Origin of the sequence: Bacillus sp. LNXM65, from assembly GCF_002998575.1 — a bacterium.
GTDB lineage: Bacteria > Bacillota > Bacilli > Bacillales > Bacillaceae > Bacillus.
Genome location: NZ_PVRB01000006.1, coordinates 229,335 through 287,005 on the forward strand (window position 1 = coordinate 229,335; position 57,671 = coordinate 287,005).

At 42.3% G+C, this 57,671-nt stretch carries 48 protein-coding genes, 3 pseudogenes, 2 riboswitches and 1 other annotated feature (2 of these 54 cut by a window edge); of the genes and pseudogenes, 10 read left to right on the top strand and 41 right to left on the bottom strand.

The window, feature by feature from the left end; all coding sequences use genetic code 11:
* From C6Y03_RS13570 to pcrB, 9 genes and pseudogenes are all read right to left on the bottom strand, one after another.
* Positions 1 to 833, bottom strand: partial view of a serine hydrolase domain-containing protein gene (locus C6Y03_RS13570; RefSeq protein WP_223260760.1) — the 5' portion only. 682 nt of this gene lie to the left of the window's left edge; only the first 833 of its 1,515 coding nucleotides appear in the window; its start codon is at positions 831 to 833; its stop codon lies off the left edge, out of view.
* Positions 834 to 856: 23 nt separating this feature from the next.
* Positions 857 to 2,788, bottom strand: a complete 1,932-nt coding sequence (locus C6Y03_RS19635; protein ID WP_411266089.1) for a condensation domain-containing protein — start codon at positions 2,786 to 2,788, stop codon at positions 857 to 859.
* A pseudogene (locus tag C6Y03_RS19640) lies at positions 2,765 to 4,042 on the bottom strand (non-ribosomal peptide synthetase); the annotation flags it as partial. The pseudogene C6Y03_RS19640 and the gene C6Y03_RS19635, both read right to left, overlap by 24 nt.
* Positions 4,037 to 5,326, bottom strand: a pseudogene (locus C6Y03_RS19645) (condensation domain-containing protein); the annotation flags it as partial. The pseudogenes C6Y03_RS19645 and C6Y03_RS19640, both read right to left, overlap by 6 nt.
* A gap of 91 nt (positions 5,327 to 5,417) precedes the next feature.
* Complete coding sequence (locus C6Y03_RS13580; RefSeq protein WP_061420850.1) at positions 5,418 to 6,617, bottom strand: MFS transporter; 1,200 nt, start codon at positions 6,615 to 6,617, stop codon at positions 5,418 to 5,420.
* A 133-nt stretch (positions 6,618 to 6,750) separates the two neighbouring features.
* Positions 6,751 to 7,938, bottom strand: coding sequence for a CamS family sex pheromone protein (locus C6Y03_RS13585; RefSeq protein ID WP_060595700.1), 1,188 nt, complete (start codon positions 7,936 to 7,938; stop codon positions 6,751 to 6,753).
* Positions 7,939 to 7,953: 15 nt separating this feature from the next.
* Positions 7,954 to 9,960: an NAD-dependent DNA ligase LigA gene (gene ligA / locus C6Y03_RS13590; protein WP_034664717.1), complete on the bottom strand. Its 2,007-nt coding sequence runs from the start codon at positions 9,958 to 9,960 to the stop codon at positions 7,954 to 7,956.
* A 44-nt stretch (positions 9,961 to 10,004) separates the two neighbouring features.
* On the bottom strand, positions 10,005 to 12,227 hold the full coding sequence (gene pcrA, locus C6Y03_RS13595) for a DNA helicase PcrA (RefSeq protein WP_060595698.1): 2,223 nt from the start codon (positions 12,225 to 12,227) through the stop codon (positions 10,005 to 10,007).
* Between the two features lie 57 nt (positions 12,228 to 12,284).
* On the bottom strand, positions 12,285 to 12,977 hold the full coding sequence (pcrB, locus tag C6Y03_RS13600) for a heptaprenylglyceryl phosphate synthase (protein WP_060595697.1): 693 nt from the start codon (positions 12,975 to 12,977) through the stop codon (positions 12,285 to 12,287).
* A 272-nt stretch (positions 12,978 to 13,249) separates the two neighbouring features.
* Between pcrB and C6Y03_RS13605 the strand changes: the two genes are divergently transcribed.
* Positions 13,250 to 13,672 carry a DUF2283 domain-containing protein gene (locus C6Y03_RS13605; RefSeq protein WP_223260761.1) on the top strand — a complete coding sequence of 141 codons (423 nt, stop codon included), beginning with the start codon at positions 13,250 to 13,252 and terminating at the stop codon, positions 13,670 to 13,672.
* Here C6Y03_RS13605 and C6Y03_RS13610 read toward each other — a convergent pair.
* Complete coding sequence (locus tag C6Y03_RS13610) at positions 13,653 to 13,883, bottom strand: hypothetical protein (RefSeq protein ID WP_003214314.1); 231 nt, start codon at positions 13,881 to 13,883, stop codon at positions 13,653 to 13,655. The two genes, C6Y03_RS13605 and C6Y03_RS13610, sit on opposite strands and share 20 nt — an antisense overlap.
* 139 nt (positions 13,884 to 14,022) lie before the next feature.
* On the opposite strand from C6Y03_RS13610, the gene C6Y03_RS13615 reads away from it, so the two are divergent.
* Complete coding sequence (locus C6Y03_RS13615; protein ID WP_106039482.1) at positions 14,023 to 15,603, top strand: FMN-binding glutamate synthase family protein; 1,581 nt, start codon at positions 14,023 to 14,025, stop codon at positions 15,601 to 15,603.
* Positions 15,604 to 15,839: 236 nt separating this feature from the next.
* On the opposite strand, the gene C6Y03_RS13620 is transcribed toward C6Y03_RS13615, so the two are convergent.
* A complete protein-coding gene (locus C6Y03_RS13620) occupies positions 15,840 to 16,154 on the bottom strand; it encodes a YerC/YecD family TrpR-related protein (protein WP_003214053.1) in 315 nt (104 codons plus the stop codon).
* Positions 16,155 to 16,705: 551 nt separating this feature from the next.
* On the bottom strand, positions 16,706 to 18,448 hold the full coding sequence (locus C6Y03_RS13625) for an adenine deaminase C-terminal domain-containing protein (RefSeq protein WP_066031216.1): 1,743 nt from the start codon (positions 18,446 to 18,448) through the stop codon (positions 16,706 to 16,708).
* 124 nt (positions 18,449 to 18,572) lie between these two features.
* On the opposite strand from C6Y03_RS13625, the gene C6Y03_RS13630 reads away from it, so the two are divergent.
* Positions 18,573 to 18,794, top strand: coding sequence for a YgaP family membrane protein (locus tag C6Y03_RS13630; protein ID WP_060595694.1), 222 nt, complete (start codon positions 18,573 to 18,575; stop codon positions 18,792 to 18,794).
* Positions 18,795 to 18,825: 31 nt separating this feature from the next.
* On the opposite strand, the gene C6Y03_RS13635 is transcribed toward C6Y03_RS13630, so the two are convergent.
* Genes C6Y03_RS13635 through C6Y03_RS13650 form a run of 4 tightly spaced genes read right to left on the bottom strand, consistent with a single transcriptional unit; the run spans position 18,826 to position 22,810 of the window.
* Positions 18,826 to 20,091 carry a peptidase gene (locus C6Y03_RS13635; protein ID WP_106037215.1) on the bottom strand — a complete coding sequence of 422 codons (1,266 nt, stop codon included), beginning with the start codon at positions 20,089 to 20,091 and terminating at the stop codon, positions 18,826 to 18,828.
* A 14-nt stretch (positions 20,092 to 20,105) separates the two neighbouring features.
* Positions 20,106 to 20,771 (bottom strand): 3-oxoacid CoA-transferase subunit B, encoded by a 666-nt coding sequence (locus C6Y03_RS13640; RefSeq protein ID WP_106039483.1) that lies wholly within the window; start codon positions 20,769 to 20,771, stop codon positions 20,106 to 20,108.
* Complete coding sequence (locus tag C6Y03_RS13645) at positions 20,747 to 21,433, bottom strand: CoA transferase subunit A (RefSeq protein WP_081311440.1); 687 nt, start codon at positions 21,431 to 21,433, stop codon at positions 20,747 to 20,749. The genes C6Y03_RS13640 and C6Y03_RS13645 overlap by 25 nt, the downstream gene beginning before the upstream one ends.
* A 12-nt stretch (positions 21,434 to 21,445) precedes the next feature.
* Positions 21,446 to 22,810 (bottom strand): aspartate aminotransferase family protein, encoded by a 1,365-nt coding sequence (locus C6Y03_RS13650; RefSeq protein WP_060595690.1) that lies wholly within the window; start codon positions 22,808 to 22,810, stop codon positions 21,446 to 21,448.
* Positions 22,811 to 23,001: 191 nt separating this feature from the next.
* On the opposite strand from C6Y03_RS13650, the gene C6Y03_RS13655 reads away from it, so the two are divergent.
* Complete coding sequence (locus C6Y03_RS13655; protein WP_106039484.1) at positions 23,002 to 24,660, top strand: PucR family transcriptional regulator; 1,659 nt, start codon at positions 23,002 to 23,004, stop codon at positions 24,658 to 24,660.
* Here the strand turns inward: C6Y03_RS13655 and ablB are convergent.
* The 19 genes from ablB to C6Y03_RS13755 form a co-directional block, all read right to left on the bottom strand.
* Positions 24,655 to 25,500 (bottom strand): putative beta-lysine N-acetyltransferase, encoded by an 846-nt coding sequence (gene ablB, locus C6Y03_RS13660; RefSeq protein ID WP_106039485.1) that lies wholly within the window; start codon positions 25,498 to 25,500, stop codon positions 24,655 to 24,657. The genes C6Y03_RS13655 and ablB overlap by 6 nt on opposite strands.
* Before the next feature lie 14 nt (positions 25,501 to 25,514).
* Positions 25,515 to 25,709, bottom strand: coding sequence for a hypothetical protein (locus C6Y03_RS13665; RefSeq protein WP_060595687.1), 195 nt, complete (start codon positions 25,707 to 25,709; stop codon positions 25,515 to 25,517).
* A 113-nt stretch (positions 25,710 to 25,822) separates the two neighbouring features.
* Positions 25,823 to 27,097, bottom strand: coding sequence for a phosphoribosylamine--glycine ligase (purD, locus tag C6Y03_RS13670; RefSeq protein WP_106039486.1), 1,275 nt, complete (start codon positions 27,095 to 27,097; stop codon positions 25,823 to 25,825).
* Positions 27,098 to 27,109: 12 nt separating this feature from the next.
* The gene (purH, locus tag C6Y03_RS13675; RefSeq protein WP_106039487.1) at positions 27,110 to 28,648 is read right to left on the bottom strand and encodes a bifunctional phosphoribosylaminoimidazolecarboxamide formyltransferase/IMP cyclohydrolase; all 1,539 of its coding nucleotides are present in this window, start codon (positions 28,646 to 28,648) and stop codon (positions 27,110 to 27,112) included.
* 15 nt (positions 28,649 to 28,663) lie between these two features.
* Positions 28,664 to 29,233 carry a phosphoribosylglycinamide formyltransferase gene (gene purN, locus C6Y03_RS13680; protein ID WP_060595684.1) on the bottom strand — a complete coding sequence of 190 codons (570 nt, stop codon included), beginning with the start codon at positions 29,231 to 29,233 and terminating at the stop codon, positions 28,664 to 28,666.
* Complete coding sequence (purM, locus tag C6Y03_RS13685; protein ID WP_106039488.1) at positions 29,230 to 30,270, bottom strand: phosphoribosylformylglycinamidine cyclo-ligase; 1,041 nt, start codon at positions 30,268 to 30,270, stop codon at positions 29,230 to 29,232. The genes purN and purM overlap by 4 nt, the downstream gene beginning before the upstream one ends.
* A 95-nt stretch (positions 30,271 to 30,365) precedes the next feature.
* Entirely contained in the window at positions 30,366 to 31,796 is a 1,431-nt protein-coding gene (gene purF / locus C6Y03_RS13690) for an amidophosphoribosyltransferase (protein WP_034664775.1), read from the bottom strand.
* On the bottom strand, positions 31,772 to 34,003 hold the full coding sequence (gene purL, locus C6Y03_RS13695; RefSeq protein WP_060595682.1) for a phosphoribosylformylglycinamidine synthase subunit PurL: 2,232 nt from the start codon (positions 34,001 to 34,003) through the stop codon (positions 31,772 to 31,774). Before purL ends, purF begins: the two co-directional genes overlap by 25 nt.
* Positions 33,987 to 34,670 (bottom strand): phosphoribosylformylglycinamidine synthase subunit PurQ, encoded by a 684-nt coding sequence (purQ, locus tag C6Y03_RS13700; protein WP_066031226.1) that lies wholly within the window; start codon positions 34,668 to 34,670, stop codon positions 33,987 to 33,989. The genes purL and purQ overlap by 17 nt, the downstream gene beginning before the upstream one ends.
* Positions 34,667 to 34,921: a phosphoribosylformylglycinamidine synthase subunit PurS gene (gene purS, locus C6Y03_RS13705; RefSeq protein ID WP_003214349.1), complete on the bottom strand. Its 255-nt coding sequence runs from the start codon at positions 34,919 to 34,921 to the stop codon at positions 34,667 to 34,669. Before purS ends, purQ begins: the two co-directional genes overlap by 4 nt.
* A complete protein-coding gene (gene purC, locus C6Y03_RS13710; RefSeq protein ID WP_106039489.1) occupies positions 34,914 to 35,636 on the bottom strand; it encodes a phosphoribosylaminoimidazolesuccinocarboxamide synthase in 723 nt (240 codons plus the stop codon). Before purC ends, purS begins: the two co-directional genes overlap by 8 nt.
* A gap of 72 nt (positions 35,637 to 35,708) precedes the next feature.
* Positions 35,709 to 37,004: an adenylosuccinate lyase gene (gene purB / locus C6Y03_RS13715; protein ID WP_034664786.1), complete on the bottom strand. Its 1,296-nt coding sequence runs from the start codon at positions 37,002 to 37,004 to the stop codon at positions 35,709 to 35,711.
* Positions 37,001 to 38,143, bottom strand: a complete 1,143-nt coding sequence (purK, locus tag C6Y03_RS13720; protein WP_106039490.1) for a 5-(carboxyamino)imidazole ribonucleotide synthase — start codon at positions 38,141 to 38,143, stop codon at positions 37,001 to 37,003. Before purK ends, purB begins: the two co-directional genes overlap by 4 nt.
* Positions 38,136 to 38,624: a 5-(carboxyamino)imidazole ribonucleotide mutase gene (gene purE, locus C6Y03_RS13725; protein ID WP_050945777.1), complete on the bottom strand. Its 489-nt coding sequence runs from the start codon at positions 38,622 to 38,624 to the stop codon at positions 38,136 to 38,138. Before purE ends, purK begins: the two co-directional genes overlap by 8 nt.
* A gap of 169 nt (positions 38,625 to 38,793) precedes the next feature.
* A riboswitch (purine riboswitch) is annotated at positions 38,794 to 38,895 on the bottom strand.
* Positions 38,896 to 38,974: 79 nt separating this feature from the next.
* Positions 38,975 to 39,175: an NETI motif-containing protein gene (locus C6Y03_RS13730; RefSeq protein ID WP_012009137.1), complete on the bottom strand. Its 201-nt coding sequence runs from the start codon at positions 39,173 to 39,175 to the stop codon at positions 38,975 to 38,977.
* Positions 39,172 to 39,726: a DUF2179 domain-containing protein gene (locus tag C6Y03_RS13735; protein ID WP_024424505.1), complete on the bottom strand. Its 555-nt coding sequence runs from the start codon at positions 39,724 to 39,726 to the stop codon at positions 39,172 to 39,174. The genes C6Y03_RS13730 and C6Y03_RS13735 overlap by 4 nt, the downstream gene beginning before the upstream one ends.
* Before the next feature lie 202 nt (positions 39,727 to 39,928).
* Positions 39,929 to 40,729 carry a hypothetical protein gene (locus C6Y03_RS13740; RefSeq protein ID WP_106039491.1) on the bottom strand — a complete coding sequence of 267 codons (801 nt, stop codon included), beginning with the start codon at positions 40,727 to 40,729 and terminating at the stop codon, positions 39,929 to 39,931.
* Positions 40,730 to 41,108: 379 nt separating this feature from the next.
* The gene (locus tag C6Y03_RS13750) at positions 41,109 to 42,434 is read right to left on the bottom strand and encodes an NCS2 family permease (RefSeq protein WP_034664933.1); all 1,326 of its coding nucleotides are present in this window, start codon (positions 42,432 to 42,434) and stop codon (positions 41,109 to 41,111) included.
* 145 nt (positions 42,435 to 42,579) lie between these two features.
* A riboswitch (purine riboswitch) is annotated at positions 42,580 to 42,681 on the bottom strand.
* A gap of 115 nt (positions 42,682 to 42,796) precedes the next feature.
* Positions 42,797 to 43,693: a LysR family transcriptional regulator gene (locus C6Y03_RS13755; RefSeq protein WP_106031408.1), complete on the bottom strand. Its 897-nt coding sequence runs from the start codon at positions 43,691 to 43,693 to the stop codon at positions 42,797 to 42,799.
* A gap of 101 nt (positions 43,694 to 43,794) precedes the next feature.
* On the opposite strand from C6Y03_RS13755, the gene C6Y03_RS13760 reads away from it, so the two are divergent.
* Positions 43,795 to 44,982 (top strand): MFS transporter, encoded by a 1,188-nt coding sequence (locus C6Y03_RS13760; protein WP_106039492.1) that lies wholly within the window; start codon positions 43,795 to 43,797, stop codon positions 44,980 to 44,982.
* A 118-nt stretch (positions 44,983 to 45,100) separates the two neighbouring features.
* Here the strand turns inward: C6Y03_RS13760 and C6Y03_RS13765 are convergent, their stop codons facing one another.
* On the bottom strand, positions 45,101 to 45,670 hold the full coding sequence (locus tag C6Y03_RS13765; protein WP_034664802.1) for a hypothetical protein: 570 nt from the start codon (positions 45,668 to 45,670) through the stop codon (positions 45,101 to 45,103).
* 138 nt (positions 45,671 to 45,808) lie between these two features.
* Between C6Y03_RS13765 and C6Y03_RS13770 the strand changes: the two genes are divergently transcribed.
* Complete coding sequence (locus C6Y03_RS13770) at positions 45,809 to 46,381, top strand: GNAT family N-acetyltransferase (protein WP_106039493.1); 573 nt, start codon at positions 45,809 to 45,811, stop codon at positions 46,379 to 46,381.
* Positions 46,382 to 46,877: 496 nt separating this feature from the next.
* Here the strand turns inward: C6Y03_RS13770 and C6Y03_RS13775 are convergent, their stop codons facing one another.
* On the bottom strand, positions 46,878 to 48,116 hold the full coding sequence (locus C6Y03_RS13775) for a hypothetical protein (protein ID WP_034664809.1): 1,239 nt from the start codon (positions 48,114 to 48,116) through the stop codon (positions 46,878 to 46,880).
* Positions 48,117 to 48,225: 109 nt separating this feature from the next.
* Positions 48,226 to 48,303, bottom strand: a pseudogene (locus tag C6Y03_RS19650) (hypothetical protein); the annotation flags it as partial.
* 104 nt (positions 48,304 to 48,407) lie between these two features.
* Here C6Y03_RS19650 and C6Y03_RS13780 point away from each other — a divergent pair.
* From C6Y03_RS13780 to C6Y03_RS13795, 4 genes are all read left to right on the top strand, one after another.
* Positions 48,408 to 49,295, top strand: coding sequence for a helix-turn-helix domain-containing protein (locus C6Y03_RS13780; protein ID WP_106039494.1), 888 nt, complete (start codon positions 48,408 to 48,410; stop codon positions 49,293 to 49,295).
* Positions 49,296 to 49,514: 219 nt separating this feature from the next.
* Positions 49,515 to 49,779: a binding site (T-box leader), on the top strand.
* Positions 49,780 to 49,835: 56 nt separating this feature from the next.
* On the top strand, positions 49,836 to 51,497 hold the full coding sequence (locus C6Y03_RS13785; RefSeq protein ID WP_060595669.1) for a 2-isopropylmalate synthase: 1,662 nt from the start codon (positions 49,836 to 49,838) through the stop codon (positions 51,495 to 51,497).
* On the top strand, positions 51,498 to 52,553 hold the full coding sequence (locus C6Y03_RS13790; RefSeq protein ID WP_066031243.1) for a helix-turn-helix domain-containing protein: 1,056 nt from the start codon (positions 51,498 to 51,500) through the stop codon (positions 52,551 to 52,553).
* A gap of 163 nt (positions 52,554 to 52,716) precedes the next feature.
* The gene (locus C6Y03_RS13795) at positions 52,717 to 53,193 is read left to right on the top strand and encodes a YbaK/EbsC family protein (protein ID WP_106039495.1); all 477 of its coding nucleotides are present in this window, start codon (positions 52,717 to 52,719) and stop codon (positions 53,191 to 53,193) included.
* 88 nt (positions 53,194 to 53,281) lie between these two features.
* Here C6Y03_RS13795 and guaA read toward each other — a convergent pair whose 3' ends face one another.
* The 3 genes from guaA to C6Y03_RS13810 all read right to left on the bottom strand — a co-directional run.
* Complete coding sequence (gene guaA, locus C6Y03_RS13800; RefSeq protein WP_060595666.1) at positions 53,282 to 54,823, bottom strand: glutamine-hydrolyzing GMP synthase; 1,542 nt, start codon at positions 54,821 to 54,823, stop codon at positions 53,282 to 53,284.
* Between the two features lie 186 nt (positions 54,824 to 55,009).
* On the bottom strand, positions 55,010 to 57,211 hold the full coding sequence (locus tag C6Y03_RS13805) for a DUF4129 domain-containing transglutaminase family protein (protein WP_106039496.1): 2,202 nt from the start codon (positions 57,209 to 57,211) through the stop codon (positions 55,010 to 55,012).
* A 9-nt stretch (positions 57,212 to 57,220) separates the two neighbouring features.
* Positions 57,221 to 57,671, bottom strand: partial view of a DUF58 domain-containing protein gene (locus C6Y03_RS13810; protein WP_106039497.1) — the end only. 740 nt of this gene lie beyond the right edge of the window; 451 of the gene's 1,191 nt are visible here — the last part of the coding sequence; its start codon lies beyond the right edge, outside the window; it ends in the stop codon at positions 57,221 to 57,223.

Genomic DNA, 57,671 nt, shown 5'->3' on the forward strand with positions numbered 1-57,671 from the left:
GGATTTTTTACAAAACGAGACCAAGTTGAATCGGTCAATTGATATTGCAGCCAAGTCCCCACATCCTGACTATTCATCACAATATAGCCTGCAGGGGTGTTGCCTCGATATTCTGGTGCTTCATAAGCATGCGGAGCAAGGAATTGCAGTTTAAATCCTTCTGAGACAACACCGGACTTCATGCGTTTTAGCCCAGCCTCCGTTTGGTCAAGATGATGCCTTTTAAACAGTTCTTTCATATAAGCCTCATACGACGTTCCTGTTACATTTTCAATGATGAGACCAAGGACATCATAGTTGATGGTCGCATATTCAAAGGAACTGCCTGGCTTACGATTAAGCTCGATTGATTTCAGCTGATCAACTGTTTTTTTCAATGCATCCTTTGTCGTATCAGGCTGGATAAGCGCAATGGATTGAAAGGGAATGCCGCTTGTGTGATGCATTAATTGCTCCACCGTTAAACGCTGAGGCTTTCCATTGTATGTCGGAAAAAAACCTGGAATATAGCTGCTCACTGGATCTTTTATATGAAGTTTTCCTTGCTTCTCTAACTCCAAAATAGCAAGGGCGGTAAACGCCTTTGATGTAGAACCAATTTCAAAGAAAGTACTGGCTGTCACTTGCTCCTTTTTCTTTCGATCCGCATAACCAAAGCCTTTTTGGTACACCACTTCGTCCTTTTTCACAACCACAACGGACATGCCTGGAATGCGCCCAAGCTTCATCTGTTCCTCTATCACTTGATCAATGGCTTTAGGTGTAATCACTGCTTTTGCATGTGTCCCCCCGGCAAAGCTGCTTATCCATAAGACCGCTAATAAACATGACATGTAGATAACATGCTGATTTTTCCTCATGTAAATAATGAATCCATTTCTTCAAGAGACATATCCACTGTTTCAAAATCAGACGGTGTAAATTCGATTCCTTCTTTCTCTAAGCAATGCTGTACCAAACGCTCAATTTGCCGCTCTACCTCTTGTAATAGCTGCGTCATGTCTGTTTCACACAGCTGTTTTGCGCTAAAAGAAAGATGGAATATCAGCTGACCACCCTTGATGGTAGCGACCATATCGATGACGGTTGTTAACGGATTATCCAATGACGAATCAATCCCCGATGTAAAGTAAGACATCTCATAATCAGATGATTGTTTCAGCACCTGATCAATTTCACCTAGATAGTTAAAGCGTAATTGCGGCGCTGAATGATTAGGAAGCTGCCTATTGATGAGTGAGAGCAGCCCATAGTCTGCACCTTTATTTGGCACTTCACGTATCGTTTCTTTGACAGCCCGTATGTGATCTGAGAGAGATTCAGACACATGAACATTCACAGGGTACATGGTGGTGAACCAGCCGAACGTTCTAGATACATCAATATCTTCCTCCACAGCATCCCTGCCATGACCTTCTAATTCCAAAGAAATCCTCTTTTGATTCGTTTGCTGATAACAGGCTTGCGTTAAGGCTGAAATTAACAGTTCGTGAGGCTGCGTTTGATACGCTTTATTCGCTTGATTGATCAATTGATCCGTGAGCTCCACTGATAATGCCTTGGTTAATTTGACTTCGTCTCTGACATATCCCTCATTTGAAGAAACTGGATACAGAGGCTGAATATCCTGCACCGCTTTTTGCCAATAGCTGAGCGACTCTTTTACCTCCTCTGATACTGCATACTCGTTCACCCGCTCTGTAAATGTTTGATAGGAATGGGTTTTAGGCGGAAGCACTTCAGCTGTGACCTTCTCTGCATGCAATAATTGAATCAAGTCCTCCACAAGAATTTGCCATGACATACCATCAGCTAAAAGATGATGGGCGGCAAAAATGAGATGTGATTGAAAAGCAGTTTGACAAAGCGCTGCCTGAATCAATGGTCCTTGATAAAGATGAGTTCTTTGCTTGACCTGACACCCTACTTCTTGTAGCGCTTCTTCCACATTCTCTTCTGACAATGCCGTAAAATCGTGGATCATCAGCGGAATACCCTGAATGTCTTCATCATAATGAAGCGTGTTTGTTGCCTCATGTACTTTTAACCTTAGTCCGTCGTGATGAATGACGAGCTCTTTGAAAGCATCCTGCACGATTCTTTCATCCATCTTTTTATTTGAATGAACAATGATGGATTGATGCCAAAAATGTTCATCTTTTAACCGCTGGGACCAGAACCATTCGATGATTGGGATCGATTTCACATCGCCCGCAGCCTGCTCTTGTGAAATATGTAAGACTGGTTCCTGCTGAACGACTTGTGCCATTTCTCGAAAAATGGGATACGTAAAAAGATCTTTGGTTTTTAAATAGAGTCCTTTGTCTTTTAACTTCGCAATAAATTGAATCGCCTTAATGGAGTCACCGCCAAGCTGATAAAAATGATCAGCCGGTTCGATCGTTTCATGCCCTAAGATGTCTTTTGCTGTATCTACTATGATCTCTTCAATGTCCGCTGTTTCCTTGGACCATTCAACGGCTGTTTCCACTTGAGACAGCAATGGATCAGGCAGTGCTGTCCGATTGATTTTTCCGTTTTGAGTAAGCGGGAGCTCATCTAGTACAACAAAATAGGCAGGTACCATATAAGCTGGAAGCTGATCTGATAATTTCTTTCTAAGTAAAAAGGACGTCATCTTTTTTTCTTTTAATTCAATATATGCAGCCAGCTGTTTTTCTCCAGATGCATCGGTTAGATCAATGACAGCTGCTTTATCAACTTCTTCAAGTGCCATAAGTGCAAGTTCAATTTCTCCCAGCTCAATCCGGTAGCCTCGCAGCTTGATTTGATGATCAATCCTGCCAATGTAATCAATCTTTCCATCATTTGCTCGTTTGGCTATATCACCTGTTCGATACATGCGGCGATCGTTTACAAATGGATTGGGCAGAAAGCGCGATTCATGCAAATCAGGTCTTTGCCAATATCCTCTTCCAACACCCGCGCCTGAAATATAGATTTCTCCTACTGTCCCTGGCAGCACGGCTTGCTGATTCTCATCTAAAAGGTAAATCTCTGTATTTGGCATTGGCACACCAATTGACACCGATGTCCCCCCATCATCTTGATGGAATTGATGAATCATACAGCCGACGGTTGCTTCAGTTGGTCCATATTCATTAAAGATGGATATCCTTCCATCACTTGCCTCTGTGATTCTTTTGGCCAAAGCGGTCGATAATTGTTCTCCTCCCACAATCATCCGTTTCACAACTGATTGAGACAGTGCAGCATCTGTTAATAGTGCCATATGAGCTGGTGTCAGCTTGATGACCTTTGCTTTTTGATCAAACAAAATATGTTCTAATAAAAAGCCTGGCTGATCCTCTTGACGATAGATCACCACTGTACTGCCAATGACCAATGGCGTATAAATGGATGTCACGGTTAAATCAAACGCAATAGATGAATACAAGGCAAAATGATCATCCGATGAATCAGTATAGTGTGTTTTGGCAGACATGATATAGTTCACTAAGCTTCGGTGCTCAATCATGACTCCCTTTGGCTGGCCTGTAGAGCCAGACGTATAAATCATATATGCGACGTCTTCAGCATCCCCACTGAATGGATGTACCGCATCATACTGATCCAACTGATCCCACACGTTGTAGATATTGTACGTACCGCCATTAAAATGGTATGCAGATGCGTCATCTGTGAAAAACAGCTTTGCCTGGCTGTCATCCAAAATAAACTGAATGCGTTCCTGCGGATACTCAGGATCAATCGGCACATATGCACCTCCAGCCTTTAAAATCCCCAGCAGCAGCACGATAAGTTCTGGTGAATGATTCATACATACTGCAACAAAGTCATGCCTCTGTAAGCCATGTGTTTGTAGGAAATGAGCCATTTGATTGGTTTTTCTCTCAAGTTCACCGTATGTCATGATATGAGATCCGTCCTGAAGCGCGATTCGATCAGGAGAAGACTTTGACATGTCTGTGATCAATTCATGGATTTTTTGTTTCTGTGGAAATAGTACGCCCGTGTCGTTCCATTGATATAGCTCTCGATGTTCCTCGTCTTCTGTCATGAGAAGTACGTCTTTTAACAGCTGCTTTGGCTGAGCGAGTATGGTTTCGACAAAGAGAAGCATTCTTTCGTGTAGAAAGCCGATGTCTTCATTGCTGTAATCTGAGATCTTGTAGTCATATTGAAGTTCGATTTGCCCTTTTTCATCCCATTCTTTCACAGCAACTTGTAAGCCATATGGCTGGAAGCCATTGTAAAGCTCTATGTATTCAACTTTGTATCCTTCCATCTCCTGCACCATATTTGTGCTGTAGGAGTTGATATAGATTTGAAAAAGCTGATCATATCCTGCTTTTGCAAGCTCTAAATCTTTGACAAGTGCATCATAAGGATAACGCTGATGCAGAAAGTAAGCCTTATAGCTTTTTTGAACGTCTGTCAGACTTTCTAACAAAGATAGATGAGGATCGATCTTCATTCGATATGGCATTGTACTGACGGTCATACCGGACGTGGCTTTTTCCTTTTGTCCGGAACGATTGAGAACTGGCGTCCCAATAATAAAATCTTTTTGCTGGTATCTTTTATGCAAGTAAACGAAGAGTCCTAAAGTAAATAAAGAGTTGATTGAACAATGATGGGTATCTATAAATTCATAGATTCGTTCTGAGAGTTGTCGATCAAGGTAATGGCTGTGCCGATGGCCTTTGATTTGGTCAGTTCCCTGTACCAAATAACTATCAGACACATCAGATAATGTTTCTTTCCAAAATTGCTGATCTTTTTTAAATCTTGGGGAGTTCATATATTTTGATTCTTTATCAATAAATACAGAATGATTGTCTGCTTCTTGTTCGATAGAGGAGCTTTGGGTAAGAGCAGTGTAAAGCTGGCTAATTTTATCGATGATTACTTTCATCGACCATCCATCTGCTACTGTATGATGGCATTTGATGAAATAACCGGATTGTTGTTCACCGACTTTTAATACAGCAAATTCGGCGAGAGGGGTTTCTGTTAATTGAAATGGTGTTTTGAAGGCTTTTTCGGCCCATTCTAGCATGTCTTCATGTGTGGAAAACTCATAGGCAGGAATTGGATTATCGGCGTTTGGATCAACGTATTGAAGCGTCTCACCATCTTTCTCTACTAGCTTGAGACGAAGAGATTCTGTCATCATGATACAAGATGCAATGGCCTGCTTCAGTTTATCAAGCTGCAACGGCCCATTGACGAAAATGATACCGCCAATATGATTGATCGGTGTTTCTGGATAAAATGTTTCCATGTTCATCACGCGCCGCTGCGGATGTGTTAATGGCCAATATACTAAACTACTAGTCAATTACGCCACCTCTACTTTTCATATAGTTAACATTTCTACGAACATATTAAATCATATAACGGTATTTTTGTAAATAATTGAGATAAAATGTCTAAATTTGTTCATTTTTTAATCTAGACGCTAGGAAAGCCGACACAGTAAACAGAGCAACGTTTATAAAAAAGACGACTCTTGCCCCAAAGAGATCGGTCATGGTGCTCATAACAAGGATGGACATTCCGTATATAAAAGTTGATAGTGTATGTTGAGCTGACAGTATTTTGGGCAATTCAATTTCACTCAGTGTATCTTGTACATAGGTACGAATAGAAATGCTGCGAAGCTGAAAAGCTGGCCCTAATAAAAAGACAAACAACAAACTCATCCATGCTGAATGATTCAATCCTAAGCAAAGGGTTAGCACAGCTACGATCACCGAACTGTAAAAAATGTGATCAAACAAACGCTGTTCCACATGCTTTGCGAACCGCAGCACGAGCAGGCCGCCTAGAATGGTTCCGCCAAAATAGCTTGCGTTAATAAAGCCCCACCATGTTTCAGGCTGGTGTAAGACTTCTGTGACATACACAAGGATAATGGCTCCAGTCCAGATACTTCTACCGCTCATGGATAGCATTTCTAAAACCGTTAATGTTCGAATAGTTGGCTTTTCATACATGAGCTTCCACCCTGAAAAGACCCTTGTAGCAAATGATTCAGACTGTTGCTCATGTTTAGCTGCAGCCCCAGTATCAATCATAAAGAGCATAGATATGAGCGACAAACTGTATAAAACAAGTGTCGTCAATAGGAGAAACTGCGGTCCAAGAATACCAATAAACAGCCCTCCTAAAAGCCAGCCTAGTAAAAGAACAATTTGATCAGAAGTTAAGATATAACTATTGGCTTTTAGTAAAAAGTTCTTTTCTACTAAACGCGGGATCATCGAATTTCGAACAGGAATGGTTCCTCCATCTATCAAAGACAGGAAAAATACAATGATAAAAAAGAAAGGAATAGTAAAAGTTGATAGTTGTAGAATATAAATGAAAATCAAGCAACCGAAGAAAGCAATTTGACACATTTGCAAATAGATAATGAGTCTTTTCAGCTTAAATTGATACATAAAGAAAGGAATGAGTACCGCTCCAAGGGCTTGTCCAACAAACTGTGAAACAGCCACCATTGAAGCAATCAGTGTAGAATTTGTTAATTGATATGTCAGGATGGTCAGAACGAGGACATATAGCGAATCCCCAAAATTAGCTAGGGATTGTCCCCCTAATAAAAAGTAAAATGATTTGTTTTTCATAGTGATCTCCATTTTCTCTTCATTATCACCCATAATAATACATTATTTTCTACACTTCTACTTTTTATAACAATATTTTCATAACTTGATACATTTTACCTAATTTAAAAAACCGCCAAAAGGCGGTTTTTATTTAGTCATATATATGAACGGTTGGTTCTTTGTCTTCAGCATTTTTCGTGATCAGGGCTTCTTGTTGATCAGAAGATGTGATGTTAATTTCGATATTGGTACTCTTATAGTAATCCATGACTTCACCTGTTAAATATTGCGTGAAGGCTACAACTTCCGTTTTTCCGTAGAACTGCATTGGAATTTCGACTTTCATTTTTTGCAGGTTGCCGTTTTTGTAAAAGCCTTTTCCTACGACACCAGTGTAATTCGGGAAGTAGTCTTCGACTTTTGTTTTGAAGCGGTCAAATCGCTCGGAATCATCTTTGTAGTTGCCTTTCGCATTATCTGAAGGGAAGAAGACATTCTCCTCTTTGATCGTATCCCAATTACCGATATCAGCTGAGCCTGCTTTCACATCCGTTTTGGCGATAAAGTTTCCTGGAACGATAGATGATTTTGGTGCTTGCTTATAAAGTGCAATCATGACAGGCACTTTTTGCAGTCCATCCATTTGACGAATTCGTTTGATCACTTGTTCAGCGATTTTTTCACCTTCTGCCAAAAGTTTCTTTGAACTTTTCGATGAATCGATCGTCACCTCTTGCTGCGGATCACCGATATTTTCACGGTAATAATAAACAGAGTTCAGTGCAAGACCAATGACAACTCCGCCAAGCTGTAAGCTGTTTTTATCTTTTCGAATTAAGTAATTATGTTCTAGCATCGAAGCTAAGTAAATTGGACTATTTTCATTTTTAGACTTTGTTGAACCTGAGTTTGGAAGAGCTGGGTTTAAGCCGAGATTCTTAAAGTCTTTATCTTCTTTTTCTGCCTTTTTCAGATCACTGCCTGTTTTTTTGCGCGACAGCCAGCTGAGAACGGTGTCCTCATCTAAATGCTGTCCTTCTTGGAAAAGATAGTCGTTTGTATTAAATGACTCTGTTGCAAGGCGCATAAGTCCTGTTTCAAATTCATCGATGTCCAGGCGTGTGTTGAGACGCTCTGCTGTTAATCCTCGCGCAGCCCCTTGTTTAAACGGCAGCACCATTTTGTAATAGGAGTCAGAGATATTGTACATCGGGATGATGGCTGTTTCCTTCGTTTCATCCGTTTTTTGTGTGACCTCTTCTTCTTCCTTTCCCCCAAAAGGTGCACACGCTGACAATACCAGTGTGAGCATTGTCAGCAGCAATAACAACTTTTTCAATAGAAAACACTCCTCTTATTTCTTTAGCTCCTCGAGCATTTTAGCTTCGTCCCAAATTTCAATATTGAGTTCTTCTGCCTTTGTCAGCTTACTTCCCGCTGCTTCTCCGGCAATGACTAAATCTGTTTTTTTACTCACACTACCTGCCAGTTTGCCGCCTAATGCTTCGATCGCTGCTTTTGCATCGTTTCGGGCCATTTCTTCTAATTTCCCTGTCAGCACAATGGTTTTGCCTGCAAAATAGGAATCACTTTCTTCTGCCTTCACCGGCTTTGGCCCTGTGTAGGTCATATTGACCCCAAGCTCTTTTAGTTCATTTAGCAGGTTGAGAATTTCTTCTTTCTCAAAGTACGTGACGACGGCATCAGCCATTTTTTCACCGATTTCGTCGACTTCGAGTAATTGTTCTTTCGTCGCTTGCTTTAATTGATCGATGTCGCCGAAATGCATCGCCAAGGTCTTTGCCGCTTTAGAGCCAATAAATCGAATACCGAGTCCAAATAGTAAACGCTCTAGAGAGTTTTCTTTCGATTGCTCAATCGAACGCAGTAAATTGTCGACAGATTTTTCGCCCATTCGCTCAAGCTGAATGAGCTCTTCTTTCGTTAATCGGTAGAGATCGGACACACGAGAGACAAGCTGTTCTTGGAAAAGCTGTGTAATGACCCGCTCGCCAAGCCCATCAATGTTCATTGCATTACGGGAAACAAAGTGAATGAGTCCCTCACGTATTTGAGCAGGGCATTCTGGATTGATGCAACGCAAAGCCACTTCGCCTTCAATTCTCACCAGCTCACTATGACACTCTGGGCATTCAGTCGGCATGTGAAACGGCTTTTCTTCTCCTGTACGCTGATCGATCAGTACGCCTGCGACTTCCGGAATAATATCGCCCGCTTTTTTCACAATCACTTGATCAAAAAGGCGAATATCCTTTTCTTTGATCAAATCTTCATTATGAAGAGAAGCACGCTGCACTGTCGTCCCTGCTACTTTGACAGGTTCAAGAATCGCCGTTGGTGTGATGACGCCTGTACGTCCTACACTTAGTTCAATATCAAGCAGCTTTGTCACGACCTCTTCAGCCGGAAACTTGTACGCAACAGCCCAGCGGGGACTTTTTGCTGTAAAGCCGAGCTCTTCCTGCTGAGCTAACGAATCGACTTTGATCACAATTCCATCGATTTCATATGAAAAATCGGCACGCTTCGTTTTCAATGTTTCAATGAGGTCGATCACTTCTTCAATCGTGTGGCACATCCGTCTTTCTTTGTTCGTTTTAAAGCCAAGTTCGTCGAGAAGATCAAGTCCCTCGCTTTGCGATTCAACACCGATTTCATCAAGCTCCGCTATACTGTAGACGAAGATATCAAGGTTTCGTTTCGCCGCAATTTTCGTATCAAGCTGACGAAGCGAGCCTGCAGCCGCATTACGCGGGTTCGCAAACGGCTCTTCTTCGTTTTGTAATCTTTTTTCATTTAATGCTTCAAAAGAAGGTTTTGGCATAAATGCCTCGCCTCTCACTTCAATCGACAGAGGACGTTTGATTTTGAGCGGGATGGAACGAATGGTTTTGAGGTTTTCAGTAATATCCTCACCCGTTGTCCCATCTCCACGCGTGGCACCTCGGACAAACACACCGTTTTCATAACGGAGAGAAACAGCGAGTCCGTCAATTTTCAGCTCGACATTGTATGCGACATCGTCACCAACTGCTTGACGAACCCGTCGGTCAAAATCAAGAAGGTCCTGTTCATTAAACGCATTCCCGAGGCTGAGCATCGGTGTGCCGTGACGCACTTTTTGGAAGGCGTCTAACACAGCGCCTCCTACTCTTTGTGAAGGGGAGTCCGCTGCTTTTAAATCAGGGTGCTCTTCCTCTAAAGAGATCAGCTCACGCATCCGCGCATCATATTCAGCGTCAGGAACACTTGGACGATCAAGTGTATGATATTCGTAGTTGTATTGGTTCAAAATCTGGTGCAGTTCCTCGATCCGGCGTTTCGCTGCTTCTTTATCCATCTGCTTCTTCCTTTCAATTCATCCGTTTTATAAGTGCTATCGGTTTATTGCTTCTCAATTGGCGCAAATGCTGCGAGAAGACGCTTAATGCCTGTAGGGCTTGGGAAGGCAATATCAAGCTCTGTGCTGTCTCCACTGCCTTTTACACTCACAACCGTTCCAACGCCCCATTTTTTATGAGCCGCTTTATCACCCACAGCCCAGCCAATACTTCCGCCGCCTGTGTTTTGAATGGTTTGAGTTTGCGGACGTGAGACAGGTCCCCGTCTTTGCGGTCTTTCTCTTGTTTGGCCAAACGGTGTTTTCGTTTCTTTCTTCTCATTTAGGTTGTCCAATAAATCAGCTGGTATTTCTCGAATGAATCTTGATTCAAGGTTCATGTTTGTCCGGCCGAAGAGTGTTCTCATCTTGGCACTTGATAAATAGAGCTCTTCTTCCGCCCGTGTGATGCCTACATAGGCAAGGCGGCGCTCTTCTTCCATCTCTGCATCTTCCATTAATGAACGGCTGTGCGGGAAAACACCTTCCTCCATGCCCATTAAGAAAACAACAGGGAATTCTAGACCTTTTGCAGCATGAAGAGTCATTAAGATGACGGCATCCTGATCTTCTTCCTCATTCTCATCCAGCTTATCAATGTCTGCGACGAGGGCGAGATCTGTCAGGAAAGTCACGAGAGACTTGTCTTCATTTTGTTCTTCAAAGTTCTTAGTCACGGAGAGAAACTCGTCAATATTTTCTAGACGGCTTTGTGCTTCAATCGTTTTTTCAACCTTCAGTGCTTCACGATAGCCTGTTTTCTCTAGGATTTCTTCTGTTAATTCTGTGACAGATAAATAATCCTGCATGTTCGTCATTTGATCAATGAGCTGTTTGAACTCATCAAGCGCATTGGCTGCCCTTGCACTGAGTCCAATGAAATCTACCTGACCAAGCGCTTCAAACATAGACAGGTCATTCATCTCCGCATATGCTGCGATTTTATCAACAGATGTCGCACCGATTCCACGCTTTGGTACGTTGACAATACGTGCAAAGCTAATGTCGTCATCTGGGTTAGCTACTAGGCGTAAGTAAGCCAAAATGTCCTTGATCTCTTTCCTGTCATAGAACTTCGTGCCGCCGACAATGTTGTATTGAATGTTTGACTTCAATAATGTTTCCTCTATGACACGAGACTGGGCATTGGTTCGATAAAGAATCGCAAAATCGGATAATTTACGCTTACCGCTCTGATGAAGCTGATGAATCTTTCCAGCAACAAATTGACCTTCACCGAATTCATTATCTGCACGGTAATAGGCAATCTTCGCTCCTTCATCATTTTCTGTCCAAAGATTTTTCGGCTTACGGTTTGAATTGTTTTGGATCACCGTGTTTGCGGCATTTAGAATACGTTTAGTCGATCTGTAATTTTGCTCAAGCAGAATCACTTCACTGGACGGATAATCTTTTTCAAAGGAGAGAATGTTTGTAATATCCGCTCCGCGCCAGCGGTAAATGGACTGATCCGAGTCACCGACAACACATATATTTTGAAAACGCTGAGCGAGCAGTTTCACAAGCATGTACTGCGCTCTGTTCGTATCCTGATACTCATCGACATGAATGTATTGGAATTTCCGCTGATAGTGTTCTAATACTTCAGGGATGCGCTCAAACAGACGAATCGTCATCATAATTAAATCATCAAAATCGAGTGATTGGTTTTTGAGTAACCGTTTTTGATAATCTGTATAGACGTCGCTGACCACTTGATCATAGAAATCACCAGCTGTTTTGGCGTATTCCTCTGCGTCTATGAGTTCGTTTTTTGCACTGCTGATTGAACCTAAAATGCTGCGTGGATCAAACTTTTTAGGATCGATATTTCGTTCTTTCAGAATATTTTTTATGACTGAAAGCTGATCAGATGTGTCTAATATAGAGAAGTTGCGATTTACACCAATACGGTCAATATCGCGTCGTAAAATGCGCACACACATGCTGTGGAACGTAGAGATCCAAATGTCATCGGCACCAGGCCCTAAAATGGCTTGTACACGCTCACGCATTTCACGTGCTGCTTTATTTGTAAACGTAATCGCTAAAATGTTCCACGGAGCCACATGCTTTTCGGCCATTAAGTAGGCAATTCGATGTGTGAGCACCCGTGTCTTCCCGCTTCCTGCTCCTGCCATCAAGAGGAGGGGACCGTCTGTTGCTTTGACCGCTTCTTTCTGCGCGTCATTCAGCCCTTCTAATAGATGATTCGATATTTCATTCATTCCATTCACCGCCAATTCGAACTTATGTTCTATTTTAACCCGTTTCGTCTTGTTTGACTATGATGACTTTTTGACTGCGCCCACTGTCTTTAATGCTTCTTTGAAATTGTCATAAATGACGTTTCCTACAACAACCACGTCTGCATGCTGTGCAAAGTCTGTTGCCTGCTTCGCGTTTTCAATGCCCCCGCCATAAAAAAGGACCGTTTCATGAAGCACTGCTTTTGTTTCTTTCACAAGCTCTATATCTCCAAGCGTTCCGCTGTATTCTAGATAAAAAATGGGCAGCTTCATCAAATGCTCTGCCACTCTTGCATATGCCCTTACGTCATCGATGTCCAGCGCTGTATTTGCCTCTGTGAGCTTGGCCGCTTTACACTCTTCATTTAAAATAACATAGCCTTCAGGCACAATCTCTTCCATTGACATCAAATCACCGAATTCCTTCATCGCGTCCTTATGAAGCCCAACAATCCAATCAGGATGAGAGCTGTTTAAGACGGTCGGGATGAAATACAGATCGAAGCCCGGCACAATCATCTCATGTGTTGAGATTTCGAGCACACATGGCACAAGAAATCGGCGGACCTTTGACATCAATTGGAGCACATTGTCCTCTGTCACATTGTCACTGCCGCCAATCAATATGGCATCCGTACCAGATTCACAAATCGCCTCCAGCTGTTCATCGGATATTTCTTTATTTGGATCGAGTTTAAAGACATGCTTCCACTCGGTAACATCATACATGAAAAACGTTCCTCCATTCGTTTCATTCCATTTAAATATTATAACAAAATCAGTGACCGCAAAAAATGGGTAACCTCCTTCAGCTAAAAGTTTCATTCTTTTGAAAATGGACGATTTTAACTCTAAATGAGGCTAATGGAGACTATGTGAAAAGATCCACTTCAAGAGGACTAAGGGAGATAAATATATTAATACTGAACTGAAATGCGAGCTGCTTCGTCTCATCACATGATATTATACAATAAAGGAACATTTTACTATCTAATAAGCAGGTGAATGATTTGAAAAGAACCATCACATATGATCAAACGATCGACATCGGATACATTGATCTCATCCCGCCTAGAATCGGAACAATCAAAGAAACCATTGAATTTGACGTAAATGAATGTGTGAATGCAGATATTGATAAAGAGGGCCGAGTGGCTGGTCTGGAGTTATTTGCAGAAGAAGCAGAGGTTCTGAAGCATGCACCCGTTTATGAGGACGTGCTTTCGTTACGTTTTACGGATCAGGAAGTTCTCTCAACCTATCATTTATCGGGCATTGAATTTCAATTCTCGACGCCTGATCACAAAGGGCTGATCGGTTTTACGATTGTCGATCCTCTTCGATATAACGTCAAAAGAAAGACAAGAAAAAACCGTTTTGAATGGTCAAAACGGTTTTTTCAAACTATTGTCTCACTTCATTGAAATAATGGACGGATGTCATGGCCCCTTCATCGACCATCTTGTTGTCTTGAATATCTAATGGATCAGGGTGTCCGGCTTTTTCAGGAATCTTTTCATCTGAGCGGAACATGCTTGCCCATTTTTTGAGATGCTGTTTATTTTTTACCGCTAATAACACAGCACCACCAACCCCTAATCCTGCAAGTACATACGCATTTGGACGCTTATTCATGTATGTTCCCTCCCCTTATGATCTTATTTGTAAGTTACCCCGCCTTTTTATTTCTAAACGTCACAATCTGTTGAAGTGGTTTCTCTTTCAATGAAAAGTGGAATAACAACAGCAATGATAGAGAAAAGAGGGGATCTTCGTGACAACAACTTTCATTGTCATTGGCGCACTATTAGTGATTTGTTTCATCTTACCAATCATTTTATTCATCTGGATTTGGATGCGAGATGAAAAACAGGAAGAGCATTCTGTCCTGCGAAATTATCCGGTCATTGGAAAGCTGCGGTTTATTTTTGAAAAAATAGGACCTGAGCTTCGTCAATATCTTTTTCTGAATGATCGGGAGGAGCTTCCTTTCTCAAGAAGAGAATATGAGCAAGCTGTCATGTCTGGGAAGTACAAAAGCCGGACGATGGGCTTTGGATCAAAACGTGATTTTGACAAGCCTGGTTACTACATTCGCAACGTCCTATTTCCAAAGCAGCGAGATGAATTACGCATCGATCAATCTGAAAAAATCCATACAAAAGTGTATCAGATTGATCAAGACAATTTACTGCGAAGAAGTGAACATACCAAAGAGGTCGAAGCAAAACCTTACTATCTCCATCAAGACGATGTACAAGTGATTGGCGAACACACATGTCAAAAGCCTTTCCGTGTAAAAGGCCTGATTGGTCAGTCTGCCATGAGCTACGGCTCTTTAGGCGACAGGGCCATTACAGCACTATCCTCTGGATTAAAAATGGCCGGCGGTACGTGGATGAACACAGGTGAAGGCGGGCTTTCTCCATATCACCTCAAAGGCGGAGCCGATATCATTTGCCAGATTGGGCCCGGTCTATTTGGCGTGAGAACAGAGGATGGTGCTTTCTCCTTTGAAGAATTTAAGAAAAAAAGCGAGCACGAGGAAGTCAAAGCCTTTGAGCTGAAGCTGGCACAAGGAGCAAAAACACGCGGCGGCCATATTGACGGGAAAAAGGTCACCGAAGAAATTGCGAATATCCGTAAATTGCCGCCCCATCAATCCATTGACAGCCCAAACCGATTTGAGATGTTCCACTCCATTCCTGATATGTTTGATTTCATTGAACAGCTGCGAAGTATAGGCGGAAAGCCTGTTGGCATCAAGCTTGTTGTCGGACATAAAGAAAACATTGAAGAGCTTGCAGCGTATATGAAAAAAAGCGGAAAGCATCCTGATTTCATTACAGTGGATGGCGGAGAAGGCGGCACTGGCGCATCCTTTCATGAATTGGCAGATTCCGCAGGGCTGCCCATTTTCACGGCGCTCCCAATGGTTCATCAAATATTGAAAGAATACGGTGTCAGAGATCAGGTAAAACTCTTTGCTTCCGGCAAACTTCTCTCACCTGATAAAATTGCGATTGCCCTTTCCATGGGTGCTGACTTTGTAAATATCGCACGGGGACTCATGTTTTCAGTCGGATGCATTCGCGCACAAGTGTGCCACACGAATAAATGCCCAGTCGGGGTCGCCACAACGGATCCAAAGCTGCAAAAGGGTTTATCAATTGAAGAAAAGAAATACCGAGTCTGCAATTATATCCTTTCTCTAAGAGAAGGTTTGTTTAACTTATCCGCAGCCGCTGGAATTGAATCTCCCATTCATTTTAATGAAAAACATATTATCTACAGACAAGAAAATGGCCAGACAAGTGAAGTGCCGATGTTTTCAGGGACACAGCCATCTGTCTAGTTTGAGAAAAGGTGCGTTTTCGCACCTTTTTTTCGTTGACATTTTGGCTCAATCGCGTATAAAGAACTTAGACAAATGATAGGAGATGGAGGATGCGTGAGGTTATAGGCGAGCTAAAATAAAAAACAGGACCGCTTGATTCAGCCAGTCCTTGCTTGTCTTTTCAGCGCTCTCCATAAAAAAACTGTAAACAACTCCATTCTTGTTGAAAAGGATTGTTTACAGTGAAGGCTGTTTTATTTTGTTTCGTCATTTGCCTGCTGTTCTGCTACGCGGTCAAGTGCCATCGTATAGGCATCATTTCCGTAGTTCAAGCAGCGTTTGACACGTGAGATGGTTGCAGTGCTCGCACCTGTTTCCGTCTCAATTTTATGATACGTGTTCCCCTCGCGAAGCATACGCGCTACTTCAAGACGCTGTGATAAAGATTGGATTTCATTGATGGTACACAAATCATCAAAGAATCGATAGCATTCTTCCAGGTCTTTAAGGGATAAGATGGAGTTGAATAACTGATCTAAGCTTTTGCCCCTTAATTTATCAATTTGCATCTTTATACATCTTCTCCTTTACTATTGGCACACCGCTTCGCACGACATTCTATGAAGAAAAGCGGTATCTTTCCTGACTAATTTTTTTCAACCTCAGCAATGAGCTTTGAACGAATCATGACAGGTTTGGTTCTACGCTGGAAATGCCGTCAGTTCTTTCGTAAGCCGAAGCTTCTTTATCGTATACAAATTCGACAAGTTCTGTCATTTTCCTTGTACGACAATCTGACAAACTTGTTTGATTCCGATATCAAGATCACTTCTGCTTGATTAGGTATGCCCTAAAATACAGGTTGTGCGGAAAGCTCGGCGAGACCACAAACATGCGCCCCGCCTCGCTCAATTATTCAAAATATGTTGGTCGGCCAGCGTAACCGACAGATTCATTTTTCAATTAGGGCATTTCACTCGTCATGTCAAAGCCCTCTGCTTCAACAACTCCACATAAGCATATTCACTTACATGGCAGAGAAGAGATCCATTGCTCACTTCTGCCCTATAACAGCTGTCAGAAATGTGGCAAAGATGATACAGCTCCACTCTGTTATATTTTAACGCATTATAGACGGAAAGAGTACAGTTTTTTTCATGACATCAAATATTCCTCTTGGTGTCACTCGAATATACGGCAAATGTGTACTTTGGAAAAAGACAAGTGTATCAATTGGGCAATCAAATGGATAGCCTCGCTCAATGAGCAGCTCGCGTAATGTTTGTATCTGCTGAAGAACAGTCTCAAACGGTTCAGCCGATGCACAGCCTGATAATTGCAGCGGGATTTCGTGCAAAATTTTCCCGTTCTCTGTGAGGACGATCCCCCCGCCGATTTCTTTCATTCTCTTATGTGCCAGCATCATGTCCTCTTTATTTTTCCCAATCACTAAAATGTCACCCGTGAGCGAAAATGAGCTGACAAAGCCTTGCACTTTGTTTGCGAAACCTTTGAGCATCGTATTCACACGCCACTCGCCTTTTCGGTCAATCAAGCTAAAGAAACTTTGATCATGGTCACAGGACAGCTGGTTCACCGAGTTATCAATCTCCACTGTATAAGGCTCCATGATGACAGCATTTCTCATTTTGACACCTAGCGGCATGGAAAATTGCAAATCACTCATCGTCAGATCATAGCATAAATCTAATGGAACAAGCCCGCCATTTTTCCATTTAGTTTCTTGAAATTGATGCTGGTTCTCGCCATCCAATTTGAGAATAACCCCTTTAGATATCACCGTTTCAGGATTTGGGTTCATCGGATCATCTAAAATATTCAAAGAAGCCAGCCGGCCGGGACCGACAACACCTAATAGGTCATCAATTTGATAGTATTTTGCAATGTTAAATGTCGCCATATTATACGCATCAATGATAGGCACGCCTTCTTCAAGGGCAATTGAAATCAAACGATTAATCATACCTTCCTCATAAAAATGAGGCGCAGCTCCGTCTGTTGTATAGAAAAAGTGATCATAGTGTCTAAAATCACGCTCGTGCAGTTCTCTTAAAATGTTCACTAAATCTGGGCGGATGGAAGAATGACGAAGTGAGACATGGTAGCCAAGGGACAAGCGTTTTAGCACATCGTCCGCATTCATCGCTTCATGATCGCTGTCCGCGCCAAACAGCTTCATTTTTGTTAGCGTTTTCTCGGAAGCTCCGGGGAAATGCCCTTCAATTCGTTTTCTCTGCTTCTTCGTTTCTTGCATGCAATATAAAATGAGATCATCACCGTCCATCAATCTTGGCCAGCTTGTTAATTCGCCGCCTTGAAGGACATCAGGATGATCAATCCATTCCTTGCGATAGTTGATAGGAAGCATCTCATCTTCATATCTGACTTCAGTCTGAAGATCGTATCTAGACCACCAGAAATACTGAAATGGCTGCTGTTTTAATTCACACAGAGTGGAAAGCGCTTTCTTTTCATTGCTCTGCAAAAGAAGAAATAAGTTATCGCTGACCATCGTTGTTGTGCCAAATTGAGACACATATTCTGCAAGTGATTGGGGATTATAAATATGGAACGGATGTGCGTGAGGCTCTATATACCCAGGCACAATGTATTTCCCTTCACAATCAATCACACGTTTAGCTGATTTATTTTGAGGAAGCTCTGCTCCGACATAAACAATTCGATCATCATGTATCCAAATATTTGCCTTCACCCATTGTTTCAAAAATGGGTTTAGCACGAGTCCATTCATTAAAAGGAGTGTTGGAACTATTTTTGAGTCGACTACATCGATTTGTGTGCGGATGTCATTGTTTCTCCAATTAAAAGTACGTTCGGACATTCACATACTCTCCTTCATTTGTATTAGCACTATCGTAACATAACGAACCACGTTACGCATTAATGAAACGTTACAATTTCTTGAAATCACACTTAAAATATTTAAAAAAGGAGATTCACCTTCAATGAAACCTAATCTCGGCTTAATGGAAGCGCTCATTCGAATTGCCTGCGGAATGACAATATGTACTGTGGCTGGTTCTTTATATGCTAGAAAACCATGGAGTAAAATGCTGCTTTTCAGCATCATGTGCGGCGGGATGAAACTGGCATCTGGCATTCTTCGTTTTTGTCCAGTGACATATATGTGTGAGCAGCAGGACACACATAAAGAGAAGGCTGAGTGAACAGCCTTCTTTTTTTGTGATCGTTTTCATATCACTCCGCTGCTTCACACCATTCCACCATCGTACCTGCGATAATTTCTGCTGCTTCAATCACATGCTCAATGTCGATGGATTCATTCGGAAAATGGGCAAGCTCTGTTGTTCCAGGTCCAAACACGATGATCGGAATACCTGCCGCCTGTGACAGTAATCCGCCGTCTGTTCCCCAAGGAGCGGCTTCGATCTTTGGCGGCTCCTTCTTGACTGCTTCATATTGTTCCTTCAATAGACATAAAAGTGGATGATCCGTATCGATTGAGCCTGGAAGCCATCTTGCCCCAAACCATTCGACCTCGACAGGATGATCTTTGAACCATTCATCCTTTTCCCCAAGTCCCGTCATCCAATTTTCTAATTCCTTCTCTGCCTGCTCAACCGTCTCACCTGGCATCACTCCAAGTCTGCCCTCCATTGTGACCAGATCTGCTACAGAGGACGGCCAATCACCGCCTTGAATTTTCCCCATGTTGATGGGGATCGGAATTGGGATATGCTGAAATAACGGCTCGGTGATGCGCTGATTTCGTTCTTCTTCAAGTGCCGCTATATGCGTAAGAACGATCATACTCTTTTCAATAGCGGAAACACCGTGATATCTTGTTCCGCCATGAGCTGCCCTTCCTTTAATATACAGTCTGAACCACTTAGATCCCTGCTGAATCGGAAAGATTTTCATATGACTTGGTTCTGGAATGATGGCCGCATCTGCTGTATACCCTCTCAGTATGGCTGCAAGGGTGCCTGCACCGCCGCTTTCTTCTTCGACGACACTATGAAACACAACATCTCCTTTCAGCGGAATCTGAAGCGCATGCAGTGCCTCTAGTGCGAAGAGTAAAGAAACATTTCCGCCTTTCATATCTGTTGCCCCGCGTCCATAAAGTCTCCCGTTTATGATATGCCCGCTGTAGGGCGGATATGTCCATTGTTTCGTATCTCCTGCTGGAACAACATCCACGTGCCCATTTAATAAAATGGATTTGCCGCCGCCTTTCCCCTTCAATCGTCCGGCGACATTGGGACTTCCTTTAAAGGAACGCCTCGGGGAATAGAAATACGGATGTTCCAGCAGGTCTTCTCCGCCAATGTCCCATACATCTACATCAAAATCAATTGCGGAAAGCTTATTTGCTACAATTTGCTGCACATCTTGTTCATTCCCTTGGGTGCTTTCACATTGCACCATTTGCTGAAGAAGCGCAATCGCTTCATCTTGGTGCTCTCTCATCCAGCTTCTGATCCGTGTAATTGGCTGCAAGTCAGTCATCCTTTCTACACAACAGATTTGACATCAGACGCTAAAATTAATGGGGCCTCTGTCGCCCTTATGACATCTTCCGGCTGAAACGGCGGCATGACTTCACGTAAAATGAGCAGCTGTGATTTGACCTCAATGACTGCCATATCCGTAATAATCAGATCCACACAAGACTTAGCGGTTAAGGGCAGTGTACAGGCAGATTTCACCTTTGACTCACCGTGTTTATCAAGGTGGCTCATCACCACCACAACCTTTTTCGCCTTTTGCGCAAGCTCAATCGCTCCGCCCATCCCCGGTACTCGTTTGCCCGGCACAATCCAATTCGCAAGATCACCCTGACTGCTTACTTCAAGTGCACCTAAAATGGTCATATCAAGCATGCCTTTTCGAATGATGCCAAAAGCTGTCGTGCTGTCCATGTATGAACCGCCTTTTGTTAATGTAATGGGAAAACCGCCTGCATTGCACAAATTCGGATCTTCTTCTCCTTGTGCTGGTGAGGCTCCTGCCCCCATAATGCCGTTTTCTGCATGAAGCCATACGTTGTAATGCGCTGGAATGTAATCAGCCGCAAGTGTCGGGATGCCGATCCCTAGATTGACGATCATACCATCTTCAATTTCCTGCGCCGCGCGTTTGGCTATGCGGTGTCTTAAATCGATGTCTCCCATGCCCATGTCCAGTTCACTCCTTTTGATTGCACGATCTGGTTCACAAATACCCCTGGTGTCACGATTTCTTCTGGATGAAGACTGCCCACAGGCACGATCTCTTCCACTTCCGCAATGGTCCAGTCTCCTGCCATCGCCACAATCGGGTTTGTATTCCGTGCACTTTTATCAAAAATCAGATTTCCTGCTTCGTCTGCTTTGAGGGCATTCACAATGGCAATATCCGCTGTTAGCGCAGGCTCAAGGATATATGTGTTCCCGTTTAGCGGAACGAGCTGCTTCTCATCGAGATTGAGGCTATCCATGCCGACATCTGTCACAATGCCTGCCAAGCCCATCCCGCCTGCTCGAATTTTTTCTGCTAGAATGCCTTGCGGGTAAAAATGAACGTCTAGTGTACCTGCCTGCATTTTCTGTCCGGCTATTGGATTTGAGCCAATATGAGAAGCAATGATCTTCTTGACTCTTCCTTCTGTGATCAGCCGGCCAACACCTATTTGCGGGAAGCCTGCATCGTTTCCGATCAATGTCAGATCTTTGATATTCGCTTCTAGGATGGCGTCGATCAATGATGGCGGGGACCCTACGCCGCCAAACCCGCCAAACATGATGGTCATGCCGTCCCTAAAATGCGTGATCACTTCATCAACATTCGCTGTTTTGTTCATCATCTTTCCTCCCTACATCGCAGATGGGAAAAACCCTCGGTTGATGACTTCTTGTTCGACCTGCGTGATTGTCTGCTCAAATAATTGAATGAGTTCATCCATCTCCTGCTGCGTGATGGAAAGCGGCGGTGCAATCATGACCGCTGCACCTCCCACTCCATCCTCTCCAGCGCTTGCTGGGTAAACAAGCAAGCCATTTTGCTTGGCCGTCTCAACGACTAAATGCGTCATTTGAGCATGGGCAGGAAATGGTGTTTTCGATAAGCGGTCTGCGACAAACTCAATGCCAATGAGCAGTCCCTTTCCTCTCACATCTCCTATGATGAAATGGTTTGTTTGCAAATCCTTTAAAGCATTCATTAAATATCGGCCAGACAGATCCGCTCGTTCAGGAAGCTGATGTTTTTTCATATATCGTATGACAGCTAGTGAGACGGCTGCTGAAAGCGGATTGCCGCTATAGGTGTGACCTGCCATCACAGAACCTGAACCGCTCAGAATCGGTGCGATAACATGATCTGCTGAGACGGCTGCCGCAATCGGTGAATAGCCGGCACTCATGCCTTTGCCGAGAACCATAATATCTGGTACGACGCCCCAATGTTCCATCGCAAACATTTTCCCAGTTCGTCCAAAGCCTGTCATGACTTCGTCTGCAATCATTAAAATACCGTTTTCCTCACAGACACGCTTCATCGCTTCAAAATATCCGTCTGGCGGTACAAGCGCCGCTCCCGATGCTCCAACAATCGGCTCTGCAATAAAAGCGGCAATCCTCTCTTTTCCTATACGCTGAATGACGGTTTTAAATTCCTGGACATACCATTCGACTTGCTTGACCTCTTCCTTTGGCAGCCATGAACGATAGCTATATGGCGGAGACAGCACCGGATGCTTTTCGAGCAATGGTTCAAAGCGCTCTCTCCTTGCAATATGTCCTGACATCGACAGCGCACCGAGTGTGATGCCGTGATAACTCATCCATCTTGAGATAATGTGATTTTTCTCAGCCTTCCCCTGCTCCTGCCAATGCTGAATAGCAATTTTCATAGCCGTTTCCGTTGCCTCTGATCCGCTTCCGACAAAAAAAGACCAGTTCAGGTTACCTGGGCAAAGCGTACTCAATTCATAGGCAAGTTCTTCTGCTGGTTCATTTGTGAATTGCGATCTGTACGTAAAGCTCACTTTTTCCGCTTGCTCTGTCATGGCATCAATGATCTCACGTATGCCATGTCCAATACTTGCCGTGACAGCCCCCGAAGAGCCGTCTAAATATTTTTTCCCGTCCCGATCATATAAATAAATCCCCTCTCCTTTCACAGCCACAGGATAATGCTGATTCAACATCGGTTTGATTAAGTAATCCCGGGTCTCCACTTTGCCATTCCTCCCTCTCTTGTCAGCAGCTGCATCTTTCTTTTTTCATGAATCGCAAGAAAATTTTGTATACTTGTTATAAGATTAGCTTAATCAAGAGGGCAGTCATCCTCCATTCGCCACATGCCCGAATTTCACACGCATTTTTTATACATCGTGTATAAGAGTGTTCAAAAGGAGGTCATGAGTCTATGGCGATTCTCGTCAAAGATGCACTTTCGCTCGATATCATGAAGGGAACAAAGCTGCTCGCTGGAGAAAATGGACTGGACCGACTCATTCAATGGGTGACCATCGTCGAAATCATCGAAGACACGTCAAGACTTTCCGAAGGGGAATTGCTCGTCACAACCGGATTCGGACTCGCGGACAATCAAGAAAGACGCGACCGGCTTGAGGAATTGATTCAATCTCAAAGGCTATCAGCCATCGCTATTTATAAAGGTGTATACTTAAGCGACATTCCAGCATCACTCATTCAAGCAGCGAAAAATAGCGGCATTCCGCTCATCGAAATTCCGCCGCACATCAATTTCTCAGACATTACAAAAGCCGTCCTAGAACAAATCGTGAGCAGTCAGCTCCATCAGCTTAAATATTCATCGGCGATTCATCAAAGACTGACCCAATTAAATGTAAGGAATAAAAATGTGACGCAAATTACAGAGGAACTGGCACATCTCACTGCAGCGAATATTGTCGTTCTCGATGTCTTTTTACATCAAACAGCGGCTCATCTCATCAAAGATGAAGTGACGTACTCTCCTGCTTTTGGCTTTCTGACAGATCATGAACCAATTGAAACCATGCCCCTTCTCAAGCAGGCAGAGGAAAAAGGGCGGCTCGTCTATGACACGTGCGGAGCGTTTGTCCTCGCCGCATGTCCGGTGATTGCGATGGGGGATATTTTCGGGTTTATTGTGTCTTTAAAGAAAAAGGATACGTGGCATCATCTCGACGCGATTGCCATTGAGCATGCCGGGGCAGTGTATGCGATTGAATGGCTGAAGCAAAAGGCTATTCAAGATACAGAAAACCAAATGCAGGGACATTTGTTAGATGATATTTTGCAGCAGCAATATACAGAAGAAAGCTACGTGGTCGAACAAGCAACAAAGCTGCAATATGATATGAGCGAGGAGCAGGTGGTGATCTACTTTCAATTTCAGCATCAGCACACACAGCTCGATCATCAAATGATGCAGCGCCTCTCTCAATTACTCACATCGATATTTGAACGCAGACATATTCCCTTTTTACTAAAGACGAGACTCGATTCCATTTTTGTCCTGACACCCGCAGGAAAAAAAGCGTTTCAAGAAGCGGAGTGGTATCGCGCAGCAGAGGAGTGCCGGAGCACTTGGTCGTATTTTTTTCCTGTCCATCCGATTGTCATTGGCATCGGGAGAGCCTATGACCAGATCAGTCTCTTTGCAAAAAGCGCGAAGGAAGCGCAGTATGCAGCAAGACTTCTTCCGCTTTTAAAAACAGACGAAAGCATCATTCATTATCAAAAGCTTGGCTTATATGGCATGCTTCTTGAAATGAATGAAGCGGGTATGAATTTGCATGACTTTTACGTGGAGCTGTTAAGTCCTTTGCTTTATACGAAAAAACAAGGGGCTGACCTGATCCATACACTCGAAGTGTATTTGGCACACAATGAAAATATTCAAAAATCTGCGGGAGAATTGTTTATTCACAGACATACATTAAGCTACCGGCTGAAACAAATTGAAACGAGAACAGGCTGCAGCCTCAAATCCACTGATGATCGGATGAAGCTGCAGCTCAGTATCATGGCGTACCGCCTATCTGGTCTGCTTGATCAGATGAGAACCATTTCATGATTCATTCGGCGTTTTGACCCATAGATTCATATCTTCAATTTTGTCAAAAATATAGCAGTTGTTTTGGAAGCGCCCGGTATACGTATACCCGAGCTGATAAAACACTTGATTCATCCCATAGGACAGTGCACGTGCAAGAGAATAAAAGACATAGATATGCATCGACTGGAGTTCTTTTTCAAGTGCTAGAATCAAATGATGCATGAATCCTAGTTTTCTGTATGATGGAAGGGTCGCACAATCTGTTAATTCCGCATGGCCATATAACGCATTGATTTCAGCGGATGCTGCACTCACAATGTGTCCGTCATGTTCAACAACATAAAAGACAGTCCCTTCCGCCATTACCTTTTGGATATAATCTGGCTCGTTCATTGGCGTAGGATACGTTTCAAAGACCGTATCATAGAGCTTTGCCAGCTTGTGAATATCCTTCGGATCGGCTTTCCTCATCACATACTCATCCTGCCACGTGCCTTGGTCTTTTTTCATCTCCTTCGCTTGAATGGATGCGACGATCTTATCTTCCTCCAGCCAATACGAACTGTTCATTCGATCCTCAGTGAGAAAAAGCGACATGCCGTACGCATCACTTCCGAGGAAATAATGAGAAAACACCCCTTCAAGCCGAAAGCCTTTTTCTAAAAAAAGAGGTACATGCTCACGTCTTACTTTCACAATGACCTTAGAAACCTTACAGTCCGCCGCTTCCTGAAGTACCGACTGAATCACATCCCGCACCCTGCCGCTATAGTCATCCAAACGGATTCGCTCATTAAATGAATCAATACAGATCAAGGCAGAAAAACGCTCGTTTGCAAGTTTCTTCAATTGCACCATATACTCATCCTCTCTTAGCTAATGAAAAACTTCCAAATTAAAAATGAAGAAATAGCAATGCCAGAAACAATTGAAATGATCATATAACTAATGGCTAAGCCTTTTTTCAATTTATTCTGCTTAATGGCAGTCAACATGATGTTATTTATAGTTATGAGATATAAAATAAGCATGACGATTGCAAAGATGATAAATGCTTTGATTTCCATGTTTCCTCCCTATATCTATTCGTGATCCCATACTACTTCTTCATATTCTATCGGCATCCCTTCTCATGAACAAAAAACACCTTTCCATCTCATCAGATAGAAAGGTGTTTTAATTAAACGGATTTCCCCGCAGCCTTCAGTGCACGAGCGCCAATGTCACGGCGATAAAATAGACCTGGCTGAATGATTTCTTCAACCGCTTCATACACTCTTGATCTTGCCGCTTCAAATGTGTCGTCAAATGCCGTCACATTTGCTACACGGCCGCCATTTGTGACGAATTGATCGTTTTCTTTTTTTGTTCCTGCGTGGAAGGTCACGACATCAGACACAGTTGTTTGCAAAGCCCCGATTGGTGTGCCTTTTGCGTAGTCCTCCGGGTATCCTTCTGAAGCAAGAACTACACTGACAGCCGCAGTGTCTTTCCACTGTAAGTCCACATCTTTTCCATCTAGAATATCGAGGAATACTTGGACTAGATCTGATTCAAGACGAGGGAGAACAACCTGCGTTTCAGGATCGCCAAAGCGTGCATTGAATTCAATGACCTTTGAGCCTTCTGGTGTCAGCATTAAGCCTGCATATAAAATGCCTGTAAACGGACGCTCTTCCTGCACCATTGCGCGAGCCGCCGGTTTGACGACATCTTCAACCGCTTTTTGGACGACTTCATCTGAAATTTGCGGAACTGGCGAATAAGCCCCCATCCCGCCGGTATTCGGTCCTTTGTCATCTTCAAATGCCCGTTTGTGATCCTGCGCGATCACCATTGGGTACACCTTTTCTCCATTGACAAAGGCCATCAGTGAAAATTCCTCGCCTGTTAAAAATTCCTCGATGACGACAGATGCACTTGCATCGCCAAACTTTTCATCTTCCAAAAAGTCGTGCAGACAGTTGATCGCCTCTTCAAGTGTCATAGCGACTGTCACGCCTTTTCCTGCTGCAAGACCGTCTGCTTTAATGACAATTGGCGCACCCTTTTCTTCCACATAAGCCTTCGCTTCTTCAAACGATGTGAAGGTAGCGTAAGCGGCGGTCGGGATATCATAGTTTTTCATTAAGTCTTTTGCAAATTCCTTTGAGCCCTCAATAACCGCAGCTTTTGCATTTGGTCCAAATACCTTTAGATCTGCCTCTTCAAATGCATCCACTACACCTGCAATTAAAGGAACCTCTGGGCCGACAATCGTTAAGCCTATTTCATTATCTTTTGCAAAACGAATTAATGCCTCATGATTACCTTCATCGATTGGTACAAGCTTCGCAGCATCTGTCATTCCATCATTGCCGGGTGCGACAAATACTTGGCTGACAAGTTCACTTTGCTTCACTTTCCATGCGATGGTATGCTCTCTTCCGCCTCTGCCGATAATTAATACGTTCACACTGTCATCCCCTTAATGTTTGAAATGTCTAACGCCAGTGAAGACCATGGCGATGCCGTATTCATCTGCCTTTTGAATCGATTCTTCATCACGAATGGAACCGCCTGGTTGAATGATCGCTGTGACGCCTGCCTTCGCAGCAGCTTCCACTGTATCGCCCATTGGGAAGAATGCATCAGAGCCTAGTGCGCTTCCTTTCGCTTTTTCACCTGCTTGTTCAATCGCAATGTTCGCTGAGCCCACACGGTTCATCTGACCAGCGCCGATACCTGCTGTCATTTGATCCTTCGCGAGGACAATGGCATTTGATTTCACATGCTTGACGACTTTCCATGCAAGCTTTAAATCTTTCCATTCGTCTTCTGTTGGTTCTCTTTTCGTTGGAATAGAGATGGTTGCTTCCTCTAAGCCGTACGTGTCAATATCCTGCACGAGCAGTCCGCCATGGACACTTGTCAGCTGCTTTTCTTTTTTCTCAAGATTCGCTTCTACATCTAGTGTTAATAGACGAAGATTCTTTTTCGTTGTTAACACGTCAAGTGCTTCTTGGCTAAAAGATGGGGCGATGACGATTTCTAAGAAAATCGTATGCAGCACGTCAGCCGTTTGTTTGTCTACTTCACGGTTCAGCGCCACAATGCCGCCAAAAATAGAGGTTTCATCTGCTTTAAATGCACGGTCAAAGGCTTCAGCAATTGTTTCTCCTGTACCAACGCCGCACGGATTCATATGTTTTACAGCCACAGCCGCTGGCTCCGTAAATTCACGTACGATTTGAAGAGCTGCATCTGCATCTTTGATATTGTTATAAGAAAGTTCTTTTCCGTGTAATTGCGTTGCAGTAGCCAAAGAGCCTTTGCTTGGAAGAGCATTTTCATAGAAAGTCGCTGCTTGGTGCGGGTTTTCTCCATAACGAAGGGATTGTTTTTTCTCAAACGTGACGGTGAACTGCTCTGGCTCCGTTTCGCCAACATAGTTCGTTAAATAATCCGCAATGAGGGCATCGTAAGCAGCTGTATGACGGAATACTTTCGCCGCAAGCTCACGTTTTTTCTCTAGCGGCACGCCGCCTTCTTTGATCTGCTGAACGACTGTACCATAATCACGAGGATCGACAATCACTGTGACGTCTTGGTGGTTTTTCGATGCCGCACGAAGCATTCCCGGTCCGCCAATATCAATGTTTTCAATCGCTTCTTCATACGTCACATCGTCTTTTGAGATCGTCTCTTTGAATGGATAGAGATTCACGACAACAAGATCAATCGGCTGAATGCCATGCTTTTCAATCTGTGCCATATGCTCATCGTTTTCTCTCACTGCCAATAATCCACCATGAATGTTCGGGTGAAGCGTTTTAAGTCGTCCGTTCATGATTTCAGGGAATCCAGTGACTTCAGAAATCCCAATGACATCAATGCCATTCTCTTGAAGAAGCTTATGAGTACCTCCAGTTGAAATCACTTCAACACCAAGTTCTGTTAATTCTTTCACAAAAGGTACTAGATTCGTTTTATCGGAAACACTGATTAATGCGCGTTTGATCGTCATGCCTTCGTCACCTCATTAAGATAATTCTAAAAGTGATTTGATCACTTTTGGATATAGTGTGTGTTCTAGTTCATGCATTCTTTTTTCAATCGATGCAAGCTCTTCGCCTTGTTCAATATAAATCGCGGCTTGGTCAATAATCGGACCTGTATCCATCCCTTCATCGACAAAATGGACGGTGATGCCTGCCACTTTGACGCCTGCTTGATAGGCTTGTCCGATGGCATCAAGACCTGGGAAGGCTGGCAGCAAAGATGGGTGAATATTCACGATTTTCCCTCTATACGCTTCAAGTAATGTCGGACCGATCAGTCTCATATACCCAGCAAGGAAAACCCATTCTACTTCATGAAGCCTAAGCTGTTCGATGATCGTTTGTTCAAAAGCGGCTTTATTCGGAAAAGCCTTCGGGGTAAAAGCAAAGGAGGCAATGCCCTCTTTCTCAGCACGCTCCAGCACCTTCGCACCCGGTTTATCACAAATCACAATGGCGGCCTCTGCCTGCCACTGTTCTTCTTTTAACGTATCTATAATGGCTTGAAAGTTTGTCCCGCTTCCAGAGGCGAAGATCGCAAACTTCTTCATGAGAGGCTTCCACCGCCGAATGTGACACCTTCTCCTTTTTGAACACGACCGATGAGAAATGCTTTCTCTCCATCTTGTTCAAGTTCACTAATCACATCCACAAGATCGTCCTCTTTTACAGCTAAGACAAAGCCAATGCCCATATTAAACACGTTGAACATCTCTTCTGCCTTCAACTGACCCTTTTCTTGAATAAAGGAGAAAATTGGTGGCACTGGCCATGAGCCGTTATCAATCTCAACGCCAAGACCTTCAGGCAGCATACGTGGTAAATTTTCAATAAAACCGCCGCCTGTCACATGTGCCATGCCGTCAACTTTGCCGGCTTTCACTTGTTTAAGAACGGGCTTCACATAAATTTTTGTCGGTTCAAGAAGCTCTTCTCCGAGCGGTCTTGTAAAAGGTTCATACGTTTGATGCAGGTCAAGACCAGCGTCTTCCAGCAAAACTTTACGAACGAGAGAGTAGCCATTGCTATGAATTCCGCTTGAGCTCAGTCCAATGAGCAAATGTCCCTCTTTGATGCTGTTTCCTGTCACGATTTCGTCCTTTTCAACGACACCTACCGAAAAACCAGCAATATCATATTCTTCTTCTGTGTAAAGACCTGGCATTTCGGCTGTCTCACCGCCGACAAGTGCTGAACCAGACTGCTCACAGCCGTCAGCCACCCCTTTGACAATGGATTCAATTTTTAGCGGATCTGCTTTTCCAACGGCTAAGTAATCTAAGAAAAAGAGCGGTTCTGCCCCTTGTGCAAGCACATCGTTGACACACATGGCCACGGCATCGACGCCGATCGTATCGTGTTTATCCATTAAAAAGGCAAGCTTTAATTTCGTTCCGACACCATCTGTTCCTGAAACAAGAACGGGCTTTTTATATGGCAGCTCAGATAGATCAAACATACCACCAAATCCACCTAGAGCGCCCATGACACCTGCTCGTTTTGTACGTTCTACGTGTGTTTTCATTCGTTTGACGGCTTCATACCCTGCTTCGATGTCGACACCGGCGTTTTTATATGCTTCTGACATCCCATTCACTCCTTTTAGCTGCTGCTTTCCATGTATTTTCGGCAGAATGAAAGAGCAGCATATCAACTCATCTTGACTGCTGCTCCTTTATTCGATTATTTCGTCAGGACCGTTTCCTTCACATGCGGAAGAACTGTATCTTCATAAATTTCAGTCGGGTATTTACCAGTAAAGCATGCTAAACACTGACCGCGCTGCGGATCATCATACTTCCTGCCAATCCCGTCCATTAAACCGTCTACAGATAAAAATGCAATGGAGTCTGCACCGATTTCCTGTCTAATTTCTTCCACTGAATGAGAAGAAGCAATCAGCTCTTCGTGTGTGGACGTATCAATTCCATAAAAACATGGATGCGCGATTGGCGGTGAACTAATGCGTACATGGACTTCCGTCGCACCCGCTTCTCTTAGCATCGTGACAATTCTGCGGCTCGTTGTACCGCGTACGATGGAATCATCCACCATCACGACACGTTTTCCTTCGACAACCCCGCGCACAGCAGACAGCTTCATCCGTACGCCCTGCTCACGCAATGCTTGAGACGGCTGGATAAACGTCCGGCCGACATAACGGTTCTTAATCAAACCGAGCTCATACGGAATACCTGTTGCTTCGGCATATCCAATCGCTGCAGAAATACTGGAATCTGGTACACCTGTCACAACATCTGCTTCGACATGCGCTTCTTCGGCAAGCTTTTTGCCAAGATTCTTTCTCGCACTATGCACATTGATGCCGTTGATATTGCTGTCAGGTCTTGAGAAATAAATGTATTCCATGCTGCACATGCTGCGGTTTATGTTCATCGAGAAGCGCTCAGATTTCAAGCCTTCATCATTAATGATCAGCATTTCGCCAGGCTCCACATCACGTAAATACGTAGCACCGACGACATCAAATGCACATGTTTCAGAAGCGACGACATAAGCATCTCCAAGCATACCAAGTGAAAGCGGGCGTAAGCCGTTCGGATCAAGCGCCACGATCATTTCTGTTTCCGTCATGATTAAGAAAGCATATGCTCCTTTCAGCATGGACAGCGCATTTTTGATCTGCTCTTTTAATTCAATATGCCCGCTGCGCTTAATTAAATGAGCCAGCACTTCGGTATCAGAAGAGGTCTGGAAAATGCTCCCTTGGTTCTCTAGCTGCTGCTTTAACTGCGTTGCATTCACTAAGTTTCCATTATGAGCAAGGGCAAGACTGCCGTTGTTTTGCGAGCGGAAGAAGAGGGGCTGCACATTTTCAAAGCCGCCTCCGCCTGCTGTCGCATACCGAACGTGTCCGATCGCCCCTTTTCCTTTCAAATCCTTTAGCTCACCGTTTTGAAAGACTTCCGTAATCAGTCCAAGGCCTTTGTGTGACGTCAGGTTCTCACCATCTGTTGCAATGATTCCCGCACCTTCTTGTCCTCGGTGCTGAAGGCTATGCAATCCGTAATATGTGATTTGCGGGGCTTCTTCGTGTCCCCAAACCCCAAAGACACCACACTCTTCATTTAAGCCTCTGATTTCAGCAAGCATGGGATCGCTCCTTTCCATGCACGTTCAAGCTCGTTGACCGCTGCATGAATCCATTGTTGTCCTTCTTGATTTTTGACAGTAAATATACCATCATTTGTAACCGTTCCGACTTCTTTCGCATCTTTGACCGCCGCAGCAAACGCTTCGCGGTGCTCTGGTCTGACTGTGACAACAAAGCGTGACTGTGTTTCACTGAATAAGGAAGCTTCGCTGTTTAAATCGATTTGGATATCAGCGCCAAGACCGTCTGTTCCAAATGTACTTTCAGCAAGTGCTACACCAAGTCCGCCTTCAGATACATCGTGTGCTGATTGAACGAGACCGTTTTGAATCGCGGCTAGCAGAGCTTCTTGACGCGTCAGCTCTACATCCAAATCAATGTCTGGTGCTTTTCCGTAAATACGGCCTTCTGTCATCTTTTGAAGCTCACTGCCTGCGAATTCTTCCTTCGTCTCACCAATGACGAAAATCACATCGCCAGCCTGCTGGAACGATTGAGTCGTAATATGAGCAGTATCTTCAACCAAACCAACCATTCCAATGACTGGAGTTGGGTAAATCGCTGTTCCATTTGATTCGTTATATAAAGAGACGTTCCCACCGATAACTGGTGTGCTTAGCGTGCGGCATGCTTCGCTAATACCGTCAGCTGACTTTTCTATTTGCCAGAAAATTTCTGGTTTCTCCGGGTTACCGAAGTTCAGGTTATCTGTCACTGCTAGCGGACGCGCGCCTGAGCAGACAATGTTACGTGCTGCTTCAGCGACTGCGATTTTCCCGCCAACCTCTGGATCAAGGTAGAGATAGCGTGCGTTACAATCTGTTGTCATCGCTAGGGCTTTTTTCGTTCCGCGGATTCTTAGTACGCCCGCATCAGAGCCTGGTGCAACAACCGTATTTGTCCGAACCATGTAGTCGTATTGATCATAAACCCATTCTTTACTTGCAATTGTTGGCTGCTGAAGGAGCTGCTTTAACGTTTCGGCTGCATCTGTGATGGCTGGAGCTTCAACTTTTGTTTCTAAAAACTCACGATAGTATGCAGGCTCACTTGACGGCTTGTGATAAACCGGTGCTTCTTCTGCAAGAGCGTCAACAGGAAGCTCACATACGACTTCACCTTGATGGAGTAAACGAAGCATTTTATCGTCTGTCACATGACCGACTGATACCGCTTCAAGATCGTATTTTTCGAAAATATCAATGATTTCTTGCTCGCGGCCTTTTTCAATGACCAGAAGCATTCTCTCTTGCGATTCAGACAGCATCATTTCGTATGCGGACATGCCTGTTTCACGCTGCGGAATGAGGTCTAGATTCATCTCAATACCAGAACCTGCTTTACTCGCCATTTCCGCACTTGAGCTTGTTAAACCAGCCGCTCCCATATCTTGAATCCCAACGAGCGCATCGTTTTTGATGACTTCAAGGCACGCTTCAAGCAGCAGCTTTTCCATGAACGGATCGCCGACTTGAACCGCTGAACGTTTTTCTTCTGATTCATCAGAAAATTCTTCAGACGCAAATGTTGCACCGTGAATACCGTCACGTCCCGTTTTAGCACCAACGTACATCACCGTGTTGCCGACACCTTTGGCCTGCCCTTTTTTGATGTCCTCATGGTTGATTAATCCAACACACATCGCATTTACGAGCGGATTGCCTTCATAGCTTTGATCAAAATGAACCTCTCCGCCGACTGTTGGAATTCCGATACAGTTTCCATAGCCTGCGATCCCTGCCACTACTTCTTCAAACAAGTACTTCACGCGCGGTGAAGTCAATTCACCAAAACGAAGAGAGTTTAGTACAGCAATTGGACGCGCACCCATGGAGAATACATCACGGATAATTCCGCCGACACCTGTTGCCGCTCCTTGATACGGTTCAATCGCAGATGGATGGTTATGTGATTCGATTTTAAATACAACCGCTTGGTTGTCTCCAATATCAACGATTCCAGCGCCTTCCCCAGGACCTTGAAGAACATGCTCTCCTTTTGTCGGGAATTTGCTTAAAACAGGCTTTGAGTTTTTATAACTGCAATGCTCTGACCACATGACAGAAAAAATACCCGTTTCTGTGTAGTTTGGCAGCCTGCCAATAATGGATTCGATTAAAGCGAATTCTTCATCACTCAATCCCATTTGCTGATACAATTTCTCTTCTTTAATTTGCTTGTGACTTGGTTCAAGCAGTAGTGACATGAGTGTCCCTCCAATTTTTCACGATAGATTGAAACAATTTAAGTCCGTCTGCGCTGCCTAGTAATGTATCCACCGCGCGCTCAGGGTGCGGCATCATGCCGAGTACATTGCCCTCTTCATTCGTAATACCTGCAATTCGATTGACACTGCCGTTAATATCGTCTCCGTAAGTGAAAGCGATTTGGTTATTTTCAATAAGCTTTGCTAAAGTGTCTTCATCACAGTAGAAGTTGCCTTCACCGTGCGCTACAGGAACCGAAATGGATTCGCCTTTTTGATAGCCGCTTGTAAATTGCGTTTCGTTGTTCTCTACAATGAGTTCAACTGGACGACAGATAAATTTCAAGTCTTTATTTCGTCTCATCGCACCCGGAAGAATGCCAAGCTCCTGAAGAATTTGGAACCCGTTACAAACACCAAGAACAGGCTTTCCTTCCGCAGCTGCTTTTTTCACCGCCGGCATGATGTTTGAAAAGCGAGCAATCGCACCACATCTTAAGTAATCCCCATAAGAGAAACCGCCTGGTACGAGTACACCGTCAAATCCGTCTAGACTCGTTTCGTCGTGCCATACATATTCAACTTGTTCACCTAACTCATCTTGAATCGCATGGTACATATCGATATCACAGTTAGAGCCAGGCAAGACGATCACTGCAAACTTCACTGTGCGACAACCTCCTCCACCTCATAGCGGTAATCTTCAATCACCGTGTTGGCCAGTAATTTTTCACACATTTCTTTGACGACTGTGTCTAAATCACGATCTGATTTTTCAATGACAAGCTCCATGTATTTCCCGATACGGACATCCTTTACTTCCTGATAAGACATGCTGTGCAAGGCGTGCTGCACGGCACTTCCTTGTGGATCAAGAACGCTCTCTTTTAAGCTGACAAAAATTTTCACTTTATACATGTTTTTGGCCTCCAAGTCTTTTGAAAATTTCTTCGTATGCATTCGTTAAGCCGCCCAGGTTTCGTCTGAACACGTCTTTATCAAGCTTTTCGTTTGTATCTTTGTCCCAAAGCCTGCACGTATCAGGTGAAATCTCATCAGCTAGCAAAATACGATTCTCGTGATCTATTCCGAATTCAAGCTTGAAATCAATTAAATTTACATGGCAGTCTGAGAAGATTTGCTTTAACTCTTCATTCACTTGTCTTGTGATCTGTTTCATTTCCTCGACCTGCTCTGGTGTCGCTGCATGTAAAATGCGAATATGATCTTCTGTAATGAGCGGATCGCCGAGTGCATCATCTTTGTAGTAAAACTCGATCAATGGTGTATCCAGTTTTGTTCCCTCTGGAATGCCAAGGCGCTTTGACATACTGCCTGCCACCACATTTCGTACAACGACTTCAAGCGGCACAATCTGCACCTTTTGAATGAGCTGCTTTGTTTCAGAAAGGCGTTTCACAAAGTGATTGTTGATCCCTTTCTCATGCAGCATTTGAAAGATTAAGCTTGAAATTTCGTTATTCAGTCTGCCCTTGCCTTCAATTTCAGCTTTCTTTTCGCCGTTAAATGCTGTCGCTGAGTCTTTATATTCGACATATAGAATATGCTCGTCATCGGTCTGATAGATTTTTTTCGCTTTGCCTTCGTAGAGAAGTTCTTGTTTCACAGTCATTCAGGTTGGCCTCCTAATTTGAATGTTGGCAATTTTCAGGATTGGGCACCTGACGAGCAGGCGACCCATTTCTTATGCAAGACCTAGACGTTCGAAAATCATATCGACATTTTTCAAGTGATAGTTGTAATCGAAGCAGTCAGCGATTTGTTCAGGTGTTAAGCGTGATGTGATTTTTTCCTCCGCTTCTACTAATGAACGGAATGGCACTTGCTTTTCCCACGCTTCCATTGCCTTTGGCTGAACCGTATCATATGCCTCTTCACGTGCCATGCCTGTATCGATTAATGCAAGAAGAACGCGCTGTGAGTAAATCAAGCCAAGTGTGCGGTCCATGTTGCGTTTCATGTTCTCAGGGAAGACCGTCAAATTCTTCACGATGTTTGAGAATCGGTTTAGCATGTAGTTCAGTGCAATCGTTGCATCTGGTAAAATGATGCGCTCAGCAGACGAATGAGAAATATCACGCTCATGCCAAAGCGGTACATTTTCATAAGCTGTCAGCATATATCCACGGATGACGCGGGCAATTCCCGTCATGTTTTCAGAGCCGATTGGGTTCCGTTTATGCGGCATTGCTGATGATCCTTTTTGTCCTTTTGCGAAGAACTCTTCTACTTCACGTGTTTCACTCTTTTGAAGTCCACGAATTTCAACAGCAAATTTCTCAATGCTTGTTGCGACGAGTGCAAGAGTAGCCATGTAATCTGCATGACGATCACGCTGCAAGGTTTGGGTGGAAATTGGTGCAGCTTTGATGCCAAGTTTCTCACATACATATTGCTCAACAAACGGGTCGATGTTCGCATATGTGCCAACAGCACCAGAAATTTTGCCGTACTCGATGCCAGCTTTTGCTTGTTTAAAACGTTCTAGGTTACGCTTCATTTCTTCGTACCACAGACCAAGCTTCAGGCCAAATGTTGTCGGTTCAGCGTGTACACCGTGTGTACGGCCCATCATGACGGTATATTTGTGCTCTTTTGCTTTTTCTTTTAGGATGTCAACAAATCTCTCAATGTCCTTGAGCAAGATATCGTTCGCCTGTTTTAATAGATATGAAAGCGCCGTATCCACTACGTCTGTAGATGTTAACCCGTAATGAACCCACTTTCTTTCTTCTCCTAGAGATTCAGATACAGCACGCGTAAAGGCTACCACGTCATGGCGCGTGTCTTGTTCAATCTCTAGAATACGATCAATATCAAAGCTTGCATTTTTGCGCATGGTCACAACGTCTTCTTTCGGAATAACACCAAGCTCTGCCCATGCTTCACAAGCGAGAATTTCTACTTCAAGCCATGCATTAAATTTATTTTCCTCTGTCCAGATTGCTGACATTTCTGGTCGTGCGTAACGTTCGATCATTTCCCGTTTCCTCCATTTCTTTCAGTCCATATCTTTGTGATGTTTGTCATCCATTCATCATCAAGCTGTTTCATAAATGTCATATGCCCCATTTTGCGGCCGGCTTTTACTTCATGCTTTCCATATAGATAAAGTTTCGCTTCTTTGAGAAGCTCAGGATGCTCTTTTGGAATGTCTACTTCATCGCCTAATAAGTTCACCATCATGCCCTCTGATAAAAGGGCTGTACCGCCAAGCGGCAAACCGCATATCGCGCGAATATGTTGCTCAAACTGACTCGTCTCACATAAATCGAGCGTATAATGACCAGAATTATGCGGGCGAGGCGCCAGTTCATTGACGAGCAGCTCTCCCTCGTTTGTCAGGAACAGTTCTACAGCAAGTGTACCGACTAGCCCCAGCTTTTCAGCCAGTGTCGTTGCCAGCTCTTTTGCCTTCTCCTGAATGCGTTCCTCTACCCTTGCAGGCACAATGCTTTGGAACAAAATGTTGTGCTTATGAATGTTCTCAGCGACTGGGAATACCGCAATCTCCCCATGAATAGAACGAGTGACGATCACCGAGAGCTCCATTTGAAATGGGACCCAGCTTTCTAAAATACAAGTTCCATGTGTGAGCAATTCAGATGCTTCGTGAAGCTGTCCTTTTTCCTTGATCACATACTGCCCTTTTCCGTCGTAGCCGCCTCTGCACGTTTTCAGAACGGCTGGCAAACCAAGCACGGCCACTGCGTCTTCCAGCTCTTTTTCATCATGAATGATGCGATAAGGCGCGACTTCACAGCCTGCGTCTACAATCCCTTTTTTCTCCGTTTCACGATTTTGAGTTAAAAGAAGAAGTTCACTTCCTTGCGGTAAATTGGCTTCTTCCTTCAATTGATTAAGTGCATCATAATCAATATTTTCAAATTCATATGTCACGACATCGCTGATTTCTGCCAGCTGTCGAATCGCTTCGAGGTCACTATATGCACCTGTGATTTCTGTATCAGCAACCTGTCCACAAGGAGATTGTGCGACTGGATCTAACACAGCTGCCCGGTATCCCATTTGTTTTGCGCTGACGGCCATATATCTGCCAAGCTGTCCTCCGCCGATAATACCGATGGTTGCGTTTGGAAAAATGGTCTGCTTAGCCAAGCTGATCACTGCTTTCTAGTACAGTCTGTTTTGTTTGCTCTCTTCTTTCTTCAAGGCGAGCAGCGATTGTTTCATCAAATGCTGAAATCATTTGCGCGGCAAGAAGCCCTGCATTTGTTGCACCGGCTTTGCCAATCGCCACTGTAGCAACCGGTACACCGCCTGGCATTTGAACGATGGATAATAAGGAATCCAGCCCATTTAGTGCTTTTGATTGTACGGGCACACCAATGACCGGCAGTGTCGTTTTTGCTGCGACCATCCCCGGTAAATGTGCTGCGCCTCCAGCACCGGCAATGATGACTTTTAGTCCTTTACCTCTTGCTTCTGTCGCATATTCAAACATCAAGTCAGGTGTCCGATGTGCGGATACCACCTGTTTTTCATACGGAATGTCTAATTCCTCTAAGATATCGCACGCATTTTTCATTGTTTCCCAATCAGATGTACTTCCCATGATGACACCTACAAGCGGCTTCATTTTGTCCCCACCTTTAAGCTGATATTCGATTTTGTATCGTTTGACACGCTTCCCAAACCTAAGCAGCTTGTCAAACGCCGAACAAAAAGGCCCGATTTGCATTGCATTGTTAGGAAGCAACACAAACCGGGCCATGGTAAGCGCTGTTCGCTTTTGAAACGCCATGTCAGTTTTGTTCACTATCCTGCATAGTCCAGTCATTTACGGTAACTGGGTAGAAACTTATGGGCCATATTCCCAAGATTATATGAGGCTCGTGTTTTGATTTCATGTTTATCTTAACAACGGATGTTCATGATGTCAACGGATTTATCGAACAATCTATGAAGTCGTCGTTTTAATGTTCGGATTTAGACTATTTTTCCTTCAAATACGATTTTTTTCCCAATCGGAATGATCTGAATCGACCCATTTTCCTTCTTTTCCTGAAAAATGGGCTCCTCCATTCGTCGGACAGGCGAGTAGCCTTCCGCTGCCATCTGGGACAACACTTGATCGATCGTCATGTTGTCTTCCACATAGAATTTCTTCTTCTTTGGTTTTGCGGTCATTCTTTAATTCTCCTTTTCTTCACAGCCTTCACCCAGAAGCCGCCGTGAATCGATTTGGGCTCATACGAAATGATAAACGCCTTTGAATCCAGCGTTTTAATCGTTTCATATAATTGCAGTTCATATTTTCTCGGTGTTAAAATTTGCAATGCTGTCCGGTCTCCTTCAAGACCGCCTGCTACCCAGCTGGTGACACCATATCCTTTTTCTCTCAATTGTCTTGGGAGATCGACATCCAATTCTTTTGTGATCACGTTAACAGTTGTGTAGCCAAGTGCCAGCTTCTCTTCAATTTTCATCCCGACAATGATTCCCATCCCATAACCTAGCGCATACGCAATGACATTTTGTATCTGATCTAAGTTATCAAGTACGATACTTAACCCAATGACATAAATAAGCATTTCAATCGTACCAGCAAAAGCAGCTGCGTACCGTCTGCCTTTCATTGTTAAAATCAAACGCATAGTGGAAAAAGAAACATAGACAATATTAATCACTAAAATGATCAAAACCATGGTGAACGCATTGGATAAAAGTTGTTGAAGCACGATTCGAACCCCCTGCACTAAAAATCAAATAAAGCACCCCATATTCTACTAGAGAACATACCTTGATACAATCAAATTTGCGCGAGAAAAACACATATATCTTTCGACAACAAAGGTGGTCTTTGTTACCAAGAGTTTACCCGTTTTTTCCTCTTCTCAACATGAAAGCCTCCTTTTTCAAAAAAGGAGGCTTTCAGTGTGTTTATCCAAATCGAACAGGAACAAGTGAAGGAATCAAATACTCTCCGACAATGCTCCAGAGTAGTGCAATGATGACAAGCTCCACCAATAAAAAGATACAGCCCGCATACATCAAATCACCGCGCACCGCTTCATGCTCCGATTGAATCGAGCGAAAGAGTACGATCGCAATCAACTGGAGACCAAAAAACATCATCACAGATAAAATGACCGTCACATATGGAATATTCATCATGGCAAATACAAGCCAAAGGATGGATAAAACCAAAACCGGCACAAGGGCGGCACCAAACTTCATGATCACTTCTTTCAGTGATATGTTTCCTTTTAGCATGTACTTTCCGAGTAACCAGACGGTAAGCATCATCAATGTCAACAGGATGAGTGTAAAGACCGCTACCCTCAAAAAGGCGTCACCAAAAGAGTAATGAATGCCAAAGCCTAATAAACGGGTCTTTGACGCCTTTAATTGAACATAGTTGCCTAAAGCAAAAAACACGCTGAATAACACAATCGAGATCCAGGCGTACTTCATCCGTAATGTTTCCGCTTGATTGATGGCCCGGCTCGGTGATTTTAACATCGCAAGTCCATATGAGCCATAGCGCTTAAACGCGCCTCCTACACCTTGCAGCATACGCTGAATGGCAGAACGCTCATCAGCCGCTGCTGCTTTTGCTTTCGAGGTTCTTCCACGTTTTGCGGCACTTCTGCTGAGGCGGGATTGCCTCGTTTCTTGATCTATTGATGGCTCTTCATTTTTTAAGTCTGATGTACTTTGCTCTTGATCTTTTTCTAACATTCATATCAACTCCTATCCAGCACAATCCAAACAGGCTCATACGAATGTCCTGTTCGGATGACTCCTCTTAAAGTAGCGGAGTCTCTCTGTTCAGTCAAGATGCCTTGACGTTCATACGAATAGACGGATAAAGGGCAGCAGAGGTTTTAAAATGGTAAGAAAATTAGACAAAACAAAAAAACAGCAGCTTCCATGAGCTACTGCTTCAGCGTGTAGACAAACCCTCGCATTCTTTGTCAGTCCTGCGCGCTGATGCTCACGAATGTCAAATTCGCTCCGCGTCAGTGCTCGTCCTTTCTAGACTGCAAAGGTTTTCTATCACACTGAAAAAAGAAGACAAAGGGTTAAAATAAAGATCATTTTAACCCTTTGTCAACAATTAATGATTTAAGAAAGCAAAGTAGAGAATAAAGATCACAAACAATCCGTACATAATCGGATGTACTTCTTTGGCTTTCCCTTTAAAGATCATCGTAATCGGGTAGAAAATAAAGCCAACCGCAATCCCTGTTGCAATACTGTATGTGAGTGGCATCATAATCATCGTTAAGAAGGCTGGTACTGCAATTTCAAAACGATCCCAGGCAATCTTCGCAAGCGGAGCCACCATCAGTGCACCGACAATGATTAAAGCAGGTGCTGTCACATTCGATGTAACGATGGATAATAGCGGCGAGAAGAACATCGCAAGCAAGAAGAAAATACCCGTTACGACAGCTGCAAATCCAGATCGCGCACCAGCAGCTACACCAGAGCTGGATTCAACATAAGACGTTGTCGTCGATGTTCCAAGGACAGAACCTACAACGATTGAAGATGAATCCGCCAGAAGTGCTCTTCCTGCACGCGGCAGCTCATTATTTTTCATTAAACCAGCTTGGGTTGCAACAGCCACAAGCGTTCCTGCTGTATCAAAGAACCCAACGAATAAGAACGTTAAAATCACGACAAGCATTTGAATCGAGAAGATTTCTGGCAAATGAATCAAGGCTTGTCCAAAGGTTGGAGATAAGCTTGGAATACTTCCCACAATTTGCGTCGGTACTGGGACAAGACCAACAATCATTCCTGCAATAGCTGTCACAAGCATCCCGATGAAGACACCTGCATTCACTCGAAGAACCATTAAAATAACGGTCACTACGATACCAAACACCGTCAATAGAACAGGACCACTATGAATGTTTCCAATCGAAACGAGTGTATTATCATTATTGGCGATAATGCCAGAGCCTTGCAGACCGACAAACGTAATGAACAAACCAATACCCGCACCAACCGCCAGCTTCAGCTCAGCCGGAATGGCATTGATGATTTTTTCACGGAAACCTGTTAAAGAAAGGGCAACAAAGATCAATCCTGAAACAAACACACCAGAAAGTGCTGCTTCCCATGTGATGCCCATGCCAAGAACAACCGAGAAGGCGAAGAAGGCATTCAAACCCATACCTGGTGCAATTGCAATCGGATACCTGGCAATCAACCCCATCAGAATACACCCTGCGGCAGAGGCTAACGCCGTCGCTGTAAAGACAGCGCCCTGATCAATTCGTAATTTATCTGGAAAATCCGGTACAGACACTAAAGCAAGTGTGATCGGATTGACAAACAAAATGTAAGCCATCGACAAAAATGTGGTTAAACCACCGATGATTTCTCTGCGGTAATTCGTTCCTAACTCATCAAACTGAAAAAACTGTTTCAAAGCCAACTGACTCCCTTCATGTCCTTTTGCTTTAGTCTGTCCCATTCACAAGTCAAATAAAAAACGCCCCAACAGTTTTGGGACGCTTGACTACAAGTGTGAATTCAGACCGTGACATAAAACAAGAACAATGCATGATTTATATCAAACGAGTGTGAATTGACGTAGTCAAGCCATTTACGGTAGCTTGGTAGAAACTTGCGGGCCATATCCCCGCGATTATACGACTTCTATCTATTTGATTTCTGTGTCTATTGTACCAACTTCATTTTTAAAACACAATACAAAAAGCGAACAATTTTCAAAGAAATGTCCGCTTCATTCGTCTTATTACACGAATTTGGAAAATCACATCTAGTTCTTTATACACCCTTCTCCAAATCCTTCTCTTTTGCAAAAACCGCTGCGGCTACATGGAAAAACTCTTTCACAGCTGGTGAAGCTTGGGAGAGAGACGGACAGGCGAGCGCAACCTCGCGGTGATGAGAGACATTCAACTTTCGAATGTGCACAAGCTGCTGCGTTTTTAAAAACAGCTCAGGACCTATCGTGACACCAAGCCCTTCTCCGACCATACGAGCAATGGTCGTACAATCGTGTACTTCAAATAAAGTAGCTGGCTTCAATTGAGCCTCAGAAAATATATCCTCTACATGTGATTGATACATGCCAGTCGGCATAATAAATGGTTCATCCGCCAAATCTGTTATGTCTACAATGGGCTGCTGGTGGAATCGATGATTTGGATGATAGGCGACCACCATCTCATCTTTGATCAGCGGCAACAAGTCAAAGGCTTCATCCGCATAGCCTTTCACAACAAATCCAACATCAATGATGCCAGAGTCCAGCCACTCCAATATTTCTTCATACGTCCCCTCATAAAATTTAAATTCGATTTTCGGATGCTTTTTCTGATAGCTCACAAGCAGCTTAGGCAATAAACAAGCTGATGCACTGGCAAATGTTCCGATACGAATCAAGCCCGTTTCGATATTTTTCGTTAACGCAATCTCCTGCTGGATCTTCTCCACCCTATTTAACACTTCTCTAATATGCGGGAGAAGCGTTTGACCGATATCTGTCAGCATGATGCCCTTTTTTCGATCACGAATGAATAAAGACACATCCCACTCCGTTTCTAAACTTGCCACCGCATGACTGACCGCGGACTGCGTCATATTTAATGCTTCAGCTGCTGCGGTAAAACTGCCAAGCTCGACCACTTTTGCAATAATATCAAAGCGAACAAAGCTCATGAGTATTCACTCATCTCCTTCATGAAAAACATCAATTTTACTTATGTTAGCACGGAATTTAAACTAAATACAACGTATCAAATTGAAGGAAGGGTTCAAAAATGAAAAACACATCACATCAGCTATTGATTATTCTTTTAGCTGTCGGTTCATTCGTCACAGGCACGTCAGAATTCGTCGTATCAGGCATTCTAGATATTATTTCTGTTGATCTAAATATCTCCATTCCTGCTGCCGGGCAGCTTATTACCGTTTACTCTCTCTTTTATGCAGTAGGTGCTCTCTTTTTAGTGATGGCAACATCGAAATTGAACCGAAAAAAGGTTCTGTTATCGGCGATTTTTGTGTTTATTTTAGGCAATGTGGTCGCCTTTTTTAGCCATCACTTTGTGCTGCTCCTGCTATCCCGAATTATCATGGCGATGAGTGGCGGCTTATATATTGTCGTCGCCACGAATTATGCAGCGCAGATCGCCCCTCCAGAAAAAAAGGGAAGCGCGATGGCAACGGTCATTACTGGTTTTACCATTTCACTCGTACTTGGTGTCCCTATTGGCACATTTTTATCAGGTCATGTGGATTGGCACTATATTTTTCTCATCATTGCACTAGGTACTGCTTGTCTTTTATTACTGCTTTATCAATTACTGCCACCCATGGAGGGACATTCACATCTGCCATTGAAGCAACAATTACATCTCCTTCAAGATAGCAGGGTGATCAGCGGCTTAGCTACGACCGTCTTTTGGATTTTAGGCTACACAATGGTATTCGCTTATATCTCACCTTTATTACGACAGACCGCTGGCTTCTCTCTTGAAATGACAAGTTTCGCCTTACTCATTTTAGGAATCGCTGCTTTTATAGGCTCACGATTTGGCGGCTTCGCTGTTGATCAATGGGGACCAAACCGAACCATCTCGATCAGCATCATGATCCAGATGCTCGCTCTCTTCGCCTTATTTTTCACACAATTCTCTACAATTAGCGTCTTGATCACACTAGCCATATGGGGCATCGCAACATGGACGACAACGCCAGCAAAGCAGTTTTACCTCATCTCTCTAAAACCCCAAGCATCAGAAACCGTGCTGAGCTTTAATACAGCGATTATGAATATTGGCATGATGCTCGGATCGTCAATCGGCGGTGTGATGATTCAATATACAAATGTCACGAACTTAAGCTGGATTGGCGGTTTAGCCAGTTTTGTTGCATTCATGTTGATTCGGTACTCGTTCCATCGTAATCGGCTGGTCCAAAAGCAGACAAAAAGCGAACATGTATAACCATGTTCGCTCTTTTATTTATTGACTAGCGTAGTGAAAAATGGAGTCGAAAGAGCAACTTGAACTTTTGATATAATGGAAGAAATATCTACAAAAAGGAGTATGTCGATCTACTTTTTTATTTCCGCTTACTACGAAGTTCAATGAGTGCTAGTGTATTGTCATTGAAAAAGAACTCCAAAATGATACCGTTTGATTGATCTTGATATTGTATACCTTTGCTATACCCTTCGACAAACCAGAGCTTCTTGAATTGATCTCCATATGTTTGTATCACAGATGAATAATCTTCTCCAATTTTAACTCCCTTAGATGTTTGAAGATTTTTTTGTGTTGAGTGATTGTAAATAGTTATAACTCGATCATGTTGATCAACTGATACGACAAAATCTTGATTTTCTTTTTCCATATAGACCGTCTGTTTAGGATGAGAGAATTGAGAATTCTCCACAAAATTATGATCTCCCTTGAATGTTTGACCGATCTTAAAATGACCTATTGATTCATCTGTTAAAGCGATAGAGTAAAAATTAAAAAACATTGCTATCCAAACAACTAGTACGGTTCCTCCTAAAACAGAACCTACTATCACTAACACTTTAGAACGAATGATTCCCTTTTTAAATAAATAGATCACTAAAGTTACGGCGATCATCACGAAAACAAATGTGATTAGAAATATACCCATTTCTCTTATCCTCTTCCTCTTTAGTATAATTCGCATGTAATTGATTCCCACGATGATAATTTCATATTATACCAAAGCATTCAACAAATCCGACCAACACAGGTATAATTTAAATAAAATAAACAATAGGAGATAAATATGACTAGACATAAATTGATATTTCCACAATCATTTCCAACAATACATACCGAAAGACTAATCTTAAAACAAGCAACAAGCGAAGATGCTGAGGATATGCATATCTATTTATCCAATGAAACCGTGTGCCGCTACATGGGCATTGATGTTCATAAAACAATCGAAGACACAAAAGGAGAAATCAAGTGGTATGACAATATCTTCAAAGAACAAACAGGCATCCGGTGGGGCATTTCTCTAAAAGACAATCCAGCCATTATCGGCAGCTGCGGCTTTCTCAATCTAGAAAAACAGAACTGCCGCACGGAAATCGGCTATGAATTACATCACGATCATTGGAGAAAAGGCATTATGAAGGAAGCCATTGCTGCGGTGTTACGATATGGATTTCAGGAGATGAACCTGAACCGGATTGAAGCCATCATTGATCCAGCAAACACGTCTTCTGTTCAATTATTGGAGAAGTTTGATTTTGTACGAGAAGGTTTATTGAGGGAGTATGATCTTGGTCAACATGGGTTTGATGATGTGTTTATGTATTCGATTTTGAAGAGGGATTTTGAAACAAAATAGAATTCATTAAGTCTTGCATATTCATTTGATCATACTATATAAAGTCATAACGGACCAAGGAAAAACAAATACTTTTTTCATTCAAAATCACAACCCGAATATGCTCCGTCACATTTACGAGCTAAACCCATATATTGAAAACTTGTCTAGCAAATTGAACATTCAGCACCCTTTCTCCCTCGGAAAGATTCGGAGAAGAAAGGTGTGCTAAAGTGCTATTACAACGAAATTTTATATATAAAAAGTGTCTATAGAACGATAAAACCCTAAAGTAACAAATGTCTCCAATACTGAATGGCATGTAACCTATATAAGTAAATAATCGAGAAATAAACCAGTAGCAAAACATATACGTTCATATCAATCAGAAATATAAAGTAGTTCTTGTCATCGGTTCGAGAGTGTGATTCAACAGCTTGGAGAATCACTAGAGTCAAGAAAAAGGGCGTCATTGGGAGATTTCAAGAACTATTTTGTAACTTCAAGTGATTTTGAACTACTTCCTTAATTCACTAAATATTTTTTTATATGAGGAGAAAATAGAGTATACAATTATTTTTCTTTTCAACCAAGCTGTAAACTGTGTTTTTATTGAATAATTTGGAATATCTAATTTAACCTCGTTATCTTTGATTATTTTTGAAGTTATATCATTATTTAATAAAAGGTTTTCATAATCTTCTCCGCCGTAATACGAGCATGCAACTAAATTCTTATATTCCATTGGGTATTCTTCTTTAATTAATTTTCTATAAATAGATTTTGCTTTCAATTTATTTTTCGTTATTTTTCTATTAATTAATAAACCACCTATAATATAAGATATTGTAAATGCAGTTATTCCTAAACTTATCATTGAAGTCAACTGACTCGAAACTTCTTTCAACAAAAAGTGATTAATCACATCTACTAGATCAGGATTATCCAAAATAATGTTTTTTAATGTATCCGAGATGTCAGTCTCTTTTTTTACAGTTTCAATAGTTAATAAATATTTTCCGGATTTGATATAACTAGAAAAATAGAACAACAAAATTGGACTTAACAGTGCAGCTGAAATTGTTGTAAATGAACTAATTAATACTGTCTTTCCATTTAATTTCCTTAAAATATGAACTGGAAAAGCATATGTTAACGCAGAATACAGTATCACTGTAGTAAATAAGTAAGTCAAAAATCCAACGAAATAAGGTAAAGAATTAATTATTGGATGCAAAAAGAAAAAGTAGATGAAAGCATTAATAATTGGTATCAAAACATATGTAGCTGTTGTATATTTATAAACTAAACCTGCTATTATACCCCCATAACCAATAATTAATACAAAACTGATGCTGATGATAGTGAATAAATTCACAATTTCTGATTTACCTAAAAAATGTTCAAGTAAACTTCGTATTGCTATGATGTTAACTAATGAAATAAAAAATGTCCCCACCGCTGCATCACGGAATAAATTAAAGATATACTGTCTCTTCTCTAAATCAATATATTTATTATCATCTGTAATATAATAATATTTTAATTGATTTAACTTTTTCAGCTCAACAAAGAGAGTATTGATGTTTCTAGTAATGGGTTTTCTATTCACCCAAATTAGCCATAAACTAATTAATACAACATAAATACTAGACAACAAATACAATTTTTTTGACAATAAAAAAATTAGTATACACAAATAAATAAAAAGAATTAATGTATTGAATGAATTTCCAGCTCTACTTTCTCTTTTCATATAAATTCCTCCTACTAATACTAATTAAAATATAAAGCAAAAAGTAAATACTTCTCCATTTATTTTATCGACTACTCTTTTTTATGTTCAAGAAAGATTTCTTAGTGTAAATCGCATCCGCTTCCCGTACGATTTCAAGTTCTTCTTCAGAAACTCCACCCAGTACACGGATACCCAGTCCTAAACCTAGGACTAGAAGGTCCATTCTAAAATTACAACATAGCACAAAAAGTCAAATTTCCTACAAAGCATTTCCGCTATACTAAACTCGTAAGGCAAGGAGGTGCTCGGTTGTCCTATCAAGAACATGAGAAAACGATTCAAGAAACATTGAATTATATTGAACAGCATCTGAAAAATGATTTACCACTTCAAACTCTAGCGAAACACGCTGGTTATTCTAGGTTTCACTTTCACCGTATATTCAAAAAAGTGATTAAGAAGTCAGTTGTCGATTATATAAGGGAACGTCGAATGACCCAAGCGGCGAAGGATTTAATTCATACGGACCAAAGGGTGATTGACATTGCATTGCAGTATCGATTTGGTTCACAGGAATCCTTCACTAGAGCCTTTAAGAAGATCTATGATATGTCACCCGCACGTTATCGGAGATTACTAAGGAATGTCATTGATAAGGAGGAAATGAATATGGCTGCAAATAAGAACACACCTACCGGCTGGATTATGACGGGAGAAACACCATCTGACTATGAAACAGGTTTGGATGACAGAATTGTACACAGTGGTACGTACTCCGCTTACCTGAAGTCAAAGGATGAAAAAGCACGAGGATTTGCGACCTTGATGCAGCAAATTAAGTCTGATCGTTACCGTGGAGAACGCCTTCAATTTTCTGCTTTTGTCAAAAGCGAAGATGTGAAAGGTTCAGCTGGTTTATGGATGAGGATTGACCATTCTTCAGGTGAAGTTCTTGCGTTTGACAACATGATGAACCGTCCCATTACAGGAACAAACGGCTGGAATCATTTTAGTGTAGTATTGGATGTTCCAGTCAAAAGTGAAGTCATTGCGTTTGGCATATTACTACATGGTCCAGGTCACATTTGGATGGACGAACTTAGTTTTAAAATTGTAGATGAAAGTGTGCCAGTGACAGAACAAAATACCGTGGATCATTTAGAGGATGAACCAGTGAATTTAAATTTTGAAGGCTAGCAGACTGAATTTAAGAGGAGGTTAATTGCCATGAAAAAAATTGGTGCGATTTTATTGTTCGCTATGAATTCACTCACCTTTATTTGTGGCCTTGGAATTTTATTTGGTGAAGAGGATTAAAGATAAGCACCCATAGAACAAAAAAAATCAATTAAAAAAGATATCCCTATCACTATCTCTTTTTTGTAGACTTGGTATAATAGAAAAAATCAGAAAAATTAGAATGCGATGATAAGGAATAGTACTTGCCGAAATGTTTTCAGAAAGTTGCTGGTTGATGAGAAGCAATAACATAACGGTAGGGAACTCACCTTAGAGTAGCCTTAGTGAAATGAAAAGGATTGATGTAGTTAAGGTCGGCACCCCACCGTTATATGGGAAGGATATAAGATCAAACAATCTGTATCCGAATAAGGGCATGATAATGTATGGTTATCATGAAATAGGGGTGGTACCGCGTAAGAAGAAGTCTTTCGTCTCCAAGTTAAATCTTGGAGATGATAGGCTTTTTTTATATTCCAATTACAGGAGGAATCGATGATGTTTAACCACAAAAAATACGAAAAGAAATACTTTTTGCCACCGAACCTTACTTATGATTGGGTGAAGAAAGAAACATTAGAAAGTGCTCCGATATGGTGCAGTGTGGATTTACGGGATGGAAATCAAGCATTACCTATTCCTATGAACTTAGAAGAAAAATTGGAAATGTTTCAGTTACTAGTAGAGATAGGTTTTAAAGAAATTGAAATCGCATTTCCAGCTGCTTCTGATACGGAGTTTAGGCTATTACGGACACTGATTGATCATAATATGATTCCAGACGATGTAACGATTATGGTTATCACGCAAGCGAGAGAGCATATTATCCGCCGAACCTTCGAGGCAATTAAGGGGGTACCGAAAGCGATTGTTCATTTATATAATTCGACTTCAGAAGCGCAGCGCAGACAAGTATTTAAGAAATCAAAAGATGAAATTAAACAAATTGCAATTGATGGAGCTATTTTAGTAAAAGAACTGGCCGAAAAAACAGAAAGCGATATTTATTTTCAATATAGTCCTGAAAGCTTTCCAGGAACAGAAGTTGATTATGCATTAGATATTTGTAAGAGTGTTTTAGATATTTGGAAACCGACACCAAATCATAAAGCGATCATCAATATTCCGACAACAGTTGAATATTCAATGCCTCATATCTTTGCAAGTCAGATTGAGTATATACACAAAAATCTGTCTTACCGAGACAGTGTGACATTATCTGTTCATCCTCATAATGACCGTGGCTCTGGGGTGAGTGATGCAGAATTTGGCGTGCTAGCTGGCGCAGAAAGAGTCGAAGGTACATTATTTGGTATCGGTGAACGTACAGGGAACGTAGACTTGATTACCTTGGCGATGAATATGTACTCACAAGGTTATGATCCAAAATTGAATTTCAATCACCTAGAAGCTATTCGTAAAAAATATGAAAAACTAACCAAAATTACTGTTCATGAGAGACAGCCATATTCTGGCGAAATGGTATTCACCGCATTCTCTGGGTCACATCAAGATGCTATATCTAAAGGTATGAAATATAGAAAGGAAAATCATGTTGATAAATGGGACGTTCCGTATATCCCAGTAGATCCAGTTGACTTGGGGAGGAATTATCAAACGGATGTGATTCGAATCAATAGCCAGTCTGGAAAAGGTGGCATAGGCTATATACTAGAAACAAATTATGGCATTCAACTTCCTTATAAAATGAATGAAGCCATGGGATATGAAGCGAAGAAAGTATCTGATCAGACAAATAGGGAATTGTCTGTCGAAGAAATATATCATATTTTTGAAAAGCAGTATGTTGATTTTCACCCTCATTTCCAGCTGCTTGATTATCAATTCAATAAAGGAGAGAAGCAGGAAGTCACCTTAACTCTGCTGAGAGATGATCAACAAATTGAAATACAAGGAACTGGGACTGGAAGTTTAGATGCTATCAGTAATGCGTTAAAAGCATATTTTCATCTCGAGTATGTTTTGGAAGTCTATGAACAGAATTCTTTGGGCAAGGATTCTCAAGCAAAAGCCTGTGCACAGATTGGAATTTCATATCAAGGAAAAATGCATTGGGGTGCTGGAATTGATAAAGATATTATAGAAGCAACAGTGAAGGCCCTGGTGGTTGCAGTAAATAGACTAGAGGTTTGGATGTAGATGGAAAAAGATAAACTTGAAAAACATGAAGCGATGCAATATTTAAGAGAATATAACGAGCAAGAAATCTTTTATCAACAATACCAACAGAAAAAGCATGACAATCAATCGTTGCAATTATTTTTGAAGGATTATGATAAAAACAATTTCATGCATAAGCAAATATATATAGAAGAATTTTTGCTAAAAGGGCAGAATGAATTTGAAAAAGAGGATACCATGTGGTTAGGTCAGGAGAATGATATCGAAGTGAGAAAGTATAGCCGTTTTATGCCTCAATTGTCGGCTATCCATGATTTCTTTGAGATGATCTATGTTCTGGAAAATGAGATGTATGTAGAAGTGGAAGATAAAAAAATGGCTTTACAATCAGGAGATATTGCCTTTATTCCACCTGACACAATACACAAGCCAATTGTAATGGAGAATACAATCGCAATACAAATCATGATCCGTAAAAGTACTTTTCAAAAAGTGTTTTTTAAAATGTTAAAAGGAAATAATGTCATTTCAGAGTTCTTTTTGAATGCATTGTATATAAAAGAAAATAAAAATATTCTTATTTTCCATAGTCGCTTGGATAAAAATTTGCTAGACTGCTCTCTTCAACTATTTACAGAAAATTATAATCGGTTTCCTGGATACCAGTTGATTATGAATAATTTGTTTGAGATATTATTATGTCTCTTATTAAGATTCAAACCAAGTCATATAAACGTAAATCAGGTCAAACAATATAGTGATATACGTATTATTCAAATGCTCCAATATATTCAGCAATGTTGTGAGCATATAACAATTCAGGAGATGGCAGAGGAATTTAACCTTTCACAATCTTATCTGTCTAAATATATAGCTCGTAAGCTTGGCAAATCATTTAGTGAGATTCGACAAGAAATAAGATTGGAAAAAGCCTGCGAAATGATCACTGGTAGCCATTTACAAATAGATGATATTGCGGCAGCCGTTGGTTATCAGAATGTAGAGCATTTCATTCGTTTATTTAAGAGAAAGTATCACCTAACACCACATCAATATCGTTTAAATAATAGATAATGATAATCATGACTCTATTGTATTAGCACTTGGAGAGACTGTACTTGTTATTTTGAAAAAAAAGATTACTTAAAAATTAACAGAATGAATGACGCTTATCTTAAAAGGACCATTTTAAAATCGAAAAATGTCAAATCAATACTAATAAAAAGGAGAAATCATCATGTCAATCAAAAAAGTAAAAGATTATTTTAAACAATATGATATGGATACTCGAATTCAAGAATTTTCAGTATCTAGTGCAACCGTAGACTTGGCTGCTTCTGCATTGGGCTGCGAACCTGAAAGAATCGCAAAAACACTCTCCTTTCTAGTAAATGGACAAGCTATTTTAGTTGTTACCTCTGGCGATGCAAAAGTTGATAACAAAAAATTCAAGGAATATTTTAAAACAAAAGCTAAAATGCTTTCTCCTAATGAGGTCGTTGACTTGGTCGGCCAAGAAATTGGCGGAGTATGTCCTTTTGCTATAAAGAATGGCGTTTCTGTTTATTTAGATATGTCACTAAAACGTTTTGAGACAGTCTATCCAGCCTGCGGGAGCAGTAACAGTGCTATTGAACTAACAATAAAACAATTAGAAAAATACTCCGGTTATTCACAATGGATTGATGTGTGTAAGGGATGGAATGATGAATGAACACATTAAAATGGAAGGAAAAAGTGCAGTTAAAAATAAAAAAGAGCTAAAAACCCTTGATACACAAAGGTTTCTAGCTCTATTATAACTATTCCCACTCAATCGTAGCAGGCGGCTTACTCGTAATATCATACACCACACGGTTAATATGCTTCACTTCATTCACGATACGAGTTGAGATCTTTTCAAGCACGTCCCAAGGGATTCTTGCCCAATCACTCGTCATACCATCAATAGATGTAACAGCACGGATGCCGATTGTGTAGTCATATGTTCTTGCGTCACCCATGACACCTACGCTGCGGATGTCTGGGAGAACCGTGAAGTATTGCCAGATATCGCGCTCAAGACCGAAGTTGGCAATTTCTTCGCGTAGAATCGCATCCGATTCACGGACGATTTCTAGTTTTTCTTCAGAAATTTCACCTAGTACACGGATACCTAGTCCTGGACCTGGGAATGGCTGTCTCCAGACGATGTCGTCAGGAATGCCTAGCTCTGAACCTAGGGCACGGACTTCATCCTTGAATAGCGTATTCAAAGGCTCAATCAATTCGAACTGCATGTCTTCTGGAAGACCGCCTACGTTGTGGTGAGATTTGATTGTTTGTGCCGTTGCTGTTCCGCTCTCAATGATATCTGTGTAAAGCGTTCCTTGTGCTAAGTAGTCGATTCCTTTTAGCTTGTCCGATTCATCATCGAATACATAGATGAATTCGTTACCGATGATTTTACGTTTTTGCTCAGGATCAGATACACCTTTTAGCTTATTTAAGAAACGATCTTTCGCATCTACTTTAATCACGTTCATGTTGAAACCTTCGCTAAATGTCTTCATAACCCCTTCTGCTTCGCCTTTGCGAAGAAGACCGTGGTCAACGAAAATACATGTCAGCTGATCGCCGATGGCTTTGTGGATCAATACCGCCACAACAGATGAATCCACACCGCCGCTTAATGCGCACAATACTTGTTTGTCGCCTACTGTTTCACGGATTTTCTGCATTTCGATTTCAATGAAGTTCTCCATTGACCATTTGCCATCGCAGTCACACACGCCAAAGACAAAGTTTTTCAATAGGTCATTTCCGTATTCAGAGTGACGAACCTCTGGGTGGAACTGAACACCATAGAAATTCTTCTCAGCTAAGCTCATCGCTGAGTTTGGACAATGTGCACTTGTTGCATCAACTGTAAAGCCTTCTGGTACTTCAACAACGAGGTCACCATGGCTCATCCAAACGACTTGATCAGTCGGAAGATCTTTGAATAAAGCAGGCGTTCCATTAATGTGGATATCTGCTTTTCCATATTCACGCTGGCTTGCCGCTTCTACTTTCCCGCCTAAATAGTGAGTCATGAGCTGCATGCCGTAGCAAATGCCTAGAACCGGAATGTCTAGATCAAAAATCTTTTCATCACAGCGGAAAGATCCTTCATCATAAACACTGTTTGGTCCGCCAGAAAGGATGATTCCTTTAGGCGCCATTTCTTTAATTTCTTCAGCAGTTAAAGTGTGCGGATGAAGCTCACTGTACACACCAAATTCACGAATACGGCGTGTGATCAACTGATTGTACTGACTGCCGAAATCTAGAACCAAAATCATTTCATTTACTAAATTTGTCATGGTGTCACCTCTATGTCCAATATAGTTTTTTATAAACGCACAGAAAAAATGAGAGGAGAAAACCTGCTCTCAGTGTGAATCACGCTTTTGAAGCGCCCAGACTCACATCCGAACGCTTCAATTTCATGTATTTTAGAAGGTTTTAATATTCACCTATTCTAACAACAGGAAGGTACGGGGTCAAGACTATCTCCTGTTTATTAAATTTTCCCATAACTTTGCCGATTGCCGCCAAAGCACCGACGCATCCTCTCGTCGATAGAGTGCCCGCTCATAGAACTGCGTCAGCTCTGACATGCGATGATCTCCATGCTTGTCATCGATCAATGAAGCAAATTCTCTTAGCGTCATGCCAGGTTTTTTCTCAATTCCCCTGCGCTTCAGCTGCTTTAATAGAGCAGCATACGCATAGAAGAATGCTTCCTCCTCTGGCAGACCTTTCACCTTTCTCACAATAAAGAATGGCAGCCATCTTGCTCTGAATCGATAAAGTAGCCAGCTCATCAACCCTAGAAGGACCATAGATCCTGCCGCAAATCCCAAGATCGAACCAACATGCACCATACTTGGCTTTGCTTGTGCTGTTTGTTTCTTTGGTTCTGCCGGCTGCTCTGTCTCCTGCTGCTGCGGCTGTTCTGCCGGCTGATCTTCGCGTGCATCAGAGCTAGGCTGATCTTCTTTCTTTTGATCATCCGTTTGATCGCTTGAAACGGCTTCATTCGTAAATGTCTCTGGGTTCGTAAATCCTTTTGTCGGTTCGAAGGTGACCCAGCCTCTGTTTGGAAAATAAACCTCTACCCATGAATGCGCATTGTTATTGGTCACTTCATACACATTGTCTCCATCCATCTGTGTTTCATATAACTGACCTGACGTATACCCTTTCACCCATCTCGCCGGAATCCCGATCGAACGAAGCATCACAATCATAGAGGATGAAAAGTTATCACAGTAGCCGACCATCGTATCAAATAAAAATTGGTCTACATAATCTTCATTACGACCAGGCACAGCGACATTTTGCGTTTCATATGAAAACTTCGCAGATCCTAAATAATCCTCGATCGCTTTGGTTTTATCATACATATTATCCTTCGTTTCCGTTAAGCTGTTTGCCAGCGTCTTCACACGCTCTGGCAATGAGGAAGGAAGCTGCAAGTATTCACGGCCAACCTCCTGATTTACCTGCTTCTTTGTTGGCACTTTAATCCTCTGCAAATCCTCAAGGATAAATGTAGGAGATAAGAAGGTGACTTGGTAGTTCCCTAAATTTTTCGGCGGATTTTGACTGGATGGGACAATTTTTTCCGTTTTCCCCATCATTTGCAGCGGAATATTTTCCATTGGCATCAGAGTGATCGTCCCAATCGGATAGACAGCATGATTAAATCGATAGTCAGATTCCATATCGACTCTCGTTTCGTGCACCTCTGTTTTTACACGCTCGGTAAACCACCGATTTGGCACATCGTCGTCCTTTAGCCGAGTAGGCTTTGTATCATTTGAGGCATCCTCCCAGCCCTTTCCTGTGTAGATGCTTTTTGTTTCGACACGAAAGTAAGATGGCTTCTTTCCGCTCCATTTAAAGACCGGTGTGCGATCCTCACTAAACGGTCCGCCAAGCGATGAATCATCTGTACTATATCCCACTTTATTCTGCCCGGCTGTACCATCTTGATTCGTGACCGCCTTAAAAAACGGGACAGGATCAGGCCATTTCGGATCAGACTTTGGCAAAGAAGCGCCGAGTGCCGCTGATAGAAGAACGAGCGCCAACATGGGCAAAAACCATTTTAGACGCGCCTTCTGTGACACCCGGATGCCTTCAGCCGAACGCAGTCGATCGAAATACAGCAACCCAAGCAAACAAAAACCAAACACCATAATGCGAACGATCGCAAAGGCAGCATTATATGGCGTAAACGTATCCAGAATCGTGACATACACAATCGTCATGAGTAAAAAGAAAAAGATACGCTGCTGATAGACCACCCAATAATGAAGCAAGTAGACAAGCAGCCACAGCAAAATATAAAACAATAATGTGCGGAAGGAGGGGTACATGTCACTCCACATGCCTGTGCTCATGAAGGTGATATTATCTTTGATATCAGCAAATAATGCAGCCGGATAGCTTGGCTCTGCTTGATAAAAGATCAAATATAAGGCGAGCAAGATCATGCCAGTACAAATAGGAAACGTCACATACCACTTCAAACGAAAGAATGTAAACAAACACGTAAGCCCTATAAAAATGATGAAATAAGACGTATGACTCGTCTCTGTAAAATCTTGAAGCGGACGAAGCCACTCCCAAAGCAGCAGAAATGCTACAGCATAATAGATGAACAACTCAAAACGGCTTTGCCGCTGATGCGTATGCAGCATAAATGTTTGTCACCTCACAGTTCTTTCGTGCAGCCGGTCTTCAAATAAAAGGGTCGTGCGTATTCCAGATGCCTTGAGCCGGTCTACAAGCTGTTTTTCTTTTGTCGTGAATCGATCCAAGGCTCTCTTCACTAAAAGAACAGTGATGTTCTTTCTGTTTCGATTTCCAAGCAGGCTCGCAGCAAGCTCTTCTTGCAGCTGACCCGTGACGACATATTTTCCAGAGTGCTGGTACTCACTCGCTGCTAACGCCTTATATTCTTGTGCGCGAGAAGGTTGATGCTGCACCCTTGTTAAATAATAGAGCATGTCCTGTAAATGAAGTTCTCCTTGATCCACTCGAAAGGCACGCTGATCTCCTAGAGGTACAAAACCTGAAGGCACCCCTTTTTTCACTGCCGTTTGGAGAACAGAAGCTGTAATAGACACGACGGTCTCAAAAACCGCTTCATCTGTAAAA

Excerpts from the sequence above, each read along its gene's own strand:
- C6Y03_RS13580 (WP_061420850.1), bottom strand. The coding sequence starts at position 6,617 with ATGAAAAACAAATCATTTTACTTTTTATTAGGGGGACAATCCCTAGCT.
- ligA (WP_034664717.1), bottom strand. The coding sequence starts at position 9,960 with ATGGATAAAGAAGCAGCGAAACGCCGGATCGAGGAACTGCACCAGATT.
- pcrA (WP_060595698.1), bottom strand. The coding sequence starts at position 12,227 with ATGAATGAAATATCGAATCATCTATTAGAAGGGCTGAATGACGCGCAG.
- pcrB (WP_060595697.1), bottom strand. The coding sequence starts at position 12,977 with ATGTATGATGTTACCGAGTGGAAGCATGTCTTTAAACTCGATCCAAAT.
- C6Y03_RS13610 (WP_003214314.1), bottom strand. The coding sequence starts at position 13,883 with ATGAATAAGCGTCCAAATGCGTATGTACTTGCAGGATTAGGGGTTGGT.
- C6Y03_RS13620 (WP_003214053.1), bottom strand. The coding sequence starts at position 16,154 with ATGCAAATTGATAAATTAAGGGGCAAAAGCTTAGATCAGTTATTCAAC.
- C6Y03_RS13625 (WP_066031216.1), bottom strand. The coding sequence starts at position 18,448 with ATGTCCGAACGTACTTTTAATTGGAGAAACAATGACATCCGCACACAA.
- C6Y03_RS13630 (WP_060595694.1), top strand. The coding sequence starts at position 18,573 with ATGAAACCTAATCTCGGCTTAATGGAAGCGCTCATTCGAATTGCCTGC.
- C6Y03_RS13640 (WP_106039483.1), bottom strand. The coding sequence starts at position 20,771 with ATGGGCATGGGAGACATCGATTTAAGACACCGCATAGCCAAACGCGCG.
- C6Y03_RS13645 (WP_081311440.1), bottom strand. The coding sequence starts at position 21,433 with ATGAACAAAACAGCGAATGTTGATGAAGTGATCACGCATTTTAGGGAC.
- C6Y03_RS13655 (WP_106039484.1), top strand. The coding sequence starts at position 23,002 with ATGGCGATTCTCGTCAAAGATGCACTTTCGCTCGATATCATGAAGGGA.
- ablB (WP_106039485.1), bottom strand. The coding sequence starts at position 25,500 with ATGGTGCAATTGAAGAAACTTGCAAACGAGCGTTTTTCTGCCTTGATC.
- C6Y03_RS13665 (WP_060595687.1), bottom strand. The coding sequence starts at position 25,709 with ATGGAAATCAAAGCATTTATCATCTTTGCAATCGTCATGCTTATTTTA.
- purH (WP_106039487.1), bottom strand. The coding sequence starts at position 28,648 with ATGACGATCAAACGCGCATTAATCAGTGTTTCCGATAAAACGAATCTA.
- purN (WP_060595684.1), bottom strand. The coding sequence starts at position 29,233 with ATGAAGAAGTTTGCGATCTTCGCCTCTGGAAGCGGGACAAACTTTCAA.
- purM (WP_106039488.1), bottom strand. The coding sequence starts at position 30,270 with ATGTCAGAAGCATATAAAAACGCCGGTGTCGACATCGAAGCAGGGTAT.
- purF (WP_034664775.1), bottom strand. The coding sequence starts at position 31,796 with ATGCTTGCTGAAATCAGAGGCTTAAATGAAGAGTGTGGTGTCTTTGGG.
- purL (WP_060595682.1), bottom strand. The coding sequence starts at position 34,003 with ATGTCACTACTGCTTGAACCAAGTCACAAGCAAATTAAAGAAGAGAAA.
- purS (WP_003214349.1), bottom strand. The coding sequence starts at position 34,921 with ATGTATAAAGTGAAAATTTTTGTCAGCTTAAAAGAGAGCGTTCTTGAT.
- purC (WP_106039489.1), bottom strand. The coding sequence starts at position 35,636 with ATGACTGTGAAACAAGAACTTCTCTACGAAGGCAAAGCGAAAAAAATC.
- purB (WP_034664786.1), bottom strand. The coding sequence starts at position 37,004 with ATGATCGAACGTTACGCACGACCAGAAATGTCAGCAATCTGGACAGAG.
- purE (WP_050945777.1), bottom strand. The coding sequence starts at position 38,624 with ATGAAGCCGCTTGTAGGTGTCATCATGGGAAGTACATCTGATTGGGAA.
- C6Y03_RS13730 (WP_012009137.1), bottom strand. The coding sequence starts at position 39,175 with ATGACCGCAAAACCAAAGAAGAAGAAATTCTATGTGGAAGACAACATG.
- C6Y03_RS13740 (WP_106039491.1), bottom strand. The coding sequence starts at position 40,729 with ATGTTAGAAAAAGATCAAGAGCAAAGTACATCAGACTTAAAAAATGAA.
- C6Y03_RS13755 (WP_106031408.1), bottom strand. The coding sequence starts at position 43,693 with ATGAGCTTTGTTCGCTTTGATATTATTGCAAAAGTGGTCGAGCTTGGC.
- C6Y03_RS13760 (WP_106039492.1), top strand. The coding sequence starts at position 43,795 with ATGAAAAACACATCACATCAGCTATTGATTATTCTTTTAGCTGTCGGT.
- C6Y03_RS13765 (WP_034664802.1), bottom strand. The coding sequence starts at position 45,670 with ATGGGTATATTTCTAATCACATTTGTTTTCGTGATGATCGCCGTAACT.
- C6Y03_RS13770 (WP_106039493.1), top strand. The coding sequence starts at position 45,809 with ATGACTAGACATAAATTGATATTTCCACAATCATTTCCAACAATACAT.
- C6Y03_RS13775 (WP_034664809.1), bottom strand. The coding sequence starts at position 48,116 with ATGAAAAGAGAAAGTAGAGCTGGAAATTCATTCAATACATTAATTCTT.
- C6Y03_RS13785 (WP_060595669.1), top strand. The coding sequence starts at position 49,836 with ATGTTTAACCACAAAAAATACGAAAAGAAATACTTTTTGCCACCGAAC.
- C6Y03_RS13790 (WP_066031243.1), top strand. The coding sequence starts at position 51,498 with ATGGAAAAAGATAAACTTGAAAAACATGAAGCGATGCAATATTTAAGA.
- C6Y03_RS13795 (WP_106039495.1), top strand. The coding sequence starts at position 52,717 with ATGTCAATCAAAAAAGTAAAAGATTATTTTAAACAATATGATATGGAT.
- guaA (WP_060595666.1), bottom strand. The coding sequence starts at position 54,823 with ATGACAAATTTAGTAAATGAAATGATTTTGGTTCTAGATTTCGGCAGT.
- C6Y03_RS13805 (WP_106039496.1), bottom strand. The coding sequence starts at position 57,211 with ATGCTGCATACGCATCAGCGGCAAAGCCGTTTTGAGTTGTTCATCTAT.